Raw genomic sequence first — 43,598 nt, 5'->3', positions numbered from 1 at the left:
GTGGAAAGCTTGCCGCCCGACAAATTTTAAGGGGCAAAACCCCCGAGTAAAATCGGCCACGTTCCGTGGTCTGCGCGCGCCGGTGTCGTCGTGGTCACCAGCTGGCTGTCAGCACCATCGTGGTCACCAGCTGGGCCGCCGATCCTGTCGTGGCCACCAAGCCTCGGCGCCACTCTTGTTCCCGGTCACCAACTGGCTGCCAGCACCATCGCGGTCACCAGCTGGGCCGCCGGTCCCGTCGTGGCCACCAAGCCCCGGCGCCACTCTTGTCCCGGTCACCAACCGGCCCACCGATCCCCTCTCGCCACCAAGCCTCGGGTCACCCTCGTCGCAGTCACCAACTGACCTGCCGGTCCCGTCATGGCAGGCGGCGTTGTCCCGCTGTCCCGTTGTTTCCGGCGGGTGGGCGGGTTCGCGCGTAGGATTCAGTTCTCGTGCGGTTCATCGAGGGGCATCACCCCAGCTACGACCTGACCTATGACGACGTCTTCCTGGTTCCCGGCCGTTCTGCCGTGGAGTCCCGGTTCGGGGTCGATCTGGCCACTTCCGACAACACCGGGGCGACCATCCCCGTCGTGGTGGCGAACATGACCGCTGTCGCCGGGCGGCGGATGGCTGAGACCATGGCTCGGCGCGGTGGGCTGGTGGTGTTGCCGCAGGACGTCGCGCCCGACGTCGTGGCCGGGATCGTGGCGTGGGTGAAAGCGCGGCACACGGTGTGGGACACGCCGTTGGTGCTCAAGCCCGGTGATTCCGTGGCCGACGCGCTTGACCTGCTGCCCAAGCGGGCTCATGGGGCTGTGGTCGTCGTGGATGACGACGGGCGGCCGGTGGGTGTTGTTGACGAGGCCGCGTGTTCTGGGGTGGATCGGTTCACGCGGTTGTCCGAGGTGGTCGACGAGAACGTGTTGACGCTTCCGCTCGACACCGCTCCGCGGGAGGTGTTCGACCACCTCAACGGGCGGACGCAGAAGGTCGCGCTGGGGGTTGACCAGGATCGTCGGCTGGTCGGGGTGTTGACCGCTCTTGGTGCGTTGCGGGCCGAGGTGTACCAGCCCGCGCTGGACGCTGACGGGTGTTTGCGGGTCGCCGCTGCCGTTGGGGTCAACGGGGACGTGGGGGCCAAGGCGGCCGAGCTGCTGAAGGCCGGGGTGGACACGCTGGTCGTGGACACGGCCCATGGGCACCAGGAGAAGATGCTGACCGCGCTCCAGGCCGTGCGGCGGGTTGGGCCTGCCGTGCCCGTCGTGGCGGGGAACGTGGTGACCGCCGAAGGTGTCCGGGACCTCGTCGAGGCCGGGGCGGACATCGTGAAGGTCGGTGTCGGGCCCGGTGCGATGTGCACCACGCGGATGATGACCGGGGTCGGGCGGCCGCAGTTCTCGGCCGTCGCCGAGTGCGCCGCCGAGGCTCGGCGGCTCGGCAAGCACGTGTGGGCCGACGGTGGGGTGCGGCACCCGCGGGACGTGGCGTTGGCGTTGGCCGCCGGGGCCGCGAACGTGATGGTCGGGTCGTGGTTCGCCGGCACCTACGAGTCGCCTGGTGACCTGCGTCGTGACGAGTCCGGGCGGCTGTACAAGGAGTCGTTCGGCATGGCGTCGAAGCGGGCCGTCAGTGCGCGCACCCGGACCGACAACGCGTTCGACCGGGCGCGCAAGGGGCTGTTCGAGGAGGGGATCTCGACCTCGCGGATGTGGCTCGACCCCGTGCGGCCCAGCGTCGAGGACCTGCTGGACGCCATCACGTCCGGGGTGCGGTCGTCGTGCACGTACGCGGGGGCCGAGAACCTGGAGGCGTTCCACGAGCGTGCGGTGCTCGGGGTGCAGTCGGCGGCCGGGTTCGCGGAGGGGCGGCCGTTGCCCGGTGGCTGGTAACCGGACATACCTCGGAAACTGAAAAGTGGGTTGTCCCACTGATTTAGGCTGGGCCGCGTGGACGAAGCGGTAGAGGTAGCGGACCTCGTGAAGGTCTACAAGGCGGGCCAGAAACCCGCCGTGGACGGACTGAGCTTCACCGTGCCGCCCGGCGAGGTGTTCGGCCTGCTCGGGCCGAACGGCGCGGGCAAGACGACCACGGTCGGCGTGCTGACCACCAGGGTGCGGCTCACGTCGGGTCGCGCCCTGGTGTGCGGGGTCGACGTGACCGCCGACTCGCAGCGCGCCCGGCAACTGCTGGCCGTCGTGCCGCAGCGCAACAACCTGGACCGGACCCTCAACGCCCGGCAGAACCTGCTGTTCCACGCCGCCTACCACGGCATCGGCCGGGCGGAGCGGGTGCGGCTGGCGGACGGGATCCTGGCCAAGATGGGCCTCCAGGACCACGCGAAGGCGCTGGTCGACACGCTGTCCGGCGGCCAGGCGCAGCGGTTGATGATCGCGCGGGCCCTGATGCACCGGCCGAAGGTGCTGTTCCTGGACGAGCCGTCGACCGGGCTCGACCCGCAGGCCCGGCTGTTCGTCCACGACCGGGTCGCGGCGCTGCGGGACGAGGGCGTGACGATCGTGCTGACCACGCACGACATGGACGAGGCCGCGAAGCTGTGCGACCGGGTCGGCATCGTCGACCACGGCAAGCTGCTCGCGCTCGACAGCCCGGAGAAGCTGACGTCGTCGCTGCCCGGCAGCACCACGATCAGCGTCACCGCCAGTCCGGTCGGGACCGACCCGGCGGCGGTCACGGCCGCGCTGTCCGACCTGGACGGTGTCGTGCGGGTCGAGGAGGTCGCGGGCAGCGGCGTGTTCCGCGTCTACGCCGACACCACGGCCGCCGTCGCGCTGCCCGCCGTGCTCCGCACGATGGAGGGCCTGGGCGTGGAGGTCAGCGACCTGGCCATCGGCAAACCGAGCCTCGAGGACGTGTTCATCCAGATGACGGGCAGGGAACTCCGATGAGCGCCACCCCGACGGCGGTCTCGCTCCGCACGTTCCGCGCGATCCTGTGGCGGGACGTGTTCGTCACCGGCAGCGAACTGCCCAGCTTCCTGGCGCAGGTGCTGATCCAGCCGTTCTTCATCCTGTTCATCTTCGGCAAGGTCCTCGGCGACATCGGGTTCGTGCAGGGGAACTTCGCCGCCGTGCTGCTGCCCGGCATCGTCGCCATGAACGGCTTCCTGGGCGCGTTGCAGAACACGACGCTGCCGCTGGTGCTGGACTTCTCCTGGACCCGCGAGATCGAGGACCGGCTGCTCGCGCCCATCCCGATCCCGCTGGTCGCGGTCGAGAAGATGGTGTTCGGCGGCCTGCGCGGGCTGCTGGCGGCGGTGCTGATGGTGCCGATCGGGTTCCTCCTGCTCGACGTGACGTGGCCGGTCGGCGGGCTCGCGATGGCGTTCCTGGTGATCTGCCTCGGCTCGCTCGCGGGCGCGGCGGTCGGCATGGTGATCGGCACGTCCGTGTCGCCGCGCCGGATCAACATCATGTTCGCGGTCATCCTCACGCCGCTGCTGTTCACCGGCTCCGCGCAGTTCCCGTGGTCGTCGCTGGAGCACCTGCGCTGGTTCCAGGTCGTGTGCGCGCTCAACCCGCTCACCTACGTCAGCGAGGGCATGCGGGCCGTGCTCGCGCCCGAGGTGCCGCACATCCCGCTGGGCGTGTGCCTGCTGGTGATCGTGGCGTCCATCGCGGGCTTCGGGGCGCTGGGCATGAAGGGTTTTATGCGCCGCGCGCTGGACTAGAAATCGTGGGTAGAATTTCCCATCCAATTGTCGGCGCACCCGGCGTACGTTGTTCTCCATCGGGGACCACCACGTGCCACTCAGGGGTGTCATCGTGCTCGAAGTCGAACTCGACATCTTATCCGGAATGCCCAACCCGACCTGGATCCTCTCCGCCGACCACGAGCGGGAACTGCTCGACCGCCTCGCGGCCGATCCCACTCAGCTCTCCCCCGCCGCCACCGCCGACGAGCAGTTCAGCCTCGGCTACCGCGGCCTCCTCGTCCGCACGGTCAAGTCCGACGGGGAGCCCCAGACCCTCTCGCTGCCCCAGGAGTTCCGCCTCGGCAGCAAGCCCGCCGCCGAGTCCTCCGCCCAGTGGCTCCTGGGCACCTCGGACGGCTACCGCGACAGCGGCGTGACCGACGTGCTGCGCGAAGCCGCCACCGAGGGCATCGCGCGGATCGACGACCGGACCCTCGACCCCACCCAGCCGGCGCCTGGGTTCGGGGGCAGCGCGCGGGAGGCCGAAGAGGCTCCTGACAGCCCGAACGAGGACTCCACCAGGGGCGCGACCTGGTGGGCGTGCGGGTCGAACTACTTCAGCGCCAACGCGGACGTGTTCAACCGGCCCGAGAACGTCACGCGGAACAACTGCTACTGCTTCGCCAGCAACCACCTCGCGGGCGTGCGCTACGCCCTGCCCGGCAGGCGCGGCGGGCGGCCGGCGACGTCCATCCAGTGCGGCGGCGTGACCGACGGGCTGCGCGCGGACGGGTGGCAGGACGGCTGCCAGACCAACGGCCTGACGATCGTGCTGGTCATCTGGCCCGGCGTCGACTACCACTTCTACCGCCTGGTGACCGGCGGCCCGAACTGGTGGTGGGGCCACAAGCCGGGCGGCACCCCGGCGAAGTACACCGACGACTGCGGCCACGCGATCTACCAGGAGAACGGCACGGGATACGCGCCGAACAACATCTGCCGCGGCAACTACACCAATTTTTGCGGGTACTTCTACCAGAACAACAGCACCGCGTTCGTGGCGTAGGAGAATGCCATCGACGCTCGACGGGGATTAATCGGAGCACTGCTCGTGTTCCTCGCTTCCGCTTGTGGTTCGACGCCTTCCGGAGAGGACAAGACCGTGTCGGGAACCGTTGCGGTCGAGCTCGACGTCTTCTCCGGGAGGCCGAACCCGACGTGGACGCTGGCCGAGCCGGAGGCGACCGCGTACCGGGAGAAGGTGGGCGGCCTGCCGGGGGCGTCGTCGGGTCAGGTGGCGAACAACCTGGGCTACCGCGGGTTCGTCGTGCGGACGGGTGACGAGGTCGTCGTCGTCCAACGGGGAGTCGTGCGCAAGACCAAGGGCTCGACCACCGAGTACGCGTCGGACCCGAACCGGGACCTCGAACGGTGGCTGCTCCGGTCGGGCCGGTCGTCCGTGGAACCCGAGGTGCTCACGTCGGTGGAGCGCGAGATCGGCTAGCCGTTGCGCAGGCGGCAGACGTGGTCGGCGAAGCGGACGGCGGCCGGGTTGAGGTCGCTGGTCGGCAGCGCCAGGACGGCGTGCCGGGCGAAGTCGACGTCGGCCACGTCGAGGAGCCGCAGCCTGCTGTCGGCGCGGGTCAGGATCGGGTAGTCCAGGCCCGCCGGGACGAACCCGATGCCCAGGCCCGCGTCGACCAGTTCGAGGAACAGCAGCCACTCGTTGACCTCGCACACGATCCGCCGCGGCACCCCGGCCGCGGCGAACGTGGCGTCGTTGACGATCCGCGCCCCCCAGTGCTCGTGGACCTCCACGAACCGCTCGTCCGCCAAGTCCGCCAGCACGACCTCCGGCAGCGCCGCGAGCCGGTGGTCGGCGCGGCACGCGAGCAGCAGCGGCTCGCTGGCCAGCGGGACCAGCCGCACCCGGCCCACCGCCTCCGGCACCGTCGCGGCGATGGCGCAGTCCAGCTCGCCCGCCGCGACCATCTCGAGCATCGTCAGGACGGGCGCCTGGAGGAGGCGCACGTCCACGCCGGGGTGCAGTGCGGTGAAGCTCGCCAGGTACTCCACGAACGGCACCAGGTGCTGCGCGGCCTGGATGACGCCGACCCGCAGCGAGCCGGTCACCACGTCGGTCACCTCGTGCACGGCGCGCGCCGCTTCGGCGGCGGTCGCGACCGTGCGCCGGGCGGGCCCGACGAGCGCCTCCCCCGCCGCGGTCAACCGCACCGGCCGCGTGCCGCGCACGTACAGCTCCGTGCCCAGTTCCCGTTCGAGCGCGGCGATCGAATAGGACAGTCCCGACTGGACGATGTGCTCCCGGCGGGCGGCGCGGATCAGGCCGCGCTCCTCCGCGAGGGCGAGGAAGTGCCGGAGCTGGCGGAGTTCCACGACGAGGACCGATCTGCCGGACAGATGGAAGACATCTGATCCTACTGCGCCCCAGCAGCATCCGACCGGCGCGACGGGGACGTTCCAGTGGTGAAGGCTCCACCTCGGAGTCCCGACCCAGGACGGGAACCATGACAACCCCACTGCTCCGCGTTCGGCACCGGACCGGCTTCTGGCTGGTCACCGCCGCGTACGCGGCCCTCATGGCGTTCGGCACCGTGCCGATGCCGCTCTGGCCGCTCTACCACCTCAGCGCGCCCGAGGTGACCACGGCGTTCGCCGTGTCGGTCGTCGGAACGGCCGTCAGCCTCCACTTCGGCGGCCACCTGTCCGACCGGCTCGGCCGCCGCCGGGTGATCGTCCCGGCGCTCCTGCTCGGCGTGGCGGCCGCCGCGGTCATGGCCGCGTGGCGGGACCTGCCGGGGCTGCTCCTCGGCCGGGTGCTGGCCGGGATGGCCGTCGGGCTGGCGGCGTCGACCGCGACCAGCTACCTGACCGACCTGCACCAGGCCGCCCACCCCGGCCTCGTCGGATCGCGGGTGCCCGCCACGGTCGCGACCGCCGCCAACCTCGGCGGGCTCGCCCTCGGCCCGCTGGTCGCGGGCGCTCTCGCCGAGTGGGCGCCGTTCCCGCTGGTCACGCCGTACGTGGTGGCGGGTGTGGTGATGGCGGTGGCCGTGGTGGCCATCGCCGTGACCCCGGAAACGGTGGACCGGCTGGCCGTCGTCGAGGCGCCGAAGTTCCATCTGCTGGCCGGCAAGCGCGGGGTGTTCGCGGGCGCGGCGGCGGTCGGGTTCTGCTCGTTCGGCGTCTTCGGGATCTTCGGCGGGCTCGGCGCGCTGATCGTCCGCGGCGAACTCCACATCGCGTCGCCGTGGGTGTGGGGCGTGGCGGCGACGACCGTGCTCGGCGTGTCGGCCGTGGCCCAGTTCGCCGTCCCGGCCGCGCGGATGTTCCCGGTCGGCCTGGTCTGCACGCCCGTCGGCCTCGCGCTCGTCGTGCTGGCGATGCGCTACCCGTCGCTGGCGCTGTACCTGCTGGGCGCGGCGCTGTCCGGCGCGGGCGCGGGCCTGCTGTTCAAGGCGGCGCTCAGCGGGGCGATGGCGGCCGCCGAACCCGCCGCCCGCGCGGGGGTGCTCTCGGTGTTCTTCATCGTCGCCTACCTCGGCATGGGGCTGCCGCCGGTGCTGCTGGCCCTCACGTCCGCGGTGCTCGACGACCGGATCGGGCTGACCCTGTTCGGCGCGGTCCTCGCCGGGGCCGCCGTCCTGGCCGCCCGCAGGCAGACCGCCGCGGCGTGACGTGGGGGCGTCCACCTCGGTGGACGCCCCCTCCCGTCAGCCCGTCAGCTCGAGTAGTCCTCCAGCATCTCGGTGACCAGGGCGGCGATCGGCGACCGCTCCGACCGGGTCAGCGTGACGTGGGCGAACAGCGGGTGCCCCTTGAGCTTCTCGATCACCGCTGCGACGCCGTCGTGCCTGCCGACGCGCAGGTTGTCGCGCTGCGCCACGTCGTGGGTGAGGACCACCCGCGAGTTCGTGCCCAGCCTCGACAGCACGGTCAGCAGGACGTTGCGCTCCAACGACTGCGCCTCGTCCACGATCACGTACGAGTCGTGCAGCGACCGGCCGCGGATGTGGGTCAGCGGCAGGACCTCCAGCATGCCCCGGTCCATGATCTCCTCGACCACGTCCTGGCTGACCAGCGCGCCGAGGGTGTCGAACACCGCCTGCGCCCAGGGCTGCATCTTCTCGTTCTCGGAACCGGGCAGGTAGCCCAGGTCCTGACCGCCCACGGCGTACAGCGGCCGGAACACCACGACCTTGCGGTGGTGCTGGCGCTCCATCACCGCCTCCAGGCCCGCGCACAGCGCGAGCGCCGACTTCCCCGTCCCGGCCCGTCCGCCCAGCGAGACGATGCCGATGTCGGGGTCCAGCAGCAGGTCCAGGGCGATCCGCTGCTCGGCGGACCGGCCGTGCACGCCGAACGCCTCGCGATCACCCCTGACCAGCCTGATCTGCTTGTCCGGCGTCACGCGGGCGAGCGCGCTCGACGACCCCGCCAGCAGGCGCAGCCCGCTGTGGCAGGGCAGTTCCGCCACGTCGGCCAGGTCGTGCAGCGCCGGGTCGATCGTGCTGTCCCGGAAGAGCGCGTCCACGACCTCCTGGTCGACGTCCACGTCCGACATGCCGTTGTAGCCGGACAGGGTGACGTCGTGGGCTCGGTACTCGTCCGCGGCGAGCCCGCAGGCGCCCGCCTTCACGCGCAGGGGCATGTCCTTGGTCACGAGGGTGACCGAACGCCCCTCGGCGGCCAGGTTCAGCGCGCACGCGAGGATGCGGGCGTCGTTGGAGTCGGTGCGGAAACCGGCGGGCAACACCTCCGGATCGGTGTGGTTGAGCTCGACGTGCAGGGTTCCACCGACATCGCCGATCGGCACCGGGGAGTCCAGGCGACCATGCCGCAAACGGAGGTCGTCGAGCAGTCGCAGCGCTTCCCTGGCGAACCAGCCCAGTTCGGGGTGGTTGCGCTTGCCCTCCAGCTCGCTGATCACCACGAGCGGGAGCACGACCTCGTGCTCCGCGAACCTCGTGGTCGCCATCGGGTCGGAGAGCAGGACCGACGTGTCCACCACGAACGTGCGGGTGGCAGGCGCGTCGCCGTCCGGGGAAGTAGTGCGCGATGAGCCTGAGGAACGGCTCGCGGGTCGTCGTGCGTTCACGGCAACTCCCTCACGAACGCGGCACCCGCGTCCGTCCCTCGCTGGGCCAGGCACCAACCCCGATCGATCGACCGCCCAACGTTCAGGCGTGCCGACCGCGAGAGCCGGGTGCCGGCCCCCTCGCGCTAAATGCCACGATCAGGGCCTCCCTGCGCGGTCCGCAGTGGTCGCGTCCCGCCAGTTCGAAAGTTACCTGCGAAAGTGCCCCGTGTGCAGGGAGCCACACAGGTGATTCGTGAATTCCCCTTCCGCGCGCCGAACGGCACCTGATCGGCGCAACGGGTGACCACGGGGACGAACCGGCCTCCGATCGGCCTATCCCGACTGGCGTTCGCGCAGCTCAGAGTGCAGATGGTCACCGATGCCGCAGTGATCACGCCGAGTCACGGGGCAGCCAGGACACCCCGGTCTCGACTTCTTCCCGCAACATCTCCGGAACCAGAGGTTCATCGAGGACTGTCCGATATCTGTCCGCGAGCGACACGCCCGGCCCCCTGGCGTCCAGGAAGGCCCGCACGAGCCGCACCCCCTCGACGTAGGTCGTCGTGTACGCGCGCCACAGCGGGTCGGCCAGGAACCGCACCATCTGCCGCGCCCGGCGCTCCGGGACGAGCAGCCAGCGGCACAGGTAGGCGATGACGTCGGCCTCGTCCGCGCGCTGGTCGTGCAGCATCAGGGCGGCGTCCTGCCGGACGGCGGCGAGGCCCGCGGTGGCCAGCTCGACCCGTTCCGCCAGCGGGCCGTCCATCCGCAGCCCGAGGTCGCGCATGATGTCCTCGGTCCACGCCCCCCACCCGCGCCCGACGACGGCGTGCAGGCCCAGGTCGGCCATGCCCTCGGCCATCAGGCACTGCGGGGTGTTGATCAGGAAGATCGACTGCTCGGCGAGGCCGCGGCGGGCGACCAGGCCCAGGTCCTTGCGGCAGTGCTCGGTGTGGTGGCCGGGGTAGGACTCGTGGGCGACCAGGTGCGGCAGGTTCGACATGCGGTGCCCGAGGTCGGCGTTGATCGCCACGACCGACCGGAAGCCGCCGACGTAGTAGTTGAACCCGCTCCACGGCTTGTCGCGGACGATCCGGTACTCCACGACCTCCTCGTCCGGCAGCCCGAACAGCCCGCGCGTGCGGTCGCGCAGGGCGCTGGACAGGGCGTTCACGCAGCCCTCCAGCCGCTTGAGCGGCACCTCGTCGAGCGCGCGGAACTCCGACAGCCGGAAGGCCAGCGACCCCGGCCCCGGCAGCAGGTCGTCGAGCTGGGCGTGGGCGTTGCGGTAGGTCTCCGGGTTGCCCGGCCGGATGCGCACCTGGAAGTACGCGGCCACCTCGTCGACGTAGCCGACGCGCACGCCCGCCAGCTTGCGGGCGGTGCACTCCAGCGCGACCAGGTGGGCGTCCAGGAACCGGCGGCGGTCCTCGGCGAGGTCCGCGCCGACCAGTTCACGGCGCAGCAGGCCCGCCCGCGCGGCCAGCGCGGTCGGGTGCGGCGTCGGCTCGTTGTCCACCTGGCGGCGCAGCGCCGGGTCGCCGGTGAACGAGTCCACGAGCCCCGGCGACAGGCGGCCGAGCCTCAGCCCGAGCGCCTGGTACTCGCGCACCACCTGGTTGGCGTCCATGAGCAGGGGAGCTTACGAGGCCCACGGCGGTTACCACGGCATCGCACCGGCAACGAACCGGACGGGTCCTAGGAGCCGAAGCGGCGGTGCCGGATCGCGTAGTCGCGCAGGGCGCGCAGGAAGTCCGTGCGGCGGAACGCGGGCCAGTAGGCCTCGCAGAACCAGAACTCCGAGTGCGCGGACTGCCACAGCATGAAACCGGACAGCCGCTGCTCCCCCGACGTCCTGATGAGCAGGTCCGGGTCGGGCTGGCCGGACGTGTACAGGTGCTCGGCGATGTGGTCGACGTCGAGGACCTCGGCCAGCTCCTCGATCGTGCCGCCGCTCTCCGCGTGCTGCTGGAGCAGCTTCCGGACCGCGTCGGCGATCTCCTGCCTGCCGCCGTAGCCGACGGCGACGTTGACCTCCAGGCCCGTGCGGCCGGTGGTGCGCAGCGCCGCGGCGGACAGCCGGGCGGCGGTCTCCGTCGGCAGCATGTCCAGCGCGCCGACATGCCTGACGCGCCACGGGTTCCCCGGCTCGGCCAGCTCGTCGACGATGTCCGCGATGATGTCGAGCAGCGGCCCCAGTTCCTCGATCGGACGGTCCAGGTTGTCCGTCGACAAGAGCCAGAGCGTCACGACCTCGACGTCGGCCTCGCGGCACCACCGCAGCAGGTCGAGGATCTTGCGCGCGCCCTCGCGGTGGCCGTGCGCGACGTCGGTGAAGCCCGCTTCCTTGGCCCACCGCCGATTGCCGTCCAGCACGACGCCGACGTGGCGTGGACGCTGCTTGCCGTCGAGCCACCGGTTCAACCGGTACTCGTAGACCCGGAAAAAGACATCCCTGACGCGCTTGCGAAGCCCCACGACCGAAGAGCCTACGCCGCGTGAGCCGGGTCACCGAGGCCGCGTGAACTTCACCGCACGACCACTGCGGCGCAACCTACGGTGCCGTAACCTCGGACGGGTGACCTCAACGACGCACCCCCGGCAGCCTGTTCCGGCGCTGCGGCCCCGAATGCGCGGGTGGCTGCACGTCTGGTCCTTCTACATCTCGCTCGCGACCGGCGCCACGCTCATCGCCCTGGCCGCCGCCACCGTCTCCGGCAAGGCGGCGCTGGCGACGTCGATCTACGGCGCCACGGTCCTCGGCCTGTTCGGCATCAGCGCCCTCTACCACCGCGTCAACTGGGTCAGCGTCAGCGCCAGGACGTGGATGAAGCGCCTCGACCACTCGATGATCTTCGTCTTCATCGCGGGCACCTACACCCCGTTCGCCTTGCTGGCGATGCCCCCGGACACCGGAAACGTCGTGCTCGCGGTGGTCTGGATCGGCGCCGTCAGCGGCGTGGCCCTCAAACTCATCTGGCCGCACGCCCCCAAGTGGGTGGGCGTCCCGATGTACATCGCCCTGGGCTGGGTAGCGGTCTTCGTCCTCCCGGACATCATGCACCACGCGGGCGTGGCGGCCCTCGTCCTCGTGATCGTCGGCGGCCTGCTCTACACGGTGGGCGGCGTCTTCTACGGCATCCGCTGGCCCAACCCCTGGCCGGGCGTCTTCGGCTTCCACGAGGTCTTCCACGCCGCCACCGTCGTCGCGGCCCTGTGCCACTACATCGCCATTTGGTTCGCGATCTACTCCGGCTGACCCGTCACGAGACGTCGAGTTCGTAGCGGCTGACCATCGTGTCGCCGGAGAGCTTGTCGCCTCGGTGTTCGAAGCCCGCCTTCTCGTAGTACGCGCACAACGCCGTGTTCGTGGCGACGCAGTCCAACCGCAGTGAGCGTCTGCCGAAGCGCCTGGTCACGTCGGCCGCCCACGCCAGCACGGTCGCGCCCAGGCCTGGGGTGGTGCGGCGGGTGGCTAGGCGGTGGACGTAGCCAGCTTGGCCGCCGAGGTCGTCCCAGAGCGGGTCGGACCAGGTGAGGGTGGCTGTGCCGCTGATGGTGCCGTCGACCAGGGCCAGCCAGGTTTCCGTGCGGGCGATGGACTGTTCCAGGGCCGCCGGGGTGAAGTGGCGTGGCCACTGGTCCACGCCTCGGGCGTGGAGCCACGCCGAGGCTTCCTCCAGGATCGCCACGACCTCGTGCAACTGGTCCCGCCTCGCCGGGCGCAGGACGACCCGCGCCGCCGATCGGCCCCCAGACCGATCAGCGGTTCCTTCCCATCCCCCTGGCCTCACCCCTGGAGTGTGGACCAGACCACTCGGTTTCCGGTGCCCCACTTGGGGAACGCTTGAGGTGGGGCCAGGGGGTGTTCATCCTTGCCGTCAGCCGAGGTTCGGGCCTTCGGCCCGCAGGTCGTCGACCTTCGACATCGCCTCGCGCAGCTCGCCCAACCAGGTGTCGGCGTGCTCGCCCACCAAGCGCACGGCCCACGCCAGTGCTTCCGAGCGGGAGCGTGCGACACCTGCCGCGACGAGCGTGTCGAGGACCTTGCGCTCCGGCTGCCTGAGCCTCGTCATGACCGGCACGGACAGCGTGGTGAACAGCTCCTCGGTGCCGCCCAGCCGCGCGCCCCAGGCGACCTTGCGGCCGTAGCGGTGCTCGGCCTGCCGGGCGATCTCGATGCGCTCGTCCCTGGTCTGCTCGCGGTACCGGCTGATCCGGCCAGACTCGGCGGCCGACCGCGCCGCGTCGTCGGCGAACTCGCCCTCCAGGTCCGGGAGCGTGCCGACGACGAGGATCTCCTCGCGGTCGACGACCACCTCCGGCGCACCGGTGAACCAGCCGTCCGGCAGCCGCCCGCTGAACCACGCCGCCGCGTCGTCGGCCGACGGCAGGTCCGCCTGCTGCCAGCCGCCTCTGCCCCGTGCGGGGCCCCATCCGCGTCCCATGTCGACCCCTTTCGTAACGTCGATTACTTGATTACGACGCTACGCCTGCAACGGTGGAAGTCGAGCGCGTTCGCTATCGGCGGAGCGCCTCCACCAGGTCGTCCACCGAGGTCACCGGGCGGTCGCACACGTAGCCGCGGCACACGTACGCGGCCGGGCCGCCGTCGACCAGCGGCCGGTCGGCCAGCAGCGGGGCCGAGTCGGGCTCGCCCGCGACGACCACGCCGCCGCCGTGGACGCCCGCGCGGGCGGCGGCCACCAGCTCCGGGGACGCCCCGACGAGGGCGACCTGGACCGGGCCCGCGTGCAGGGCCTCGGCCACGGCGAGCCAGTGGCCCGCGAACCTCGGCGCCCTGGCGGTCAGCAGGCCCGAGCGGGCGACGGCGTGCTCGGCGGCCGTGCGGTACAGCGCGGCGCGGTCCGGGCCGAGCGCGGACGCGGTGAGCAGGGCGGCGGCCAACGAGGACGCGCCGGACGGGCTGGCGTTGTCGGTGGGGTCGGACGGGCGGCGGACGAGGGCCTCGGCGTCGTCCGCGGTGTCGTAGTACGCGCCCGCCGCGTCCGGGACGGCGAACCGGGCCAGCGCCGTGTCCAACAGCCCGCAGGCCGCGTCGAGCCACCGCTCCTCGCCGGTCACCTGGTGCAGCGCCAGCAGGCCGTCCGCGAGGCAGCCGTAGTCCTCCAGCACGCCCGCCGCGGTCCCGGCCACGCCGTCGCGGGACGTCCGCAGCAGCCTGCCGTCGACCACGTGCAGACCGAGCAGCAGGTCGGCGGCCCGCACCGCCGCCCCCACCCAGCGGGGCTCGTCGAACAGCGCGCCCGCCTCGGCCAGCGCCGAGATCGCCAGCCCGTTCCACGCCGTCACGACCTTGTCGTCCCGGCCCGGCTGCGCGCGCTTCGCGCGGGCGTCCAGCAGCGCGGACCGCACCCGGTCCCAGCGGTCGCCGGGCTCCGGGGAGGGCAGTCGCAACGTCGACGTGCCGTGCTCGAACGTGCCCTCGGGGGTCACGGCGAACAGGGCCGCGGCCCACTCGCCGTCCTCCTGCCCGAGGACGTCGACGAGCTGCGCGGGCGTCCACACGTACGTGAGGCCCTCCTCGCCGTCGGTGTCGGCGTCCAGCGACGCGGCGAACGCGCCCTGCGGCGTGCCGAGGTCGCGGAGCAGGAACTCGGCGGTGCCGTGCACCACCTCGCGGTAGCGCGGGTTGTCGTCGCGGCGGCTGAGGTGGGTGTACGCGCGGAGCAGCAACCCGTTGTCGTACAACATCTTCTCGAAGTGCGGCACGGTCCAGGACGCGTCGACCGAGTACCGGGAGAACCCACCGGCGAGCTGGTCGTGCAGGCCGCCGGCGGCCATGGCGTCGCAGGTCGCGCGGGCCATCGAGAGGGCCTGGATCGACCCGGTGCGCTCGTGGTGGCGCAGCAGGAACTCGACGACCATGGACGGCGGGAACTTCGGCGCGCCGCCGAACCCGCCGCGCTTGCGGTCGTACTCGCCCAGCAACGAGACCACCGCGCCCGCCAGCGCGTCCGTGTCCACTGTGGACGACTGGAGCGGTGCGGCGCGCTGCGCCAGCTCGGCGACGATCGCGGCCGCGGACGCGCGCAGCTCGTCGCCCTGGTCCGTCCACGCCGCCGTGATCGACTCCAGCACCTGGCTGAACGACGGCATTCCCGGCCTCGGCTGCGGCGGGAAGTAGGTGCCGGAGTAGAACGGTTCCGCGGCGGGCGTGAGGAAGCACGTCATCGGCCAGCCGCCATGACCGGTCATGGCCTGCGTGACCTCCATGTACACCGCGTCCACGTCGGGGCGTTCCTCGCGGTCGACCTTGACGTTGACGAAGTGCTCGTTCATGTACGCGGCCGTGGCCTCGTCCTCGAACGACTCGTGCGCCATGACGTGGCACCAGTGGCAGGCCGCGTAGCCGATCGACAGCAGGACCGGGACGTCGCGGCGCTTCGCCTCCTCGAACGCCTCGGCCGACCACGGGTGCCAGTGCACCGGGTTGTCGGCGTGCTGGAGCAGGTACGGGCTGGTCGAGGACGCTAGCCGGTTCGTCATGCCCGCCAGCGTAATTCGACCGCGCCGAGGACGTCGGTCAGTCAGAATCAGCCGGTGCTCCTGACCCTGACCACCACCCACCGGCCCGCGACCGACCTCGGTTTCCTGCTGCACAAGCACCCGGAGAGGGCCCAGTCCTTTCCGGCCACCTCCGGCACCGCCCACGTGTTCTACCCGCGGGCGGACGAGCGGGCGTGCACGGCGGCGCTGCTGCTGGAGGTCGACCCGGTCGGGCTGGTGCGCGGCCGGGCGAGCAGCCTCACCCAGTACGTGAACGACCGGCCGTACGCGGCCGGGTCGCTGCTGGCCGTGGCGCTCGGCTCGGTGTTCCGGACGGCGATGAACGGTCGCTGCGACGCGCGCCCCGAGCTGGCCGCGACCCCGATCCCGCTGCGGATCGAGGTCCCCGCCGCGGGCTGCCCCGAACCCGGCCTGCCGGAACGGCTGTTCGCGCCGCTGGGCTGGACGGTCGACGCGCCGCCCGTGCCGCTCGACCCGGCCGTGCCGTCGTGGGGCGACTCGCGGTACGCGGACCTCGTGCTGACCGGCGAGCTGCGGCTGGCGGACGCGCTGCGGCAGCTCTACGTGCTGCTGCCGGTGCTGGACGGGTCGAAGCACTACTGGATCGACGAGGACGAGGTCGACAAGCTCCTGCGCGCCGGGGAGGGCTGGCTCGGCGAGCACCCGGAGCGCGAGCTGATCACCCGGCGGTACCTCGGGCGCAGGCACCCGCTGGTGCGGTCGGCGCTGGAGCGGCTCGCCGAGGCCGACGACGTGGTGGAGGAGGAGCTGGACAACGCGCTCGACGAGCCGGTCGACGTGCCGCTGCCGCTCGCCGTGCAGCGCCGGGGCGGTGTGCTGGCCGCGCTGCGGGCGTGCGGGGCGCGGCGGGTGCTGGACCTCGGGTGCGGCGAGGGCGCGCTGCTGCGCGACCTGGTGAAGGAGCCGGTGTTCACCGAGATCCTCGGGGTGGACGTGTCGTCGAAGGCGCTGGCCGTGGCCGAGCGGCGGCTGCACCTGGACCGGCTGTCGGACCGGGCGCGCGAGCGGATCACCCTGCGCCAGTCGTCGCTGACCTACGCCGACGCCGGGCTGGCCGGGTTCGACGCGGCCGTGCTGATGGAGGTCGTCGAGCACCTCGACGAGGACCGGCTGCCCGCGCTGGAGCACGCCGTGTTCGGCGCGGCCGAACCGGGCACGGTGATCGTGACCACGCCGAACGTGGAGTACAACGTCCTGTTCGAGTCGTTGCGCGCCAACGCCTTCCGACACACCGACCACCGGTTCGAGTGGACCCGCGCCCAGTTCCGGGACTGGGGCGACGGCGTCGGCCTCCGGTACGGCTACGCCGTCTCGTACCTCCCCGTCGGACCCGAGGACCCCGAACTCGGCTCCCCCACCCAGCTCGCCGTGTTCACGAGGAAGCAGGAAGCCTGATGGAGCTGAGCATCCCCGACCTGTCGCTGGTCGTGCTGGTCGGCGCGTCCGGGTCGGGCAAGTCGACGTTCGCGGCCAGGCACTTCCTCCCCACGCAGGTGCTGTCCAGCGACTACTTCCGCGGGCTGGTCGCCGACGACGAGAACGACCAGTCGGCGTCCGGCGACGCGTTCGACGTCCTGCACTACGTGGCGGGCAAGCGGTTGGCCGCGGGGCGGGTCACGGTGATCGACGCGACGAACGTGCAGCAGCACGTCCGGGCGCGGCTGGTCGCGTTGGCGCGCGAGCACAACGTGCTGCCCGTGGCGATCGTGCTCGACCTGCCGGAGGACGTCTGCGTGTCGCGCAACGCCGAGCGGCCGGACCGGGACTTCGGCGCGCGCGTGGTGCGCAGGCACCAGGCGGACCTGCGGAAGTCGTTGCGGCACCTGGGGAAGGAGGGCTTCCGCAAGGTGCACGTGCTGCGCGGGCAGGCCGAGGTCGACGCCGCCTCCATCACCTACGAGCGGATGCTGAACGACCTGCGGCACGAGACCGGGCCGTTCGACGTGGTCGGCGACGTGCACGGCTGCCGCGCCGAGCTGGAGGAGCTGCTGTCCGAGCTGGGCTACGCGCTGACCCGCGACGCCGAGGGGCGGGCGGTCGACGCGGCGCACCCGGCCGGGCGGCGGGCGGCGTTCGTCGGCGACCTGGTCGACCGCGGGCCGGACACGCCGGGCGTGCTGCGGCTGGTGATGGGCATGGTGCGGGCTGGTCACGCGTTCGCGGTCAGCGGCAACCACGAGCACAAGCTGGTGCAGGCGCTGCGCGGCCGGAAGGTCAAGGTGGCGCACGGGTTGGGCGAGTCGCTGGCGCAGCTGGCCGAGGAGCCCGCAGAGTTCCGCAGGGACGTGGAGGCGTTCTGCTACGACCTGGTGTCGCACTACGTGCTGGACGGCGGCGCGCTGGTGCTGGCGCACGCCGGGCTGCCGGAGAACTACCACGGGCGCGCGTCCGGGCGGGTGCGCAGCTTCGCGCTGTACGGCGACACGACCGGCGAGACCGACGAGTTCGGCCTGCCCGTCCGCTACCCGTGGGCGAACGACTACCGGGGCAAGGCGATGGTGCTGTACGGGCACACGCCCGTGCCGGACGCGGAGTGGGTCAACGGGACGATGTGCCTGGACACCGGCGTGGTGTTCGGCGGCAAGCTGACGGCGTTGCGGTACCCGGAGAAGGAACTGGTCTCGGTGCCGGCGCACCAGGTCTGGTACGAGCCGGTGCGGCCGCTGGCGAGCACCGCGCCCGCCCGCGACGAGCGGGTGCTGAACCTCAGCGACGTCGCCGGGAACCGGACCGTGGAGACCGGGCACCACGGGCGGATCAGCGTGCGCGCCGAGCACTCGGCGGCGGCGCTGGAGGTGATGAGCCGGTTCGCGATCGACCCGCGCTGGCTCGCCTACCTGCCGCCGACGATGTCGCCGACCGCGACCTCGACCCGCGACGACGTGCTGGAGCACCCGGCCGAGGCGTTCGCCGGGTTCCGCGGCGCGGGCGTGCAGACCGTGCTGTGCGAGGAGAAGCACATGGGGTCGCGGGCCGTGGTGCTGGTGTGCCGCGACGCCGGTGTCGGCCTGGCGCGGTTCGGCGTCGAGGGCGTCGGGGCCGTGCACACCCGCACCGGGCGGGCGTTCTTCCCCGGCGAGCTGGGCGAGGCGTTCCTGGACCGGGTGCGGGCGGCCGTGACGGCGGCCGGGCTGTGGGACGAGCTGGCCACCGGCTGGCTGCTGCTGGACGCGGAACTGCTGCCGTGGAGCGCCAAGGCGGGCGGGCTGATCCGCGAGCAGTACGCGTCCGTCGGGGCGGCCGCGGGCGCGGCGCTGCCGAAGGCCGTGGACGCGCTCACGGCGGCGACCGCGCGGGGCGTCGACGTGGCGGACCTGTTGGCGCGCACCACCTCGCGGGAGGCCAACGGCGCGGCGTACCGGGAGGCGTACCGCCGGTACTGCTGGGACACCGACGGCATGGACGGCCTCCGGCTGGCGCCGTTCCAGCTGCTGGCGAGCGAGGGGCGGACGTTCGAGGCGCTGGAGCACCCGTGGCACCTCGGGATCGCCGCACGGCTGCGCGCCGCCGACCCGGACCTGTTCACCGAGACCCGGAACCTGGTCGTGGACACGACCGACGAGGGGTCGCTGGCGGCGGGCACGGCCTGGTGGGAGGAGATGACCGGCGCGGGCGGCGAGGGCGTGGTGGTGAAACCGCTGGCGAACCTCGTGCGCGGGCCGCGCGGGCTCGTGCAGCCCGGCGTGAAGGTCCGCGGCCGGGAATACCTGAGGATCATCTACGGTCCGGACTACACGGAGACCGCGAACCTGGACCGCCTGCGCACGAGGTCGTTGGGCGGCAAGCGCTCGCTGGCGCTCCGCGAGTACGCGCTCGGCCTGGAAGGGCTGCGGCGGGTCGCGGCGGGGGAACCGCTGTGGCGCGTGCACGAGTGCGTGTTCGCCGTACTGGCCCTCGAATCGGAACCGGTGGACCCTCGCCTGTGAACCTGACCATCCCCGACCAGTCGCTCGTGGTGCTGCTCGGCGCGCGGATGCCCGGCGCGCTGCCGGTCGACCGGCACGACGTCGTCGACCGGCGGCTGCGGGCGGGCGGCATCACCGTGGTCGACGCCACGGGCGCCTCCCGCGAGCAGCGCGCCGAACTCGTGGTGCTGGCGAAGAAGCGCAACGCCACCCCGGTCGCCATCGCCGTCGGGATGACCGAGTGGTCGTTGCGGGAGCAGGGTTTCCGCCGCGTCCACGTGCTGGCCGACCAGGCCGCCGTGGACGCGGTGCGGCTCGTGGCCGAGCGGCTGCCCAACGACCGGCGCGAGGAGGCCGGGCCGTTCGACGTGATCGGCGACGTGCACGGGTGCCGCGTGGAACTGGAGGAGCTGCTGCGGGACCTGGGGTACGTGGTCCTGCACGACGACCGGGGCCGGGCCGTGGACGCGCGGCACCCTCGGGGGCGGAAGGTCGCGTTCGTCGGCGACCTGGTCGACCGCGGCCCGGACACGCCGGGGGTGCTGCGGCTCGCGATGGGCATGGCGGCGGCCGGGAACGCGCTGTGCGTGCGCGGGAACCACGAGGACAAGCTGGTCAAGGCGTTGCGCGGCAACGACGTGCGGCGCACCCACGGGCTGGCCGAGTCGATGGACCAGCTCGGGCGGGAGTCGGCGGGGTTCCGGCAGCGGGTGCTGGAGTTCTGCGACGCGCTGGTCCCGCACTACGTGCTGGACGGCGGCGCGCTCGTGCTGGCGCACGCCGGGCTGCCGGAGAGGTACCACGGCCGGGAGTCGGCGCGGATGCGCAGCCTGGCGATCTGGGGCGAGAACACCGGCGTGTCCGACGACGACGGCAACCCCGTGCGCTACCCGTGGGCCGAGGAGTACGAGGGTGAGGCGGTCGTCCTGTATGGACACACGCCGGTCGCGGACGCCAAGTGGGTCAACGGAACCCTGTGCCTGGACACCGGCTGCGTGTTCGGCGGCAAGCTCACGGCGTTGCGCTACCCCGAGCGCGAGATCGTGTCGGTGCCCGCGCGTCGGACGTGGTTCGCGAGGCCGGGGAAGCTGCGCTAGGCGCGTTCCAGCCAGGCGTGGAACGGGTCGAGCTTGCGGAGTTCGGTGAACAGGCGGTCGCGGGCCTCGGCGCGCAGCCACGGGAGGGTGCTGTCGAGGTCCGCGGTGCGCTGCACGCGACCGGACCGGAACAGCAGCACCATCTCCGGGTTCAGGTAGCGGATGCCGTCGTCGACCCAGGTCACGGCGTCCAGCGGGAACGTGACCGTCGGGTCGCGCGGGAACACCCACTCGTCGTGCCAGCGGCGGGTGGGGCGGAGGTCGAGCTGCCACGGCGTGTCCGGGCGGGCGCGGACCCACAGCCGCGTCACGTCCGGGGGCAGGTCGGCGGGCGCGGGCTGGGCGAAGCCGTCGACCACGGCCCACACGTCGGCCCCGGCGAAGTGCTCGCGCACGGCGGCCACGTCGTCGAGGAACACCCCGACGACCAGCCGCTCGTGCGGGCCGCGCACGGCCGTGTACCGCTCCAGCGCCCACCCGCCGCAGACCCACCACGGCACGCCGACGCCGTCGAACGCCAGCGCGCCCGCGGCGGGTTCCAGCACGTCCCAGTTCTCCACGGCGGGAGACGTTAGCCCTTGGAGGTGTCGTCCTTCTTGACTTCCGATGGCGCGGGCTCGTCGAAGCTGGCGGGCAGGTTGCGCAGGTGCTTGTTCATCGAGCGGACCAGGAAGAACACCGCGATGAAGAACAGCACGAGCAGCAGCAGGCCCAGCGGGGACGACTTGCCGAAGTCCTCCCGCTGGCCGCCGGGGTCGTTCGACGTCGGCGGCTGCTGGGCGACGAGCGCGATCGTCTGGTCGAGCGGGACGCGCGCCAGCATCACGCGGACACCTTCTCGCGCAGGCCGGCGAACAGGTCGTCCTCGGGCACGGTGCTGTCGACCAGGGAGCGGGCCAGCTCGTACTCCTCGGTCGGCCAGAGCCGCTTCTGCATCTCCAGCGGGATGAAGAACCAGCGGCTCTCCGGGTCGATCTGGGTGGCGTGGGCCTTGAGGGCCTCGTCGCGCTGCTCGAAGAACTCGGCGCACTCGACCCTGGTCGTCACGCGGTCCAGCACGTCGGGGGTGTTCGGGTCCCACTTCGCGATCCACTCGGTGTACGGCGACTCCTGGCCGAGTTCGAGCAGCGCGTTGTGGAAGGTCGTCATCTTGGCGCGCGAGAAGCCGTGCGAGTAGTACAGCTTCAGCGGCTGCCACGGCTCGCCCGCCTCGGGGAACCGCTCCGGGTCGCCCGCCGCGTCGAACGCCGCCACCGACACCTCGTGCGTGCGGATGTGGTCCGGGTGCGGGTAGCCGCCGTTCTCGTCGTACGTGGTGATGACGTGCGGCTTGAAGTCGCGGATGGCCTCGACCAGCTTCTCGGTCGACACCTCCAGCGGCACCAGCGCGAAGCAGCCCTCGGGCAGCGGGGGCAGCGGGTCGCCCTCGGGCAGGCCCGAGTCGACGAACCCGAGCCAGCGGTGCTGGACCCCGAGGATCTCGGCGGCGCGGGCCATCTCGCCGCGGCGGATCTCGGCCATGTTCTCCAGGACCTCGGGGCGGTTCATGGCGGGGTTCAGGATGCTGCCCGCCTCACCGCCGGTGCAGGTCACGACCATCACCTCGTGACCCTCCGAGACGTAGCGGGCCATCGTGGCCGCGCCCTTGCTCGACTCGTCATCGGGGTGCGCGTGCACCGCCATCAGGCGCAGCTTCTCGACCATGACCGGCGTGGACTCCTCTTCGATTCACGTACCGCCCCAGCAAGCGGGGCCGGATCGGCTCCTGCGACACTCAACGCGGACGTCGAGGCCCATTGTTCCCGCTGGTCCGCAGCGGGCGAACGGGCGGGGTGAGAAGGGGTGACCGGAGTGGCGCAGCGCACGCTGCCCGAGGGCCGCTACGGCAGGCAGGCGCGCAAGCCGCTGCCGAAGTGGCTGCGCTGGTCACTGCCCGTCGTGGGCGTGCTCGTGGGGGTCGTGGTCGCGCTCGTCGCCTACCAGAACCTCGGCAACCAGCCCATCGAGGCGAAGCAGAGCGCGTTCGAGGTGCTCGACGACCAGTCCGTCGAGGTCACGTTCGAGGTGGTCCGCGACCAGCCGGACAAGCCCGCCGTGTGCGTCATCCGGGCCCGTTCCGACGACGGCGACGAGACCGGACGGCGCGAGGTGCTCATCCCACCAGGTAGGAGCACGACCTTCGCGACGTCGACCATGCGCACGTCGAAGAGGCCGGTCACCGGCGAGGTGTTCGGCTGCTCTTACCAGGTACCGGTTTACCTGTCCACGAGGTAGCGGCCAAGCGGGTGATCTGCGGGTTTAGCGGCGGTGTCGGGAACAAAACGCCGTAGTCGAACGTTGTAAACGTGTTACTCTTGCAGCTCAGCACGGCCCCGGTGTGGGCCGTGTTTTTCCGTTCCGGGCGGGCTGGTGGCCCGGAAACTGCCAGTCCACGGGGTGGACTTGGAGCAAGACGAGGAGTTGGTGACCGTGAGCGACACCCAGGTGACCTGGCTGACCCAGGAGGCCTACGACCGGCTCAAGGCCGAGCTCGACGAGCTGATCCAGAATCGCCCGGTCATTGCCACTGAGATCAACGCGCGTCGCGAGGAGGGCGACCTCCGGGAGAACGGCGGTTACCACGCGGCTCGCGAGGAGCAGGGCAAGCAGGAGGCCCGGATCCGGCAGTTGCAGGAGCTCCTCCAGGCGGCGAAGGTCGGCGAGGCCCCGACCACCAAGGGCGTCGCGGCACCCGGCACCGTGCTGACCATCCGGTACGCGGGCGACGACGAGACCGAGGAGTTCCTGCTCGCCACCCGCGAGGAGGGCGCTCACGGCGCGATGGAGGTCTACTCCCCCGCGTCGCCGCTCGGCAAGGCCCTGCTCGGCGCGAAGGACGGCGAGACCGTCGAGTACGAGCTGCCGAACGGGAAGAGCCAGAAGGTCACCCTGATCAAGGCGGTTCCGTACTCCGCCTGATCCACGACGCACAGGGGCGGCCACCGTTCTGGTGGCCGCCCCTTTCGCGCGCCTTGTACTATTGATTGACATCGTCAATTATTGACGTTCCCTGGAGGCTTTGGTGCACGACGACCACCCGCTGGCGCAGGACCTGGGGTTTCTGCTGTCGAGGGCCAGCGGGGTGTTCGCGAAGACCGCCAGCGAGGCCCTGGCCCCGCTCGGCCTGCGGGTCCGGTCCTACTCCGTGCTCGCCTTCGCGAGCGACGAGAAGGCGGGCGTCACGCAGCGGCGGCTGGCCGAACTGGTGGGCCTGGACCCGTCGCAGGTCGTGGCGCTGGTCGACGAACTGGAGGCGAGCGGCCTGGTGAAGCGGGTCACCGACCCGACCGACCGCCGCAGCAAGCTCGTCAGCGCGACCACGAAGGGCAGCCGCGTCCGTGACGAGGGCGGCCGCCGCATCGCCGAGGCGCAGGGCGGGATCATGGCCGACGTCTCGCCCGCGACGCGCGCGGAGCTGAACGCCCTCCTGCGGCAGCTGGTGTTCCCGAAGGGCTAGACCCGTTGGCGCTTCCGGCCCAACCCCCGTTCGCCCGCGGATCCGATGACGAACCAAATCGTTGACATCCACAATGGTTAATGACCACCATGGTTCTCGGAGCCCAGCGGCGAGGAGGACGGACCAGTGGATCTCACCGGGAAAGTCGCGGTCGTCACCGGGAGCGGGAGGGGGCTGGGGCTGGCCTACGCCAAGGCGCTGGCCACCGCGGGAGCCGCTGTCGTGGTCAACGACGTGGACGAGGCGGCCGCCGCGGCAGCGGTGAAGGAGATCGTCGACGCCGGTGGGACAGCGGTGGCCGAGGTCGTGGCCGTCGGCACGACCGAGGCGGCGGAAGCGCTGGTGGGACGGGCCGTCGCCGAGTTCGGCAGGCTCGACGCGATGGTCGCCAACGCGGGCGTGCTGCGCGACCGGGTGCTGTGGAAGATGACCGACGACGACTTCGACTCGGTCGTCCACGTCCACCTGCGCGGCACGTTCACGTGTGCGCGGGCGGCCGTCGTGCGGTTCCGCGAGCAGGGCACGGGCGGGCGGCTGATCCTCGTGGGCTCGCCCGCGGGACAACGCGGGAACTTCGGGCAGACCAACTACTCCGCGGCGAAGGCCGGGATCGTCGGGTTCGCCCGCACGTGGGCGATGGAACTGGCCCGCGCGGGCGTGACCGTGAACGCCGTGGTGCCGGTGGCGGCGACCGCGATGACCGAGACGATCCCCGCGCTCCAGGCGTACGCGGCGGCGTTGCGGGCCGGGGAGTCGATGCCGCCGTTCGCGCGGCGCGCGCTGGCGTTCGGCACGCCCGCCGACGCGGCCGGGCTGGTGGTGTTCCTCGCCTCCGACGAGGCCGAGGACGTGACCGGGCAGGCGATCGGCGTGGGCGGCGACCGGCTGTCGCTGTGGACTCACCCGACGCAGGCCGTGGCCGCGTTCGCCGACGGCGGATGGGACGCCGACTCCATCGCCGAGACGTGGCCGACGCTGTTCGCGTCGCACGAGCAGACCGTCGGGGAACGCCTGCCGGAGCAGAAGTCGTGAACCTGGACGCGCTGGAGGCGATCGACGTGCACGCGCACGTCGAGGTCGACGACGACGGGCACCTGTCGCTGCCGAAGGCGCACGTGGAGGCGTCGGCGAAGTACTTCGCGGCCGACCACCGCGCCCCGACGCTCGCCGAGACCGCGGCCTACTACCGGGAACGCAGGATGGCGGCGGTGGTGTTCACCGTCGACGCCGAGTCCGCGACCGGGCACCGGGCCATCTCCAACGAGTGGATCGCCGCGACCGCCGCCGAGCACTCCGACGTGCTGATCCCGTTCGCCAGCGTCGACCCGGCGAAGGGGCAGGCCGGGGCGCGGCTGTTCCGGTCGCTGGTGGAGCGGGACGGGATGCGCGGGATCAAGTTCCACCCGTCGTTGCAGGGGTTCGCGCCGAACGACCGCAGCGCCTACCCGCTGCTGGAGGTGGCCGCGGAACTCGGCGTGCCCGCGCTGTTCCACACCGGGCAGACCGGCATCGGCGCGGGGCTGCCCGGTGGCGGCGGCGTCCGGCTGGGGCTGTCGAACCCGATGCTGGTCGACGACGTGGCGGTGGACTTCCCGGACCTGACGATCATCCTGGCGCACCCGTCGTTCCCCTGGCAGGACGAGGCCTTGGCGGTCGCGACGCACAAGCCCGACGTGTACATCGACCTGTCCGGCTGGTCGCCGAAGTACTTCCCGCCGCTGCTCGTGCGGTACGCGAACACCCTGTTGCAGGACAAGGTGCTGTTCGGGTCGGACTACCCGGTGATCACGCCGGACCGGTGGCTCGCGGACTTCGCCGGCGTGGAGGTCAAGGAGCACGTGCGGCCGAAGATCCTCAAGGACAACGCCGTGCGGGCACTGGGGTTGGACCGGAAGGAGAGCCGATGACGACCGTCGCGTTCGACGACCTGGCCGGGCTGGCGGGGACGTCGCTGGGCAGCGGCGAGTGGCTGGAGGTGACGCAGAAGCGGATCGACCTGTTCGCCGACGCGACCGACGACCACCAGTGGATCCACGTGGACCCGGAACGCGCCCGGTCGGGCCCGTTCGGAGCGCCGATCGCGCACGGGTTCCTGACGCTGTCGCTGGTGATTCCACTGTGGACGGCCCTGTTCGACGTGTCCGGAGTGTCCACGAAGGTCAACTACGGGGTGAACAGGGTCCGGTTCCCCGCCCCGGTTCCGGTGGGGGCGCGCATCCGGCTGTCGGGGACGGTGCTGTCGGTCACGCCGGTCGACGGCGGGGCCCAGATCACCGCCGACGTGGTCGTGGAGATCGAGGGCGGGACCAAACCCGCCTGCGTGGCGCAGCCCGTGTTCCGGTTCTACCGCTGAGGGGTGGCTCCGATGATCTTCCACGCGGCGACCGAGGTGGACGTCCCCGAGGTGGCGCTGACCCGGCACGTGCTGGACCGCGCGCACGGGGACCGGGTCGCGCTGGTGGACGCGGTCAGCGGGGAGCGGATCACCTACCGGGAGCTGGCGGACCAGGTCGACGCGGCGGCGGGTGGACTGGCCGGTCTCGGCGTGGATCCGGGGGACGTGGTGGCGCTGATCAGCCACAACCAGCCGCGGGTCGCGGTCGCGCTGCACGCGGCGCTGACCGCCGGGGCGGTCGTGACGCCGATGAACCCGGCGCTGACGACCGAGGAGGTCGTGCGGCAGCTGACCGCCTCCGGGGCCACGGTGGTGATCACGTCCGAGGCCGTCGCGGAGAAGGTGGCCGAGGCGGCGGACGTCGTCGGGATCGAGCACCGGATCGTACTCGGCGAGGCGGAAGGGTTCGTCTCGTTGGGGGCGCTGTCGGGGGCGGTGCCGGAGGTGCGGGTGCTGGCCTCCGACGTGGCGCTGATGCCGTTCTCCAGCGGGACCACCGGGGCGGCCAAAGGAGTGCTGCTGACCCACCGGAACCTGGTGGCGAACATCGAGCAGAACTCGGCCGTGTGGGACGTGACGGCGGACGACGTGTTCGCGGCCGTGCTGCCGTTCTTCCACATCTACGGGTTCACGATCATCCTCAACCTCGGGCTGCGGCACGGGTCGACCGTGGTCACGCTGCCCCGGTACGAGCACGACGCGCACCTGCGGATGATCGCGGACCACGGGGTGACGCGGGCGTTCGTGGCACCGCCGATGGTGGTCGGGCTGGCGAACGCCGGGGGCGGCGGGCACGACCTCTCGTCGTTGCGGCACGTGCTGTGCGGGGCCGCGCCGCTGGACGTCGAGGTGGCCCGGCGGGCCGAAGCGGTGCTGGGGTGCGGGATCCGGCAGGGGTACGGGATGACCGAGGCCTCGCCGGGGGTGACGCTGGCGGACCTGGGGATGGAGGGGACCGTCGGGACGTTGCTGCCGGGGACGTCGGCGCGGCTGGTGGACCTCGCCACCGGGGTCGACGGGGCGGAGGGGGAACTGTGGGTGCGCGGGCCGCAGGTGATGGCCGGGTACCTGAACGACCCCGCCGCCACGAGTGCCGCCGTGGTCGACGGGTGGTTGCGGACCGGGGACGTCGTTCGGGTCGACGGCGGGGTGTTCCGGATCGTCGACCGGGTCAAGGAGCTGATCAAGTACAAGGGGTACCAGGTGGCCCCCGCCGAGTTGGAGGCCGTGCTGCTCGGGCATCCGGGGGTGTTGGACGTCGCCGTGGTGGGGGTTCCCCACGCTGAGGGCGGGGAAGCGCCCAAGGCTTTCGTGGTGGCGGACGCGGGGGTCGACGGCGAGGAGTTGATGGCGTGGGTCGCCGAGAGGGTGGCCCCGTACAAGAAGGTGCGGGCGGTGGAGTTCGTGGAGGAGATCCCGAAGTCGCCCAGCGGGAAGATCCTGCGCCGCCTCCTCAGGTGATGCGTTCGAGCAGCGGGCGGACGCGGGGCGGGACCGGGGTGGAGAGGGCGATCGACGTGGAGAGGCGCTCGACGCCCGGCACGTCGACCATCTCGTCGATCACGCGTTGCAGGTCCGCGTTCGAGCGGGCCACCATGCGGACGAACAGGTCGCCCTGGCCCGTGGTGGCGTGCACCTCGCAGACCTCGTTGATGGCCGCCAGGCCGTTCGAGACCTCCTGCCTGCGGCCCTGGGCGATCTCCAGCACGGCGAACGCGGTGAGGCTGTAGCCCATCGCAGCCAGGTCCAGCGCGGGCGGGAAACCGGTGAGGACTCCCCTGCCCACCAGGCGGTCGAGCCTGGCCTGGACGGTTCCCCTGGCCACGCCCAGGCGGCGGGAGCACTCGAGGACGCCGAGGCGGGGTTCGTCGGTGAGGAGCAGCAGGAGTCTGGCATCCAGGACGTCCAACGGCTGGTCAGAGTGTTCAAGGTGCTCGCCTGAAGTCATAGATCACTGTACATAGTGCGCAGTGAAATCGCCGACTGTTGCTCAGGATGCCCCGAGTCCACATCCTGGGTGTACCGAATGGCCAACGGAGGGAACTTCTGATGACCGGGACTCTGGGGCGCAGCGACCAGCAGCTCGACGACGTGAGCTACGACCAGCTCCGGCAGCTTGTCGGACTGGTGGACTACGACGCCACCAAGGACCCGTTCCCCGTGCGGTCGATGGACGCCGTGGTGTTCGTGGTCGGCAACGCGACGCAGACCGCCTGGTTCTACCAGGTCGCGTTCGGGATGCAGCTCGTCGCGTACGCGGGTCCGGAGACCGGGCAGCGGGACCACAAGTCCTTCGTGCTCAAGTCCGGGTCCGCCCGGTTCGTGATCAAGGGCGGCGTGCTGCCCGACAGCTCGCTGCTGGAGCACCACCGCAAGCACGGCGACGGCGTCGTCGACCTGGCGCTGGAGGTCGACGACGTGGACCGCTGCGTGGCGCACGCCCGCAGCCAGGGCGCGACCGTGCTGGTCGAGCCGCACGACGTGAGCGACGACAACGGCACCGTGCGCACCGCCGCGATCGCGACCTACGGCGAGACCCGCCACACGCTGGTCGACCGGTCCCGCTACAGCGGCCCGTACCTGCCCGGCTACATCGCCAAGCAGAGCAGCGTCGTCCGCCCCGAGGGCGCGCCGAAGCGGCTGTTCCAGGCGATCGACCACTGCGTCGGCAACGTCGAGCTGGGCAAGATGGACTACTGGGTCGAGTGGTACAACCGGGTCATGGGCTTCGTGAACATGGCGGAGTTCATCGGCGACGACATCGCGACGGACTACTCCGCACTGATGAGCAAGGTCGTCTCCAACGGCAACCACCGGGTCAAGTTCCCGCTCAACGAGCCCGCCATCGCGCAGCGCAAGTCGCAGATCGACGAGTACCTCGAGTTCTACGCGGGCGCGGGCGTGCAGCACATCGCGTTGGCCACCAACGACATCATCGGCACCGTCACCGCGATGCGCGCGGCGGGCGTCGAGTTCCTGGAGACCCCGGACTCCTACTACGACGACCCCGAGCTGCGGGCGCGCATCGGCAAGGTGCGGGTGCCGATCGAGGTCCTGAAGGAGCACCGGATCCTGGTCGACCGGGACGAGGACGGCTACCTGCTCCAGATCTTCACCGCCCCGACCGGCGACCGGCCGACCGTGTTCTACGAGCTGATCGAGCGGCACGGGTCCCTGGGCTTCGGCAAGGGCAACTTCAAGGCGCTGTTCGAGGCCATCGAGCGCGAGCAGGAGCGCCGGGGCAACCTCTGACCTTCGGCGAGCGTCCTGGTTGCGGGGAGTGAGAACCGCGGAACCAGGGGGATGTCGTGAAGGTGTTCAGGGGAACGGTTTTGGCGGGCGTCGGCGCGGCGGTGCTGCTGCTCAGCGCGTGCGGGAGCGGCGGGGGCACCGCCTCGCCGACGTCTTCGCCGAAACCGACAGGGAGCGCGGTCGAGAAGACCGAGAGCAGTACCGCCGGTCCGACCGAGGCCGGGAGCGGTACCGCCGACCCGACCAAAGCCGAGCAGCCCGCGAGCGGGCAGGCGGGTGAGACGGTCGAGGTGTCAATCGTCAAGGCCATCCGAGACGACGGGACCGTCGAGTACCAGGTGGGCCGGTTCGTGCCCGCCGAGACGAACAACCGGAAGGTCGAAGCGGTCGACGAGACCGTGCGCACGGCCACGCTGGCGGCCGACGCGGTGTTCCTGTCCACCCAGGGCTGCGACACCGGGAACCCGGTCGGACTGGCCGTTGACCAGCGCGGACTCGGCACGGTGCCGTGCGAGCGCGAGGCCTACGCGGCGATGACGCCCGACTGGACGGAGTACGCGCCGTCGCTGTTCTTCAACGGTGCCGGGGAGATCGTCAAGATGGCCAACCACTACCACCCGTGACGGCCGTCCGGCGAGTCCGCGCCACCTCTCGCCGATGAGCTTGGTACGCACCGCGCGGAGGCGGGTACGCTCTGTCTTGGGGAACCTCACAGGGCATTCACATCGGGGAGGCGGCATGGCACTAGCAGGACGCGTAGCCGCCGTGCTTCCGCTCGTCGGAGCGGTAGCCACGGCCGTGGCCCTGACCGGTGCGGCCTTTTTCACCGTCGCGCAGGCGGGCTGCCACGATTCCGGTCACTTCGAGCAGCACAACGGGACGCTCCAGTTCGTCGGCGGTTGCGTCGACGGTCAGCAGCTCCCGGCGGTGCCGAAGACCGCGAACGCGCAGTACCCGGCGGGCGAGAACCTGGTCAAGCCCTAGGCGTCACAGATGGCGAAGGGGGCCCCGCGCGTGCGCGAGGCCCCCTTCGTCGTGACCGGGGTCAGTCCAGCGCGGCGACCAGGTCGGCGACCAGGTCGTCACCGGCCTCGATGCCGACGGAGACGCGGACCAGGTCCGACGGCACCTCCAGCAGCGAGCCCTCGGTGCTGGCGTGCGTCATCTTGCCGGGGTGCTCGATCAGCGACTCGACGCCGCCGAGGGACTCGGCCAGCGTGAACAGCTTGGTGCGCGAGCACACGTCGAGCGCGGCCTGCTCACCGCCCTGCACGGTGAACGAGATCATCCCGCCGAACCGGCGCATCTGCTTCGCCGCCAGCTCGTGGCCGGGGTGCTCCGGCAGACCGGGGTAGAGCACGGTCTTGACCTTCGGGTGCTTCAGCAGCGCCTGGACGACCAGCTCGGCGTTGTCCGAGTGCTTCTCCATGCGGAGTTCGAGGGTCTTGATGCCGCGCAGCGTCAGCCACGAGTCGAACGGGCTGGCGACCGCGCCCGCGCCGTTCTGGAGGAAGCCGAACTGGGCATCCAGCTCGTCGTCGTTGGTGATGAGCGCGCCGCCGACGACGTCGGAGTGGCCGCCGATGTACTTGGTCGTGGAGTGCATGACCACGTCCGCGCCCAGGCCCAGCGGGCTCTGGAGGTACGGGGACGCGAAGGTGTTGTCCACCACGAGCAGCGCGCCCGCGGAGTGCGCGATCTGGGACAGGCCCGCGATGTCCGCGATGTTCAGCAGCGGGTTCGTGGGCGTCTCGATCCAGATCACCTTGGTGTTGGGGCGAACCGCGGCCCGAACGGCGTCCACATCGGACAGTTCGACGGGCGTGTGCTCGATGCCCCAGTGGCCCAGCACCTTGTCGATGAGCCGGAACGTGCCGCCGTAGGCGTCGTTCGGGATGAGGATGTGGTCGCCGGGGCGCAGCATCGAGCGGAGCGCCGCGTCGGTCGCGCCCATGCCCGAGGCGAAGGCGCGGGCGTGCCTGCCGCCCTCCAGCGAGGCGAGGCACTCCTGGAGGGCCGCCCTCGTCGGGTTGCCCGTGCGGGAGTACTCGTAGCCGCCCCTCAGACCACCCACGCCGTCCTGCGCGTAGGTGGAGGTCGCGTGGATGGGCGGGATCACCGAGCCGGTAGTCGGATCGGGGTCCTGACCTGCGTGAATTGCCCTGGTCGCGAAGCCGTAGTGGGCGGAGCTGTCCGTCATGACTAGAGCGTACGGGTCCATTCGGCCCTGCCCGAGGGGCGGGATGGGCCGCAAAAAGGCGGGCACCCGACCGAGTGGTCGGATGCCCGCCGTTAGCCGTGGTGGCGTCGATTCAGCCGGTCACCACTGCTGGGGCGGCTGCTGCTGGCCGTACCCCTGCTGCGGGGGCTGCTGGCCGTAGCCCGGCTGCTGCGGGGGCTGGCCGTACGGCGACTGCTGGCCGAAGGGCTGGCCACCGTTGCCGGGGTACTGGGCGGGGGCGGCGGAGCCGTCCGCCATGACCACGACGGTGTTCATGATCTTGTCGGCCCAGGTCTGCTTCTTGACCTCCCACAGCGGCGCGAGGTACCCCACGCCGCAGGGCAGGCCGTCGATGAAGTGGCAGAGCTGGCGGACGAAGGCGTTGCCGAAGCCGATCGGCTGACCGGTCTGCTCGCTGATCAGTTTGATCTTGGCGACGCGCTTGCCGAGCGACTGCCCGGTCGTGCCCTGGAGGTACATCGAGTTGTACACCTGGTAGCCGATGATGCCGAGGTACCCGATGCCGCTGAACGCCAGCGCGAGCGACAGGTCGCCGGACGCGCCGCCGATCACGCCGACGAGCAGGTAGAACACCACGGCGGGCGCGATGTAGTCGATCAGGCCCGCGATCGCCCGCGTGCCCCACTCGGCGTAGTTGCCCGCCGGGGCGCCGTAGCCGGCCTGCGCGGGGTAGCCCGGCTGGGCGCCGCCCCACGCCTGCTGCTGCGGCTGCCCGTACGCGGGCTGCTGAGCACCCCACGGCTGCTGCTGCGGCTGCCCGTAGGGCTGCGCGGGCTGGCCGTAGGGGTTCGACGCGGGCGGCTGCTGGCCGTACGGCTGCTGCTGTTGCGGCTGGCCGTAGGGCTGCGCGGGCTGGCCGTACGGGTTCGACTGCGGCTGGCCGTACTGGCCCGGCTGCGGCTGCTGGCCGTACGCGGGCGGCTGCTGGGCGGGGAACCCGCCCGAGCCGGTCTGCGGCGGCTGGCCGTACGGGTTCGACTGCGGCGACTGGCCCTGGCCGGACACGACCTGGGTCGCGTCGGAGTTCGGCTGCTGCCCCTGACCGGTGACGACCTGGGTCGCGTCGGACGGCGGGAACGCCGGGGGCTGTCCGCCGCTCGGCACCACCTGCGTCGCGTCGGCGCTGGGAGACTGGGCACCCTGCCCCTGGCTCTCCTGTGGTTGGCCGCCGTGGTTCTGGCCTTCTGGCGGCTGCGGAGCGTTCATCGGAGTGTCCAGCCCCTTTGTTCGGGTCGTTGTGCGGGGTAAGTCCAGGCCACGCTAGCGGATCGCCGACGCCGCGCCACCGGCAACCGGTGAACGTGTCGCGGAATGTTTCCTCAGCGTCCGGCGAGGAAACCCAGGATGTCCTGCCGGGTAACGACGCCCGCGGGCTTGCCGTCGTCGAGGACCAGAGCACCGTCCGCATGGGACAGTGCCTTCATCGCCACCCCGACGGACTCGCCCGCGCCGATCGTCGGCAGCGGGGCGGACATGTGCTTCTCCAGGGTGTCGGCGAGCTGCGCCTTCCCGGTGAACAGCGCGTCCAGCAGGTCGCGCTCGTTGACCGCGCCCGCGACCTCGGCGGCCATGACCGGCGGCTCGGCGTTGACGACGGGCATCTGCGAGACGCCGTACTCGCGCAGGATGGCGACGGCCTCGGCGACCGTCTCCTTGGGGTGGCCGTGCACCAGGTCCGGGATGCGCCCGTCCTTGCGCCGCAACACATCCCCGACGGTCGCGCCGGACGAGTCGGGCGGCAGGAAGCCGTAGGAGGACATCCACTGGTCGTTGAAGACCTTGGACAGGTAGCCGCGGCCGCCGTCGGGCAGCAGCACGACCACGACGTCGTCCGGCCCGCAGGTCTGGGCGATCCGGATCGCCGCGGCGGCGGCCATGCCGCACGAGCCGCCGACGAGCAGGCCCTCCTCACGGGCGAGGCGACGGGTCACGGAGAAGGAGTCCGCGTCGGACACGGCGACGATCTCGTCGCAGATGTCGCGGTCGTACGCGTCCGGCCAGAAGTCCTCACCGACGCCCTCGACGAGGTACGGACGCCCGGTGCCACCGGAGTACACGGAGCCCTCGGGGTCCGCGCCGATGATCTTCACCTTGCCGCCGGACACCTCCTTGAGGTACCTGCCGGTGCCCGAGATGGTGCCGCCGGTGCCCACGCCGGCGACGAAGTGGGTGATCTTGCCCTCGGTCTGCCGCCAGATCTCCGGCCCCGTGGAGTGGTAGTGGCTCAACGGGTTCTGCGGGTTCGAGTACTGGTCCGGCTTCCACGCGCCGGGGATCTCGCGCACCAGCCGGTCGGACACGTTGTAGTAGGAGTCCGGGTGCTCGGGCGCGACAGCGGTCGGACACACCACGACCTCGGCCCCGTACGCCTTGAGCACGTTGCGCTTGTCCTCGCTGACCTTGTCTGGGCAGACGAAAACGCACTTGTACCCCTTGCGCTGCGCGACGAGCGCAAGACCAACGCCGGTGTTGCCGGAGGTGGGCTCCACGATCGTGCCGCCAGGCTGGAGCTCCCCGGACGCCTCAGCCGCCTCGACCATGCGGAGGGCGATGCGGTCCTTCACGCTGCCACCGGGGTTGAGGTACTCGACCTTCGCCAACACCAGCGGGGCAGCGCCCTCGGTGACCGAGTCCAACTTCACCAGCGGCGTGTTGCCGACCAGGTCGACGACGTGCTCGACGTACTCCACCGGACGAGTCCTTTCCCACTGCACGAGATGACCGGCGCAGCGTAACTCGACGGAGGTGTGGGGGTGGTTCGTGGAGGATTCACAGCAGCACACGGAGCTCACCCGCAGTGAGGACAGAGTGGCCCCAGAGGCACCCGATTCGAGCAAAAACGGCAGAATAAAAATCAAAAACAAACCCCAAACATGCACACGGCAGAACTCAGCCACAACCCAAAAAGCACTTGCCCAAGCCCGAATACCAGACCCCCTACCTGGCCGAACACGCCTGCTCTTCCGGTAGCACGCAGGTAGTGGTCGATTTTATTTGGGGGATTTGCCCCTTAAAATTGGAGATCGGGCAGGGCTTTGGGGCACTGCCTTTTGGCCCGATCAAGGGGCAAATCTAGGGGCCCCAAATCAAATCGACCACCCACAACGGAACCGCCCTGCACGGACGGAACCACCCAGACGTACCGCTACGGGACCACGGAGCCGGGGCGGGGTGGGGACCGGAGGACGGAGGCGGAGAGATGGGATCGAGGCCTGAGGAGTCGGGACAGGGGCCCGAGGGCCGATGCGCGGGTCCGAGGTCGGGGTCCAGAGGCCGAGGGATCAAGAGTCGAAACCGGGGCAAAGACCAGAGACGGGCGGGTCCGAGGCCGGGATCGGGACCCAAGTCGCGGGCGGGGTCGAGGCGGGATCGCGGGCCGGAGCGGGGCGGGTCGCAAGCCGGGTCGGGGCCGGGTCGCGGGACGGGTCGAAGCCAGGAGCAGGGCCGGAGTCGAGGCCGGAACCGGACCGAGCCGGAGACCTGGTGCCAACCCAACACCCCAGCCCTAGCCCCAGCCCAGATACCGGCGATACCCCCGATAGCCCCCCTCCTGATCTTTCGGCATCGTGAAAGCACGGCGGTGTGCGTCACGAGTGGTGGCTTGGCTGAACAGGCGTTAACTAGGGTGAGTGCACACGCTGCGGTGAACAAAGGAGTTCCGTAATGCCTGAGGCCGTCATCGTCTCCGCTGCCCGATCCCCCATCGGTCGGGCGGGCAAGGGTTCGCTCAAGGACATCCGCGGCGACGACCTGACCGTGCAGATGGTCAAGGCCGCGCTGGCCAAGGTGCCGGAGCTGGACCCGGCCACCATCGACGACCTGATGCTCGGCTGCGGCCTCCCCGGTGGTGAGCAGGGCTTCAACATGGGGCGCGTCGTCTCCGTGCTCGCGGGGTACGACCAGATCCCCGGCACGACCGTGACCCGCTACTGCGCGTCCAGCGTGCAGACGACCCGGATGGCGCTGCACGCCATCAAGGCCGGCGAGGGCGACGTGTTCATCAGCGCCGGTGTCGAGACCGTGTCGAGCTTCGCGCGCGGCAACTCCGACGGGTGGCCCGGCACGCACAACCCGGTGTTCGCCGACGCCGAGGCGCGGACCGCGGAGACCTCGCAGGCGGGCGCGGACACGTGGACCGACCCGCGCGAGAACGGCCAGGTCCCGGACGTCTACATCGCGATGGGCCAGACCGCGGAGAACCTGGCGTGGGCGAAGGACATCTCCCGCGAGGAGATGGACCAGTTCGGCGTGCGCTCGCAGAACCTCGCCGAGAAGGCCATCGCCAACGGCTTCTGGGCCCGCGAGATCACGCCCGTGACGCTGCCCGACGGCACCGTCGTGTCCGCCGACGACGGTCCTCGGCCGGGCGTGACGCTGGAGGGCGTGTCCGGCTTGAAGCCTGTGTTCCGGCCGAACGGCAAGGTCACCGCGGGCAACTGCTGCCCGCTCAACGACGGCGCCGCGGCCCTGGTGATCATGAGCGACGTCAAGGCCAAGCAGCTCGGCATCACGCCGCTGGCCCGCATCGTGTCGACCGGCGTCTCCGGCCTGTCGCCGGAGATCATGGGCCTCGGCCCGGTCGAGGCGTCCCGCCGCGCGCTGAAGCTGGCCGGGATGTCCATCGGCGACATCGACCTCGTCGAGATCAACGAGGCGTTCGCCGCGCAGGTCATCCCGTCCTACCAGGAGCTGGGCATCGACCTGGACCGGCTGAACGTCAACGGCGGCGCCATCGCCGTCGGCCACCCGTTCGGCATGACCGGGGCGCGCATCACCACGACCCTGATCAACTCCTTGCAGTTCCACGACAAGCAGTTCGGCCTCGAGACCATGTGCGTCGGCGGCGGCCAGGGCATGGCGATGGTGCTGGAGCGCCTCAGCTAGCTCTGCGTGACGACGGAAAACCGAAGGGGACGACCACTGCTCCGATGCGGTGATCGTCCCCTTCGGGCCGTCATCGGGCCTTCGCGAACCCGTCCCTACCTCGGAGTAGGGAGGCTTCACATGCCGTACGTCTGGTGGCACAGCGAGTACGACTCGCTGTGCCACGCGTTCAGGGCCGAGCACACCGCCGTCGCCGACCGGAGCTTCTACGAGGCCGTCTGCGAGCACAGCGTCCCGGTCGAGAGGCTGGAGCGCGAGCAGCACGGGCACCTGTGCGTCTCCTGCCTGATCAAGGTGGGGACCACGCTGCCCGACGACGGGGGCGGCTGGCGCCCCTGAACGCGGAGAAGGGCGCCCGGCCGAGGTGGCCGGACGCCCTTCGAGGGCTTTCCGCGATCAGTCCGAGTTGAAGTAGGACAGCAGTCGCAGGATCTCCAGGTACAGCCAGACCAGGGTCACGGTCAGGCCGAACGCGATCCGCCACGCGAACACGGCGGGCACGCCCGCGCGGATCGCCTCGTCGGCGGCGTCGAAGTCCAGCAGGAAGCTGAACGCGGCGATGCCGATGCAGACCAGGCTGAAGATGATCGCGATGGTGCCGCCGTCACGCAGGCCGAGACCGCCCGGCGTGAGGAAGCTCGCGACCAGGTTGGCCAGCATGAGGACCGCGACGCCGATGACCGCGCCGGTGATCCACTTGGTCAGCTTCGGCGTGACCCGCACGGCACCGGTCTTGTAGACGACCAGCATGCCGACGAACACGCCGATGGTGCCGATGATCGCCTGGATCACGATGGCGTTGCCGTTGGCGAAGGCGCGGCCGATGACACCGCTCACCGCGCCGAGGAACACGCCCTCGGCCACCGCGTAGGCCAGCACGAGCGCCGGGCTCGGCTTCTTCTTGAAGATGTTGACCAGGGCCAACACGAAACCGATGATCATCGCCGGCAGCGCGAGGGCGTACAGCTCCATCACGAAGGTGATGGTGCCCGCGACCAGGAGCACGGCCAGGGTCGCGCCGGTCTTGGTCACCACGTCGTCGATCGTCATCGGGCGGTTGGCCGCCGATGGGGGTGCAGGGTCGTAGCCGGTGCCCGCTTGCTGCGGCGGCTGACCGAAGCCTGCGTAGTTGTTCCCGTAACCGCCGGTCGGCAGGTTGCGGAAAGCGGGGTTGCTGGTGGTGCGCACCTCGTCCTCCTGTGGCGTGCTGACGCCGTCACGGGGTTCAACGACCACACGAGTCGATCGGTTCCCGTCGGGTAAAAGTGACTTTACCTGGACTGCCGATCTCACCACCCGGCAACGCCGAACGCGGAACGTAACGATCGACACAACCGGGTGAAGTTGATCGTGACCTGGACGCAACCCGGCACACCGGACCGCCGTCATTACCTGTCGTGGCGCGCAAACAGAAGCGGTTGGGCTGGGTGACGACCGGGGTGGCCCTCGGGGTCACGCTGGCGGTCATCGTGACCTTGGGTGGACGTCCTCAGGAACAGCAGCCGACGGCGACCGACAACGTGGCGGCGGGCCTCCCCGCCCCGCAACGCGCCCCCGTGACGGACGGCCCGGTCCCCCAGGTCCCGCCCGCGGCCGACCCCAAGCCGGAGTGGATGCGCAAGCTCGGCCCGAACGAGAAGCCCCCGCAGTTCGTCATGTTCTCCTTCGACGGCGCGGCCTCCAAGGCCCACTGGGACCGCGTCCTCCCGCTCGCCCAGCAGGTGAAGGCCCACGTCACGGGCCTGCTGTCCGGTGTGTACATGCTCAGCGACGACCAGGGCGGCAGCTACACGGGCCCCGGCCACGACCGGGGCGACTCGTCCATCGGCTTCGGCGGCACCCGGCAGGACGTCTCGCAGCGCATCGGCTACCTCAACGACGCGCTGGCCGCGGGCCACGAGATCGGCACCCACTACATGGGCCACTTCTGCCAGGGCGACGAGCCGAGCGTGGGCCGGTGGAACACCGACCAGTGGAACAACGAGCTCGACCAGTTCTTCGGCGTCGTCGACAAGGCGGGCAAGCAGGGCTTCAAGCTCGACCCGACCACGATCCGCGGCGGCCGCACCCCGTGCCTGGAGGGCGACTGGAAGGCCGCCATCCCGGCCATGAAGGCCCACGGCCTGGTCTACGACACCAGCCAGGTCAGCCTCGGCGTCACCTGGCCGACCGTGGTCGACGGCGTCTACGAGTTCCCGCTGCCCGAGGTGCGCGTGCCCGCGCTGAACAAGCAGGCCGTGATGATGGACTACAACCTCTGGTTCGCCCTCAACCGCGCCGACGAGGAGCCCGCCAGGGCGGCCGAGTTCACCAGCGTCGTCGTCGACACCTACCGGGACGTGTACCGGGCGGCGTTCAACGGCAACCGCGCGCCGCTGACGATCGGCAACCACTTCAACGAGTGGGCGGGTGGCGCGTTCAGCGCGGCGGTGGAGCAGTTCATGGGCGAGGTGTGCGTCCAGAAGGAGACGGTCTGCGCCACCTACACCGAGGTCATCCAGTGGATGCAGCTCCAGGACCCGCAGGTGCTGGCCCAGCTGCGCAGCTTCCCGGCCGCGCGGAACTAGCGACCGGTCTCCCCCGGCGACCGCCCGCGACGACCGGGATGTCCCCGCTATTAGGAAACAACCCTTCCCATCTAGCGCTCCTTCGCCCGGACGACCTACGGTGACCTGACCGCCGCGCTGCCACGGTGCTCGACCCGAACCGAGGAGTTGCGCATGTCCGTCACGAAGAACGCCCGCCGCACGGCCCCCAAGCCCCCCGTCTCGACCAAGCGCGCCTGGGTGAAGCCGGACTTCCGGGACTTCGACACCCCGATGGAGGTCACGGCGTACGCCGCCCGCACCTGACGCGGACCGCCCAGCCCCGACCGTGGACCCCGGCGACCTCGGGGTCCACGGTTCCGCGTCGAGCCACCGGAGCGCACCCGTGCGAGCACTGTCGTCCCCCCAGGAGTTCGCGGCGGAGCTCCGCGCGCTGGCTCCCCGCTACTGGCACGACCACCCGTTCCACCTGCGCCTGCACGACGGCGTGCTCGGCAAGGACGAGCTGCGGTCGTGGGCGGCGAACCGGTGGTACTACCAGCGCTGCATCCCGCAGAAGGACGCGGCGATCCTGGCCAACTGCCCGCTGCCCGACGTCCGCCGCGAGTGGCGCGAGCGGATCGTCTGGCACGACGGCACGCGTCCCGGCGAGGGCGGGGCGGAGAACTGGATCCGGATGGCCGAGTCGCTCGGCCTGTCGCGCGAGGAGGTCCTCGACGAGCGGCACGTCCTGCCCGGCACCAGGTTCGCCGTGGACGCCTACGTCACGTTCGCCCGCACCAGGCCGTGGCTCGAGGCCGTCGCCTCGGGGCTCACGGAGATGTTCTCGCACGGCCTGATGACCCGGCGCCTCGCGGACATGCGGGAGAAGTACCCGTGGATCGCCGAGGAGGGGTTCGCCTACTTCACCGAGCGGCTCACGGTGATCGCGGGCGAGGGGAAGTCCACTTTGGACCTCGTCATCCGGCACTGCGAGACCAGGCAGCAACAAGAGGCCGCCGTCGCCGCGCTGTCGTTCAAGTGCGACGTCCTGCGGTCCATCCTGGACACCGTCGACTACTACTCCCGCCGGGGCGGGCGGTGACCCCGGACGCGGTGCCGCGCGTCCGGATGGGCGTGCGCGCGTCCTACGACCAGGTCCGCGAGTCGCACGTCGTCCTGTTCCCCGAGGGCGTGCTGGTGCTCAACGACACGGCCGCCGCCGTGGTCGACCTGTGCGACGGCCGCACGAACGTCGCCGGGATCGCCGAGCGGCTGGCGGCGGACTTCGACGGCGTGGAACTCCAGGACGTCACCGACCTGGTCGACCGCCTCGTGGCCCGCCGGGTGGTGGACCTCGATGGCTGACGCCCCGTTCGGCCTGCTCGCCGAGCTCACCCACCGCTGCCCCCTCCAGTGCGGCTACTGCTCCAACCCGCTCGAACTCGTCGCGCGCGAGGACGAGCTGGGCACCGACGAGTGGCTCTCGGTGTTCGACCAGGCCCGCGCGCTCGGCGTGCTCCAGGTCCACCTGTCCGGCGGGGAACCCCTGGGCCGCAAGGATCTCCCGGAACTGGTGGGCCACGCGAACAGCCTCGGCTGCTACGTGAACCTGGTGACCAGCGGCCTCGGCCTCACCGCGCCGCGGCTCGCGGACCTGGTGTCGCGCGGCGTCGACCACGTCCAGCTCTCGGTGCAGGACGCGGGCGCGGCGGGGGCCGACCGGATCGCGGGCGTCAAGGCGCACCACCACAAGCTGGTCGCCGCGGACCTGGTGCGCGAGATCGGGATCCCGCTGACGGTGAACGTCGTGCTGCACCGGCGGAACCTGGACAACGTCGGCGGGATCATCGCGCTGGCCGAGCGGATGGGCGCGCAGCGGCTGGAGCTGGCCAACACCCAGTACTACGGCTGGGCCCTGCGCAACCGGGCCGCGCTGCTGCCCACCAAGGAGCAGCTCGCCGCGGCCGACCCCGTCGTCGCCGCGGCCCAGGAACGGCTGCGCGGCACGATGGAGATCGTCTACGTGATCGCCGACTACCACGAGGCCCACCCGAAGCCGTGCATGTACGGGTGGGGCGCGCGGCAGCTCACCGTGGCCCCGAACGGGAACGTCCTGCCCTGTCCGGCCGCGACCGTGATCGCGGACCTGGAGATCGACAACGTGCGGGACAAGCGGCTGGCCGACATCTGGCACGACTCCGGCTCGTTCACCGCCTACCGCGGCACGGACTGGATGCGCGACCCGTGCCGGAGCTGCGCCCGCAGGGAGATCGACTTCGGCGGCTGCCGGTGCCAGGCTTTCCAGCTCACCGGCGACGCGGCGAACACCGACCCGGTCTGCTCGCTGTCCCCGCTGCGCTCGACCGTCGACCTCATCCTCGCCACCGAGATGAGCCCGACCGTCGAACCGGCGCTGGTGATGCGGAAGGCCCGCCGGTGAAGGCCGTGCTGCTCGGCACCGCGGCGGGCGGCGGCTTCCCGCAGTGGAACTGCGCCTGCGCGCCCTGCGACGGCGCCCGCTCCGGGAGGCTCGCGAGCCGGTCGCAGGACTGCCTCGCGCTCAGCGGCGACGACCGGAACTGGTGGCTGTTCAACGCCTCCCCCGACATCCGGACCCAGCTCGTCGCGACCGCCGCGCTGAACCCCGGTCCCGGCCCGCGCGACACCCCCGTGCGCGGCGTGGTCCTCACCGACGCCGAGCTCGACCACGCGCTGGGCCTGCTGACCCTGCGCGGCGCGGCGGGCGTGGAGGTGCACGCCACCGCCGCGGTGTCCGAGGCGCTCCACGGCGACCTGGACCTGCGCGCGGTCCTGGACCGGTACGCCGACTGGACGTGGCACGACGTCGTGCCGGGCAAGCCGTTCGACCTCGACGGCGGCCTGGAGGTCACGGCGGTCCCGATCAGCGGCAAGCGGCCGAAGTACACCGGCGGGTCCACAGTGGACGGTGACTGGGTGGTCGCCTACCGGGTCGTGGACCGGCGCACCGGCGGCACGCTGGTCTACGCGCCCTGCCTCGCCACCTGGCCCGCGGCCCTGGAGCACCTGCTGGCCGACGCGGACGTCCTCGTCCTGGACGGCACCTTCCACTCACCCGACGAGATGGGCGTCCGCACCGGCGGCTCGCACGGCCAAGCCGCGATGGGCCACCTGCCGATCGCGCACAGCCTGCCCGAACTCCGCCGCCACCCCGGCGTGCGGCGGATCTACACGCACCTCAACAACACCAACCCCGTCCTCGACCCCGACTCCCCCGAACACGCGGACCTCGTCGCCGCGGGCGTCGAGGTCCCGCCCGACGGGACCGTCATCGAGATCTGAACCGGGGGGTTAAACCCACCGCGCGAAGGGGGGTCGGCAGGCCAGACTCGAACCATGACGGACAGGGACCTGGTGGGCGGACTCCGCGACCGCGTGCGGCTGGTGGCGTGGAGCCTGGTCCGCGTGCCGCTCGGACTGGCCGGGATCATCCTGATCCCGTTGCAGCTCTACGCGTACCCGCTGCTCCTGGTCACGCTGGGGATCCCCCTCCTGCTCGCCGTGACGGCCGTGGAGCGCAAGGCGCTCGGCGGCTACCGGAGGTGGGCGGGCCGGGTGCTCGGCGGCGAGATCCCGGCGCCGTACCGGCTCCCGCCCAGCCGCGGCCCCGTCGCGCGGGTCCGCGCGATCGCCACGGACCCGGCGACCTGGCGGGACTTCGCGTGGCTCTTCGTCAACGCGCCGCTCAGCGTGGTGGCGGCGGTCCTCCCGCTCACGGTGTGGATCAGCGGGACCGGGGGCCTCCTCATGCCGTTCATCTGGACGTTCGGCAGGCCGGACGTCGACTTCGCCTTCATGGACGCCCACACCCCCGGCGCCATGGTGCTGGCACCGGCGCTCGGGGCGCTGCTGATCAGGCTCGCGTGGCGGTTCACGCCGTGGGCGACCACGGCGCACGCCACCGTCGCCCGCTGGCTGCTCGCGCCGACCGCCAAGAACGCCCTCACCACGCGGGTGCGGGAGCTGGCGGACTCGCGCGCCGACACCGTGGACGCGCAGGCCGCCGAGCTGCGCCGGATCGAACGCGACCTGCACGACGGCGCGCAGGCCCGGCTCGTGGCGCTGGGCATGAACCTCGGGATGGCCGAGGACCTGATGGCCCGCGACCCCGAGGCCGCGAAGGCGCTGCTGGCCGAGGCGCGCGAGTCGTCCACGCAGGCGTTGTCGGAGCTGCGGAGCCTGGTGCGCGGCATCCACCCGCCGGTGCTCGCCGACCGCGGCCTCGACGGCGCGGTGCGCGCGCTGGCGCTGGCGCTGCCGATCCCCGTGGAGGTCGACATCGAGCTGCCCGGCAGGCCGCAGGCCCCGGTGGAGTCGGCGGTGTACTTCGCCGTCGCCGAGACGCTGGCGAACGCGGCCAAGCACAGCGGCGGGACGGCGGCGTGGATCCGGGTCCGGCACGCCGACGACCGGCTGTCCGTCATGATCGGGGACGACGGTCGCGGCGGAGCGGCCCTGACGCCCGACGGC

The 43,598-nt window shown here is 71.3% G+C and carries 43 protein-coding genes and 1 pseudogene; 29 read left to right on the top strand and 15 right to left on the bottom strand.

The window, feature by feature from the left end:
- Nucleotides 1–434 precede the first annotated feature (434 nt).
- The 5 genes from ACFWW9_RS21660 to ACFWW9_RS21640 all read left to right on the top strand — a co-directional run bounded on the left by ACFWW9_RS21660 (nucleotide 435) and on the right by ACFWW9_RS21640 (nucleotide 5,141).
- Complete coding sequence (locus tag ACFWW9_RS21660; protein ID WP_390380571.1) at nucleotides 435–1,874, top strand: GuaB1 family IMP dehydrogenase-related protein; 1,440 nt, start codon at nucleotides 435–437, stop codon at nucleotides 1,872–1,874.
- A 57-nt stretch (nucleotides 1,875–1,931) separates the two neighbouring features.
- Complete coding sequence (locus ACFWW9_RS21655; RefSeq protein ID WP_390380568.1) at nucleotides 1,932–2,891, top strand: ATP-binding cassette domain-containing protein; 960 nt, start codon at nucleotides 1,932–1,934, stop codon at nucleotides 2,889–2,891.
- On the top strand, nucleotides 2,888–3,673 hold the full coding sequence (locus ACFWW9_RS21650) for an ABC transporter permease (RefSeq protein ID WP_390380565.1): 786 nt from the start codon (nucleotides 2,888–2,890) through the stop codon (nucleotides 3,671–3,673). The genes ACFWW9_RS21655 and ACFWW9_RS21650 overlap by 4 nt, the downstream gene beginning before the upstream one ends.
- A gap of 127 nt (nucleotides 3,674–3,800) precedes the next feature.
- The gene (locus ACFWW9_RS21645) at nucleotides 3,801–4,703 is read left to right on the top strand and encodes a hypothetical protein (protein WP_390380562.1); all 903 of its coding nucleotides are present in this window, start codon (nucleotides 3,801–3,803) and stop codon (nucleotides 4,701–4,703) included.
- Nucleotides 4,704–4,799: 96 nt separating this feature from the next.
- Entirely contained in the window at nucleotides 4,800–5,141 is a 342-nt protein-coding gene (locus tag ACFWW9_RS21640) for a hypothetical protein (RefSeq protein ID WP_390380559.1), read from the top strand.
- Here the strand turns inward: ACFWW9_RS21640 and ACFWW9_RS21635 are convergent.
- On the bottom strand, nucleotides 5,138–6,034 hold the full coding sequence (locus ACFWW9_RS21635; RefSeq protein ID WP_390380556.1) for a LysR family transcriptional regulator: 897 nt from the start codon (nucleotides 6,032–6,034) through the stop codon (nucleotides 5,138–5,140). The genes ACFWW9_RS21640 and ACFWW9_RS21635 overlap by 4 nt on opposite strands.
- Nucleotides 6,035–6,165: 131 nt before the next feature.
- On the opposite strand from ACFWW9_RS21635, the gene ACFWW9_RS21630 reads away from it, so the two are divergent.
- Nucleotides 6,166–7,335: an MFS transporter gene (locus ACFWW9_RS21630; protein ID WP_390380553.1), complete on the top strand. Its 1,170-nt coding sequence runs from the start codon at nucleotides 6,166–6,168 to the stop codon at nucleotides 7,333–7,335.
- A gap of 44 nt (nucleotides 7,336–7,379) precedes the next feature.
- Here the strand turns inward: ACFWW9_RS21630 and ACFWW9_RS21625 are convergent, their stop codons facing one another.
- The 3 genes from ACFWW9_RS21625 to ACFWW9_RS21615 form a co-directional block, all read right to left on the bottom strand.
- A complete protein-coding gene (locus ACFWW9_RS21625) occupies nucleotides 7,380–8,669 on the bottom strand; it encodes a PhoH family protein (RefSeq protein ID WP_390380590.1) in 1,290 nt (429 codons plus the stop codon).
- Between the two features lie 460 nt (nucleotides 8,670–9,129).
- A complete protein-coding gene (locus ACFWW9_RS21620) occupies nucleotides 9,130–10,368 on the bottom strand; it encodes a DUF885 domain-containing protein (RefSeq protein WP_390380550.1) in 1,239 nt (412 codons plus the stop codon).
- 68 nt (nucleotides 10,369–10,436) lie between these two features.
- A complete protein-coding gene (locus ACFWW9_RS21615) occupies nucleotides 10,437–11,216 on the bottom strand; it encodes an isoprenyl transferase (RefSeq protein WP_390380547.1) in 780 nt (259 codons plus the stop codon).
- A 151-nt stretch (nucleotides 11,217–11,367) separates the two neighbouring features.
- On the opposite strand from ACFWW9_RS21615, the gene ACFWW9_RS21610 reads away from it, so the two are divergent.
- Nucleotides 11,368–11,997 carry a hemolysin III family protein gene (locus ACFWW9_RS21610; RefSeq protein ID WP_390380587.1) on the top strand — a complete coding sequence of 210 codons (630 nt, stop codon included), beginning with the start codon at nucleotides 11,368–11,370 and terminating at the stop codon, nucleotides 11,995–11,997.
- Between the two features lie 4 nt (nucleotides 11,998–12,001).
- Here ACFWW9_RS21610 and ACFWW9_RS21605 read toward each other — a convergent pair whose 3' ends face one another.
- The 3 genes from ACFWW9_RS21605 to ACFWW9_RS21595 all read right to left on the bottom strand — a co-directional run bounded on the left by ACFWW9_RS21605 (nucleotide 12,002) and on the right by ACFWW9_RS21595 (nucleotide 15,248).
- Nucleotides 12,002–12,442: a GNAT family N-acetyltransferase gene (locus ACFWW9_RS21605; RefSeq protein ID WP_390380544.1), complete on the bottom strand. Its 441-nt coding sequence runs from the start codon at nucleotides 12,440–12,442 to the stop codon at nucleotides 12,002–12,004.
- Nucleotides 12,443–12,619: 177 nt separating this feature from the next.
- Nucleotides 12,620–13,186, bottom strand: a complete 567-nt coding sequence (locus tag ACFWW9_RS21600; RefSeq protein ID WP_390380541.1) for a hypothetical protein — start codon at nucleotides 13,184–13,186, stop codon at nucleotides 12,620–12,622.
- Nucleotides 13,187–13,259: 73 nt separating this feature from the next.
- Nucleotides 13,260–15,248: a thioredoxin domain-containing protein gene (locus ACFWW9_RS21595; protein ID WP_390380538.1), complete on the bottom strand. Its 1,989-nt coding sequence runs from the start codon at nucleotides 15,246–15,248 to the stop codon at nucleotides 13,260–13,262.
- A gap of 54 nt (nucleotides 15,249–15,302) precedes the next feature.
- Here ACFWW9_RS21595 and ACFWW9_RS21590 point away from each other — a divergent pair, with 54 nt between their 5' ends.
- The 3 genes and pseudogenes from ACFWW9_RS21590 to ACFWW9_RS21580 form a co-directional block, all read left to right on the top strand.
- Nucleotides 15,303–16,685, top strand: coding sequence for a 3' terminal RNA ribose 2'-O-methyltransferase Hen1 (locus ACFWW9_RS21590; protein WP_390380535.1), 1,383 nt, complete (start codon nucleotides 15,303–15,305; stop codon nucleotides 16,683–16,685).
- Nucleotides 16,685–19,216, top strand: coding sequence for a polynucleotide kinase-phosphatase (locus ACFWW9_RS21585; RefSeq protein WP_390380532.1), 2,532 nt, complete (start codon nucleotides 16,685–16,687; stop codon nucleotides 19,214–19,216). The genes ACFWW9_RS21590 and ACFWW9_RS21585 overlap by 1 nt, the downstream gene beginning before the upstream one ends.
- Nucleotides 19,213–20,268: pseudogene (locus ACFWW9_RS21580) on the top strand (metallophosphoesterase); the annotation flags it as partial. The gene ACFWW9_RS21585 and the pseudogene ACFWW9_RS21580, both read left to right, overlap by 4 nt.
- Before the next feature lie 20 nt (nucleotides 20,269–20,288).
- Here the strand turns inward: ACFWW9_RS21580 and ACFWW9_RS21575 are convergent.
- From ACFWW9_RS21575 to mca, 3 genes are read right to left on the bottom strand one after another with little or no spacing between them, the layout of a single operon-like run.
- Nucleotides 20,289–20,852, bottom strand: a complete 564-nt coding sequence (locus tag ACFWW9_RS21575; protein ID WP_390380530.1) for a hypothetical protein — start codon at nucleotides 20,850–20,852, stop codon at nucleotides 20,289–20,291.
- A gap of 11 nt (nucleotides 20,853–20,863) precedes the next feature.
- Nucleotides 20,864–21,115: a hypothetical protein gene (locus ACFWW9_RS21570; protein ID WP_390380527.1), complete on the bottom strand. Its 252-nt coding sequence runs from the start codon at nucleotides 21,113–21,115 to the stop codon at nucleotides 20,864–20,866.
- On the bottom strand, nucleotides 21,115–21,996 hold the full coding sequence (gene mca / locus ACFWW9_RS21565; RefSeq protein WP_390380525.1) for a mycothiol conjugate amidase Mca: 882 nt from the start codon (nucleotides 21,994–21,996) through the stop codon (nucleotides 21,115–21,117). The genes ACFWW9_RS21570 and mca overlap by 1 nt, the downstream gene beginning before the upstream one ends.
- Nucleotides 21,997–22,134: 138 nt before the next feature.
- Between mca and ACFWW9_RS21560 the strand changes: the two genes are divergently transcribed.
- The 7 genes from ACFWW9_RS21560 to ACFWW9_RS21530 all read left to right on the top strand — a co-directional run bounded on the left by ACFWW9_RS21560 (nucleotide 22,135) and on the right by ACFWW9_RS21530 (nucleotide 27,644).
- Nucleotides 22,135–22,566 carry a DUF4307 domain-containing protein gene (locus tag ACFWW9_RS21560; RefSeq protein ID WP_390380522.1) on the top strand — a complete coding sequence of 144 codons (432 nt, stop codon included), beginning with the start codon at nucleotides 22,135–22,137 and terminating at the stop codon, nucleotides 22,564–22,566.
- 189 nt (nucleotides 22,567–22,755) lie between these two features.
- The gene (gene greA, locus ACFWW9_RS21555) at nucleotides 22,756–23,250 is read left to right on the top strand and encodes a transcription elongation factor GreA (protein WP_390380584.1); all 495 of its coding nucleotides are present in this window, start codon (nucleotides 22,756–22,758) and stop codon (nucleotides 23,248–23,250) included.
- A gap of 103 nt (nucleotides 23,251–23,353) precedes the next feature.
- Nucleotides 23,354–23,788, top strand: a complete 435-nt coding sequence (locus tag ACFWW9_RS21550) for a MarR family winged helix-turn-helix transcriptional regulator (RefSeq protein WP_390380519.1) — start codon at nucleotides 23,354–23,356, stop codon at nucleotides 23,786–23,788.
- Between the two features lie 126 nt (nucleotides 23,789–23,914).
- Nucleotides 23,915–24,820, top strand: a complete 906-nt coding sequence (locus ACFWW9_RS21545) for an SDR family NAD(P)-dependent oxidoreductase (RefSeq protein WP_390380516.1) — start codon at nucleotides 23,915–23,917, stop codon at nucleotides 24,818–24,820.
- Entirely contained in the window at nucleotides 24,817–25,695 is an 879-nt protein-coding gene (locus tag ACFWW9_RS21540; RefSeq protein ID WP_390380513.1) for an amidohydrolase family protein, read from the top strand. The genes ACFWW9_RS21545 and ACFWW9_RS21540 overlap by 4 nt, the downstream gene beginning before the upstream one ends.
- The gene (locus ACFWW9_RS21535) at nucleotides 25,692–26,141 is read left to right on the top strand and encodes a MaoC family dehydratase (RefSeq protein WP_390380510.1); all 450 of its coding nucleotides are present in this window, start codon (nucleotides 25,692–25,694) and stop codon (nucleotides 26,139–26,141) included. Before ACFWW9_RS21540 ends, ACFWW9_RS21535 begins: the two co-directional genes overlap by 4 nt.
- A 12-nt stretch (nucleotides 26,142–26,153) precedes the next feature.
- Nucleotides 26,154–27,644 carry an AMP-binding protein gene (locus ACFWW9_RS21530; RefSeq protein WP_390380507.1) on the top strand — a complete coding sequence of 497 codons (1,491 nt, stop codon included), beginning with the start codon at nucleotides 26,154–26,156 and terminating at the stop codon, nucleotides 27,642–27,644.
- Here ACFWW9_RS21530 and ACFWW9_RS21525 read toward each other — a convergent pair.
- Nucleotides 27,637–28,131: an Lrp/AsnC family transcriptional regulator gene (locus ACFWW9_RS21525; RefSeq protein ID WP_390380504.1), complete on the bottom strand. Its 495-nt coding sequence runs from the start codon at nucleotides 28,129–28,131 to the stop codon at nucleotides 27,637–27,639. The two genes, ACFWW9_RS21530 and ACFWW9_RS21525, sit on opposite strands and share 8 nt — an antisense overlap.
- Nucleotides 28,132–28,232: 101 nt before the next feature.
- On the opposite strand from ACFWW9_RS21525, the gene hppD reads away from it, so the two are divergent.
- From hppD to ACFWW9_RS21510, 3 genes are all read left to right on the top strand, one after another.
- Nucleotides 28,233–29,435, top strand: coding sequence for a 4-hydroxyphenylpyruvate dioxygenase (hppD, locus tag ACFWW9_RS21520; protein WP_390380501.1), 1,203 nt, complete (start codon nucleotides 28,233–28,235; stop codon nucleotides 29,433–29,435).
- A 56-nt stretch (nucleotides 29,436–29,491) separates the two neighbouring features.
- On the top strand, nucleotides 29,492–30,058 hold the full coding sequence (locus tag ACFWW9_RS21515; RefSeq protein WP_390380498.1) for a hypothetical protein: 567 nt from the start codon (nucleotides 29,492–29,494) through the stop codon (nucleotides 30,056–30,058).
- A gap of 115 nt (nucleotides 30,059–30,173) precedes the next feature.
- Nucleotides 30,174–30,419, top strand: a complete 246-nt coding sequence (locus ACFWW9_RS21510) for a hypothetical protein (RefSeq protein ID WP_390380495.1) — start codon at nucleotides 30,174–30,176, stop codon at nucleotides 30,417–30,419.
- Nucleotides 30,420–30,480: 61 nt separating this feature from the next.
- On the opposite strand, the gene ACFWW9_RS21505 is transcribed toward ACFWW9_RS21510, so the two are convergent.
- The 3 genes from ACFWW9_RS21505 to ACFWW9_RS21495 form a co-directional block, all read right to left on the bottom strand.
- The gene (locus ACFWW9_RS21505) at nucleotides 30,481–31,635 is read right to left on the bottom strand and encodes a cystathionine gamma-synthase (protein WP_390380492.1); all 1,155 of its coding nucleotides are present in this window, start codon (nucleotides 31,633–31,635) and stop codon (nucleotides 30,481–30,483) included.
- Nucleotides 31,636–31,755: 120 nt separating this feature from the next.
- Nucleotides 31,756–32,883 carry an RDD family protein gene (locus ACFWW9_RS21500; protein ID WP_390380489.1) on the bottom strand — a complete coding sequence of 376 codons (1,128 nt, stop codon included), beginning with the start codon at nucleotides 32,881–32,883 and terminating at the stop codon, nucleotides 31,756–31,758.
- 113 nt (nucleotides 32,884–32,996) lie between these two features.
- Entirely contained in the window at nucleotides 32,997–34,367 is a 1,371-nt protein-coding gene (locus ACFWW9_RS21495) for a cystathionine beta-synthase (protein ID WP_390380486.1), read from the bottom strand.
- Between the two features lie 973 nt (nucleotides 34,368–35,340).
- Here ACFWW9_RS21495 and ACFWW9_RS21490 point away from each other — a divergent pair.
- Together ACFWW9_RS21490 and ACFWW9_RS21485 are read left to right on the top strand one after the other, a co-directional pair.
- A complete protein-coding gene (locus tag ACFWW9_RS21490; RefSeq protein ID WP_390380483.1) occupies nucleotides 35,341–36,561 on the top strand; it encodes an acetyl-CoA C-acetyltransferase in 1,221 nt (406 codons plus the stop codon).
- Nucleotides 36,562–36,681: 120 nt separating this feature from the next.
- Nucleotides 36,682–36,900, top strand: coding sequence for a hypothetical protein (locus ACFWW9_RS21485; protein WP_390380480.1), 219 nt, complete (start codon nucleotides 36,682–36,684; stop codon nucleotides 36,898–36,900).
- Between the two features lie 57 nt (nucleotides 36,901–36,957).
- Here ACFWW9_RS21485 and ACFWW9_RS21480 read toward each other — a convergent pair whose 3' ends face one another.
- Complete coding sequence (locus ACFWW9_RS21480; protein ID WP_390380477.1) at nucleotides 36,958–37,749, bottom strand: Bax inhibitor-1/YccA family protein; 792 nt, start codon at nucleotides 37,747–37,749, stop codon at nucleotides 36,958–36,960.
- 209 nt (nucleotides 37,750–37,958) lie between these two features.
- Here ACFWW9_RS21480 and ACFWW9_RS21475 point away from each other — a divergent pair, with 209 nt between their 5' ends.
- From ACFWW9_RS21475 to ACFWW9_RS21445, 7 genes are all read left to right on the top strand, one after another.
- Complete coding sequence (locus ACFWW9_RS21475) at nucleotides 37,959–39,128, top strand: polysaccharide deacetylase (RefSeq protein WP_390380474.1); 1,170 nt, start codon at nucleotides 37,959–37,961, stop codon at nucleotides 39,126–39,128.
- Between the two features lie 153 nt (nucleotides 39,129–39,281).
- Nucleotides 39,282–39,413, top strand: coding sequence for a pyrroloquinoline quinone precursor peptide PqqA (gene pqqA, locus ACFWW9_RS21470; protein ID WP_390380470.1), 132 nt, complete (start codon nucleotides 39,282–39,284; stop codon nucleotides 39,411–39,413).
- Between the two features lie 79 nt (nucleotides 39,414–39,492).
- Nucleotides 39,493–40,191 carry a pyrroloquinoline-quinone synthase PqqC gene (gene pqqC / locus ACFWW9_RS21465; protein ID WP_390380467.1) on the top strand — a complete coding sequence of 233 codons (699 nt, stop codon included), beginning with the start codon at nucleotides 39,493–39,495 and terminating at the stop codon, nucleotides 40,189–40,191.
- A 26-nt stretch (nucleotides 40,192–40,217) separates the two neighbouring features.
- Nucleotides 40,218–40,454, top strand: coding sequence for a pyrroloquinoline quinone biosynthesis peptide chaperone PqqD (gene pqqD / locus ACFWW9_RS21460; protein WP_390380581.1), 237 nt, complete (start codon nucleotides 40,218–40,220; stop codon nucleotides 40,452–40,454).
- Nucleotides 40,447–41,529, top strand: a complete 1,083-nt coding sequence (gene pqqE / locus ACFWW9_RS21455; RefSeq protein WP_390380463.1) for a pyrroloquinoline quinone biosynthesis protein PqqE — start codon at nucleotides 40,447–40,449, stop codon at nucleotides 41,527–41,529. Before pqqD ends, pqqE begins: the two co-directional genes overlap by 8 nt.
- A complete protein-coding gene (gene pqqB / locus ACFWW9_RS21450) occupies nucleotides 41,526–42,410 on the top strand; it encodes a pyrroloquinoline quinone biosynthesis protein PqqB (protein WP_390380458.1) in 885 nt (294 codons plus the stop codon). Before pqqE ends, pqqB begins: the two co-directional genes overlap by 4 nt.
- 54 nt (nucleotides 42,411–42,464) lie before the next feature.
- The coding region (locus ACFWW9_RS21445) for a sensor histidine kinase (protein ID WP_390380455.1) at nucleotides 42,465–43,598 on the top strand (1,134 nt) is incomplete at its 3' end.

This window comes from Umezawaea sp. NPDC059074, assembly GCF_042738955.1.
Taxonomy (GTDB): Bacteria; Actinomycetota; Actinomycetes; order Mycobacteriales; family Pseudonocardiaceae; genus Umezawaea.
This window is presented reverse-complemented; position numbering and strand designations above follow the sequence as displayed.

Excerpts from the sequence above, each read along its gene's own strand:
- ACFWW9_RS21650 (WP_390380565.1), top strand. The coding sequence starts at position 2,888 with ATGAGCGCCACCCCGACGGCGGTCTCGCTCCGCACGTTCCGCGCGATC.
- ACFWW9_RS21645 (WP_390380562.1), top strand. The coding sequence starts at position 3,801 with ATGCCCAACCCGACCTGGATCCTCTCCGCCGACCACGAGCGGGAACTG.
- ACFWW9_RS21630 (WP_390380553.1), top strand. The coding sequence starts at position 6,166 with ATGACAACCCCACTGCTCCGCGTTCGGCACCGGACCGGCTTCTGGCTG.
- ACFWW9_RS21620 (WP_390380550.1), bottom strand. The coding sequence starts at position 10,368 with ATGGACGCCAACCAGGTGGTGCGCGAGTACCAGGCGCTCGGGCTGAGG.
- ACFWW9_RS21610 (WP_390380587.1), top strand. The coding sequence starts at position 11,368 with ATGCGCGGGTGGCTGCACGTCTGGTCCTTCTACATCTCGCTCGCGACC.
- ACFWW9_RS21600 (WP_390380541.1), bottom strand. The coding sequence starts at position 13,186 with ATGGGACGCGGATGGGGCCCCGCACGGGGCAGAGGCGGCTGGCAGCAG.
- ACFWW9_RS21595 (WP_390380538.1), bottom strand. The coding sequence starts at position 15,248 with ATGACGAACCGGCTAGCGTCCTCGACCAGCCCGTACCTGCTCCAGCAC.
- ACFWW9_RS21585 (WP_390380532.1), top strand. The coding sequence starts at position 16,685 with ATGGAGCTGAGCATCCCCGACCTGTCGCTGGTCGTGCTGGTCGGCGCG.
- ACFWW9_RS21570 (WP_390380527.1), bottom strand. The coding sequence starts at position 21,115 with ATGCTGGCGCGCGTCCCGCTCGACCAGACGATCGCGCTCGTCGCCCAG.
- mca (WP_390380525.1), bottom strand. The coding sequence starts at position 21,996 with ATGGTCGAGAAGCTGCGCCTGATGGCGGTGCACGCGCACCCCGATGAC.
- ACFWW9_RS21535 (WP_390380510.1), top strand. The coding sequence starts at position 25,692 with ATGACGACCGTCGCGTTCGACGACCTGGCCGGGCTGGCGGGGACGTCG.
- ACFWW9_RS21530 (WP_390380507.1), top strand. The coding sequence starts at position 26,154 with ATGATCTTCCACGCGGCGACCGAGGTGGACGTCCCCGAGGTGGCGCTG.
- ACFWW9_RS21525 (WP_390380504.1), bottom strand. The coding sequence starts at position 28,131 with ATGACTTCAGGCGAGCACCTTGAACACTCTGACCAGCCGTTGGACGTC.
- hppD (WP_390380501.1), top strand. The coding sequence starts at position 28,233 with ATGACCGGGACTCTGGGGCGCAGCGACCAGCAGCTCGACGACGTGAGC.
- ACFWW9_RS21510 (WP_390380495.1), top strand. The coding sequence starts at position 30,174 with ATGGCACTAGCAGGACGCGTAGCCGCCGTGCTTCCGCTCGTCGGAGCG.
- ACFWW9_RS21505 (WP_390380492.1), bottom strand. The coding sequence starts at position 31,635 with ATGACGGACAGCTCCGCCCACTACGGCTTCGCGACCAGGGCAATTCAC.
- ACFWW9_RS21500 (WP_390380489.1), bottom strand. The coding sequence starts at position 32,883 with ATGAACGCTCCGCAGCCGCCAGAAGGCCAGAACCACGGCGGCCAACCA.
- ACFWW9_RS21490 (WP_390380483.1), top strand. The coding sequence starts at position 35,341 with ATGCCTGAGGCCGTCATCGTCTCCGCTGCCCGATCCCCCATCGGTCGG.
- ACFWW9_RS21485 (WP_390380480.1), top strand. The coding sequence starts at position 36,682 with ATGCCGTACGTCTGGTGGCACAGCGAGTACGACTCGCTGTGCCACGCG.
- pqqA (WP_390380470.1), top strand. The coding sequence starts at position 39,282 with ATGTCCGTCACGAAGAACGCCCGCCGCACGGCCCCCAAGCCCCCCGTC.
- pqqD (WP_390380581.1), top strand. The coding sequence starts at position 40,218 with ATGGGCGTGCGCGCGTCCTACGACCAGGTCCGCGAGTCGCACGTCGTC.
- pqqE (WP_390380463.1), top strand. The coding sequence starts at position 40,447 with ATGGCTGACGCCCCGTTCGGCCTGCTCGCCGAGCTCACCCACCGCTGC.